The sequence below is a fragment of the Phenylobacterium sp. genome, from assembly GCF_024508875.1.
Classification (GTDB): Bacteria; Pseudomonadota; Alphaproteobacteria; order Caulobacterales; family Caulobacteraceae; genus Phenylobacterium.
In genome coordinates this window covers 1-45049 of record NZ_JANINU010000084.1, presented here as the reverse complement: position 1 = coordinate 45049, position 45049 = coordinate 1, and the positions used below count along the sequence as shown (strand labels likewise).

Annotated in this window: 52 protein-coding genes and 1 tRNA gene; 38 read left to right on the top strand and 15 right to left on the bottom strand. The window is 67.3% G+C overall.

What is annotated here, in order from left to right; all coding sequences use genetic code 11:
* Positions 1–946: cysteine synthase A (locus Q0L11_RS07915; protein ID WP_296596508.1), on the bottom strand; the 946-nt coding region annotated here is incomplete at its 3' end.
* Positions 947–990: 44 nt separating this feature from the next.
* On the bottom strand, positions 991–2187 hold the full coding sequence (locus Q0L11_RS07910; protein ID WP_296596506.1) for a cyclopropane-fatty-acyl-phospholipid synthase family protein: 1197 nt from the start codon (positions 2185–2187) through the stop codon (positions 991–993).
* A 186-nt stretch (positions 2188–2373) separates the two neighbouring features.
* Here Q0L11_RS07910 and kdsA point away from each other — a divergent pair, with 186 nt between their 5' ends.
* Genes kdsA through Q0L11_RS07885 form a run of 5 tightly spaced genes read left to right on the top strand, consistent with a single transcriptional unit; the run spans position 2374 to position 7864 of the window.
* A complete protein-coding gene (gene kdsA, locus Q0L11_RS07905; RefSeq protein ID WP_296596505.1) occupies positions 2374–3231 on the top strand; it encodes a 3-deoxy-8-phosphooctulonate synthase in 858 nt (285 codons plus the stop codon).
* 32 nt (positions 3232–3263) lie between these two features.
* Positions 3264–4742, top strand: a complete 1479-nt coding sequence (rfaE2, locus tag Q0L11_RS07900) for a D-glycero-beta-D-manno-heptose 1-phosphate adenylyltransferase (protein WP_296596504.1) — start codon at positions 3264–3266, stop codon at positions 4740–4742.
* Complete coding sequence (gene rfaD / locus Q0L11_RS07895) at positions 4739–5740, top strand: ADP-glyceromanno-heptose 6-epimerase (RefSeq protein WP_296596503.1); 1002 nt, start codon at positions 4739–4741, stop codon at positions 5738–5740. The genes rfaE2 and rfaD overlap by 4 nt, the downstream gene beginning before the upstream one ends.
* Positions 5741–5742: 2 nt before the next feature.
* Positions 5743–6837, top strand: coding sequence for a DUF3089 domain-containing protein (locus Q0L11_RS07890; RefSeq protein ID WP_296596502.1), 1095 nt, complete (start codon positions 5743–5745; stop codon positions 6835–6837).
* 31 nt (positions 6838–6868) lie between these two features.
* On the top strand, positions 6869–7864 hold the full coding sequence (locus Q0L11_RS07885; protein WP_296596501.1) for an NADP-dependent oxidoreductase: 996 nt from the start codon (positions 6869–6871) through the stop codon (positions 7862–7864).
* Between the two features lie 32 nt (positions 7865–7896).
* On the opposite strand, the gene Q0L11_RS07880 is transcribed toward Q0L11_RS07885, so the two are convergent.
* Both Q0L11_RS07880 and recG read right to left on the bottom strand, forming a co-directional pair.
* On the bottom strand, positions 7897–8250 hold the full coding sequence (locus Q0L11_RS07880; protein WP_296596500.1) for a YciI family protein: 354 nt from the start codon (positions 8248–8250) through the stop codon (positions 7897–7899).
* Between the two features lie 93 nt (positions 8251–8343).
* The gene (recG, locus tag Q0L11_RS07875) at positions 8344–10419 is read right to left on the bottom strand and encodes an ATP-dependent DNA helicase RecG (protein WP_296596499.1); all 2076 of its coding nucleotides are present in this window, start codon (positions 10417–10419) and stop codon (positions 8344–8346) included.
* Between the two features lie 59 nt (positions 10420–10478).
* Here recG and Q0L11_RS07870 point away from each other — a divergent pair, with 59 nt between their 5' ends.
* Genes Q0L11_RS07870 through Q0L11_RS07860 form a run of 3 tightly spaced genes read left to right on the top strand, consistent with a single transcriptional unit; the run spans position 10479 to position 14728 of the window.
* Positions 10479–10787 (top strand): succinate dehydrogenase assembly factor 2, encoded by a 309-nt coding sequence (locus Q0L11_RS07870; protein ID WP_296596498.1) that lies wholly within the window; start codon positions 10479–10481, stop codon positions 10785–10787.
* A 28-nt stretch (positions 10788–10815) separates the two neighbouring features.
* The gene (gene mfd / locus Q0L11_RS07865) at positions 10816–14268 is read left to right on the top strand and encodes a transcription-repair coupling factor (protein ID WP_296596509.1); all 3453 of its coding nucleotides are present in this window, start codon (positions 10816–10818) and stop codon (positions 14266–14268) included.
* Positions 14269–14320: 52 nt separating this feature from the next.
* Positions 14321–14728, top strand: a complete 408-nt coding sequence (locus Q0L11_RS07860; protein WP_296596497.1) for a hypothetical protein — start codon at positions 14321–14323, stop codon at positions 14726–14728.
* A 6-nt stretch (positions 14729–14734) separates the two neighbouring features.
* Here the strand turns inward: Q0L11_RS07860 and Q0L11_RS07855 are convergent, their stop codons facing one another.
* Both Q0L11_RS07855 and Q0L11_RS07850 read right to left on the bottom strand, forming a co-directional pair.
* On the bottom strand, positions 14735–15256 hold the full coding sequence (locus tag Q0L11_RS07855; RefSeq protein ID WP_296596496.1) for a CcdC protein domain-containing protein: 522 nt from the start codon (positions 15254–15256) through the stop codon (positions 14735–14737).
* A complete protein-coding gene (locus Q0L11_RS07850; RefSeq protein ID WP_296596495.1) occupies positions 15256–16587 on the bottom strand; it encodes a diguanylate cyclase in 1332 nt (443 codons plus the stop codon). Before Q0L11_RS07850 ends, Q0L11_RS07855 begins: the two co-directional genes overlap by 1 nt.
* Before the next feature lie 142 nt (positions 16588–16729).
* Between Q0L11_RS07850 and Q0L11_RS07845 the strand changes: the two genes are divergently transcribed.
* From Q0L11_RS07845 to Q0L11_RS07835, 3 genes are all read left to right on the top strand, one after another.
* The gene (locus tag Q0L11_RS07845) at positions 16730–17470 is read left to right on the top strand and encodes an SDR family NAD(P)-dependent oxidoreductase (protein ID WP_296596493.1); all 741 of its coding nucleotides are present in this window, start codon (positions 16730–16732) and stop codon (positions 17468–17470) included.
* A gap of 59 nt (positions 17471–17529) precedes the next feature.
* Positions 17530–18660 carry a CaiB/BaiF CoA-transferase family protein gene (locus Q0L11_RS07840; RefSeq protein WP_296596492.1) on the top strand — a complete coding sequence of 377 codons (1131 nt, stop codon included), beginning with the start codon at positions 17530–17532 and terminating at the stop codon, positions 18658–18660.
* A 232-nt stretch (positions 18661–18892) separates the two neighbouring features.
* Positions 18893–19819, top strand: coding sequence for a YihY/virulence factor BrkB family protein (locus Q0L11_RS07835; RefSeq protein WP_296596491.1), 927 nt, complete (start codon positions 18893–18895; stop codon positions 19817–19819).
* Here the strand turns inward: Q0L11_RS07835 and Q0L11_RS07830 are convergent.
* Together Q0L11_RS07830 and Q0L11_RS07825 are read right to left on the bottom strand one after the other, a co-directional pair.
* A complete protein-coding gene (locus Q0L11_RS07830; protein WP_296596490.1) occupies positions 19816–20046 on the bottom strand; it encodes a sulfurtransferase TusA family protein in 231 nt (76 codons plus the stop codon). The genes Q0L11_RS07835 and Q0L11_RS07830 overlap by 4 nt on opposite strands.
* Before the next feature lie 101 nt (positions 20047–20147).
* Entirely contained in the window at positions 20148–21710 is a 1563-nt protein-coding gene (locus Q0L11_RS07825) for a VWA domain-containing protein (RefSeq protein ID WP_296596489.1), read from the bottom strand.
* Between the two features lie 136 nt (positions 21711–21846).
* On the opposite strand from Q0L11_RS07825, the gene Q0L11_RS07820 reads away from it, so the two are divergent.
* The 16 genes from Q0L11_RS07820 (at position 21847) to Q0L11_RS07750 (ending at position 34280) form a co-directional block, all read left to right on the top strand.
* Positions 21847–22362: a TadE/TadG family type IV pilus assembly protein gene (locus Q0L11_RS07820; RefSeq protein ID WP_296596488.1), complete on the top strand. Its 516-nt coding sequence runs from the start codon at positions 21847–21849 to the stop codon at positions 22360–22362.
* Positions 22359–22880, top strand: coding sequence for a TadE/TadG family type IV pilus assembly protein (locus Q0L11_RS07815; protein ID WP_296596487.1), 522 nt, complete (start codon positions 22359–22361; stop codon positions 22878–22880). The genes Q0L11_RS07820 and Q0L11_RS07815 overlap by 4 nt, the downstream gene beginning before the upstream one ends.
* A 290-nt stretch (positions 22881–23170) precedes the next feature.
* Entirely contained in the window at positions 23171–24571 is a 1401-nt protein-coding gene (locus Q0L11_RS07810) for a site-specific integrase (RefSeq protein WP_296596485.1), read from the top strand.
* Positions 24568–25296: a hypothetical protein gene (locus tag Q0L11_RS07805; RefSeq protein ID WP_296596484.1), complete on the top strand. Its 729-nt coding sequence runs from the start codon at positions 24568–24570 to the stop codon at positions 25294–25296. The genes Q0L11_RS07810 and Q0L11_RS07805 overlap by 4 nt, the downstream gene beginning before the upstream one ends.
* Before the next feature lie 140 nt (positions 25297–25436).
* Positions 25437–25634: a helix-turn-helix transcriptional regulator gene (locus tag Q0L11_RS24670; protein ID WP_367183373.1), complete on the top strand. Its 198-nt coding sequence runs from the start codon at positions 25437–25439 to the stop codon at positions 25632–25634.
* A gap of 254 nt (positions 25635–25888) precedes the next feature.
* Positions 25889–26269 carry a hypothetical protein gene (locus Q0L11_RS07800; protein ID WP_296596482.1) on the top strand — a complete coding sequence of 127 codons (381 nt, stop codon included), beginning with the start codon at positions 25889–25891 and terminating at the stop codon, positions 26267–26269.
* Positions 26262–26522 carry a transcriptional coactivator p15/PC4 family protein gene (locus tag Q0L11_RS07795; protein ID WP_296596481.1) on the top strand — a complete coding sequence of 87 codons (261 nt, stop codon included), beginning with the start codon at positions 26262–26264 and terminating at the stop codon, positions 26520–26522. The genes Q0L11_RS07800 and Q0L11_RS07795 overlap by 8 nt, the downstream gene beginning before the upstream one ends.
* A gap of 68 nt (positions 26523–26590) precedes the next feature.
* Positions 26591–26785, top strand: coding sequence for a hypothetical protein (locus Q0L11_RS07790; protein WP_296596480.1), 195 nt, complete (start codon positions 26591–26593; stop codon positions 26783–26785).
* Positions 26772–27725 (top strand): toprim domain-containing protein, encoded by a 954-nt coding sequence (locus Q0L11_RS07785; RefSeq protein WP_296596477.1) that lies wholly within the window; start codon positions 26772–26774, stop codon positions 27723–27725. Before Q0L11_RS07790 ends, Q0L11_RS07785 begins: the two co-directional genes overlap by 14 nt.
* Positions 27722–28903, top strand: a complete 1182-nt coding sequence (locus tag Q0L11_RS07780; RefSeq protein WP_296596475.1) for an AAA family ATPase — start codon at positions 27722–27724, stop codon at positions 28901–28903. Before Q0L11_RS07785 ends, Q0L11_RS07780 begins: the two co-directional genes overlap by 4 nt.
* Positions 28904–29202: 299 nt before the next feature.
* Positions 29203–29700, top strand: coding sequence for a hypothetical protein (locus tag Q0L11_RS07775; RefSeq protein ID WP_296596474.1), 498 nt, complete (start codon positions 29203–29205; stop codon positions 29698–29700).
* Positions 29701–30330: 630 nt separating this feature from the next.
* Complete coding sequence (locus Q0L11_RS24665) at positions 30331–30654, top strand: HGGxSTG domain-containing protein (protein ID WP_367183372.1); 324 nt, start codon at positions 30331–30333, stop codon at positions 30652–30654.
* Positions 30655–31007: 353 nt separating this feature from the next.
* Positions 31008–31151, top strand: coding sequence for a hypothetical protein (locus Q0L11_RS07765; protein WP_296596472.1), 144 nt, complete (start codon positions 31008–31010; stop codon positions 31149–31151).
* A 570-nt stretch (positions 31152–31721) separates the two neighbouring features.
* Positions 31722–32057: a hypothetical protein gene (locus Q0L11_RS07760; RefSeq protein WP_296596470.1), complete on the top strand. Its 336-nt coding sequence runs from the start codon at positions 31722–31724 to the stop codon at positions 32055–32057.
* Positions 32058–32060: 3 nt separating this feature from the next.
* Positions 32061–32303, top strand: coding sequence for a hypothetical protein (locus Q0L11_RS07755; RefSeq protein ID WP_296596469.1), 243 nt, complete (start codon positions 32061–32063; stop codon positions 32301–32303).
* A 252-nt stretch (positions 32304–32555) separates the two neighbouring features.
* A complete protein-coding gene (locus tag Q0L11_RS07750; RefSeq protein WP_296596468.1) occupies positions 32556–34280 on the top strand; it encodes a hypothetical protein in 1725 nt (574 codons plus the stop codon).
* Positions 34281–34393: 113 nt separating this feature from the next.
* Here Q0L11_RS07750 and Q0L11_RS07745 read toward each other — a convergent pair whose 3' ends face one another.
* On the bottom strand, positions 34394–34858 hold the full coding sequence (locus Q0L11_RS07745) for a hypothetical protein (protein WP_296596467.1): 465 nt from the start codon (positions 34856–34858) through the stop codon (positions 34394–34396).
* Between the two features lie 88 nt (positions 34859–34946).
* Between Q0L11_RS07745 and Q0L11_RS07740 the strand changes: the two genes are divergently transcribed.
* Complete coding sequence (locus Q0L11_RS07740; protein WP_296596466.1) at positions 34947–35627, top strand: hypothetical protein; 681 nt, start codon at positions 34947–34949, stop codon at positions 35625–35627.
* Between the two features lie 297 nt (positions 35628–35924).
* Here Q0L11_RS07740 and Q0L11_RS07735 read toward each other — a convergent pair whose 3' ends face one another.
* Positions 35925–36590, bottom strand: coding sequence for an SOS response-associated peptidase (locus tag Q0L11_RS07735; protein WP_296596465.1), 666 nt, complete (start codon positions 36588–36590; stop codon positions 35925–35927).
* Between the two features lie 269 nt (positions 36591–36859).
* On the opposite strand from Q0L11_RS07735, the gene Q0L11_RS07730 reads away from it, so the two are divergent.
* Positions 36860–37279, top strand: a complete 420-nt coding sequence (locus Q0L11_RS07730; RefSeq protein ID WP_296596464.1) for a hypothetical protein — start codon at positions 36860–36862, stop codon at positions 37277–37279.
* 16 nt (positions 37280–37295) lie between these two features.
* Here Q0L11_RS07730 and Q0L11_RS07725 read toward each other — a convergent pair whose 3' ends face one another.
* Positions 37296–37844, bottom strand: a complete 549-nt coding sequence (locus tag Q0L11_RS07725) for a hypothetical protein (protein ID WP_296596462.1) — start codon at positions 37842–37844, stop codon at positions 37296–37298.
* 286 nt (positions 37845–38130) lie between these two features.
* On the opposite strand from Q0L11_RS07725, the gene Q0L11_RS07720 reads away from it, so the two are divergent.
* Positions 38131–38361, top strand: a complete 231-nt coding sequence (locus tag Q0L11_RS07720; protein WP_296596461.1) for a hypothetical protein — start codon at positions 38131–38133, stop codon at positions 38359–38361.
* Between the two features lie 61 nt (positions 38362–38422).
* Here Q0L11_RS07720 and Q0L11_RS07715 read toward each other — a convergent pair whose 3' ends face one another.
* Positions 38423–38668 (bottom strand): helix-turn-helix domain-containing protein, encoded by a 246-nt coding sequence (locus Q0L11_RS07715; RefSeq protein ID WP_296596460.1) that lies wholly within the window; start codon positions 38666–38668, stop codon positions 38423–38425.
* Between the two features lie 140 nt (positions 38669–38808).
* Between Q0L11_RS07715 and Q0L11_RS07710 the strand changes: the two genes are divergently transcribed.
* The gene (locus tag Q0L11_RS07710) at positions 38809–39054 is read left to right on the top strand and encodes a hypothetical protein (protein WP_296596459.1); all 246 of its coding nucleotides are present in this window, start codon (positions 38809–38811) and stop codon (positions 39052–39054) included.
* On the opposite strand, the gene Q0L11_RS07705 is transcribed toward Q0L11_RS07710, so the two are convergent.
* Positions 39032–39337 carry a hypothetical protein gene (locus tag Q0L11_RS07705; protein ID WP_296596458.1) on the bottom strand — a complete coding sequence of 102 codons (306 nt, stop codon included), beginning with the start codon at positions 39335–39337 and terminating at the stop codon, positions 39032–39034. The two genes, Q0L11_RS07710 and Q0L11_RS07705, sit on opposite strands and share 23 nt — an antisense overlap.
* A 376-nt stretch (positions 39338–39713) precedes the next feature.
* Here Q0L11_RS07705 and Q0L11_RS07700 point away from each other — a divergent pair, with 376 nt between their 5' ends.
* The gene (locus tag Q0L11_RS07700) at positions 39714–40292 is read left to right on the top strand and encodes a hypothetical protein (RefSeq protein WP_296596457.1); all 579 of its coding nucleotides are present in this window, start codon (positions 39714–39716) and stop codon (positions 40290–40292) included.
* A gap of 155 nt (positions 40293–40447) precedes the next feature.
* Here Q0L11_RS07700 and Q0L11_RS07695 read toward each other — a convergent pair whose 3' ends face one another.
* A complete protein-coding gene (locus Q0L11_RS07695; RefSeq protein WP_296596456.1) occupies positions 40448–40891 on the bottom strand; it encodes a hypothetical protein in 444 nt (147 codons plus the stop codon).
* Between the two features lie 57 nt (positions 40892–40948).
* Here Q0L11_RS07695 and Q0L11_RS07690 point away from each other — a divergent pair, with 57 nt between their 5' ends.
* Positions 40949–41527 (top strand): PEPxxWA-CTERM sorting domain-containing protein, encoded by a 579-nt coding sequence (locus Q0L11_RS07690; protein WP_296596455.1) that lies wholly within the window; start codon positions 40949–40951, stop codon positions 41525–41527.
* A gap of 33 nt (positions 41528–41560) precedes the next feature.
* Here Q0L11_RS07690 and Q0L11_RS07685 read toward each other — a convergent pair whose 3' ends face one another.
* The gene (locus Q0L11_RS07685; RefSeq protein ID WP_296596454.1) at positions 41561–41971 is read right to left on the bottom strand and encodes a hypothetical protein; all 411 of its coding nucleotides are present in this window, start codon (positions 41969–41971) and stop codon (positions 41561–41563) included.
* Between the two features lie 252 nt (positions 41972–42223).
* On the opposite strand from Q0L11_RS07685, the gene Q0L11_RS24660 reads away from it, so the two are divergent.
* The 5 genes from Q0L11_RS24660 to Q0L11_RS07665 form a co-directional block, all read left to right on the top strand.
* Positions 42224–42727 carry a surface-adhesin E family protein gene (locus tag Q0L11_RS24660; protein ID WP_367183370.1) on the top strand — a complete coding sequence of 168 codons (504 nt, stop codon included), beginning with the start codon at positions 42224–42226 and terminating at the stop codon, positions 42725–42727.
* Between the two features lie 157 nt (positions 42728–42884).
* A tRNA-Ser gene (locus tag Q0L11_RS07680) sits at positions 42885–42974 on the top strand.
* 81 nt (positions 42975–43055) lie between these two features.
* On the top strand, positions 43056–44084 hold the full coding sequence (locus Q0L11_RS07675; protein WP_296596453.1) for a septal ring lytic transglycosylase RlpA family protein: 1029 nt from the start codon (positions 43056–43058) through the stop codon (positions 44082–44084).
* Between the two features lie 31 nt (positions 44085–44115).
* A complete protein-coding gene (gene tmk, locus Q0L11_RS07670) occupies positions 44116–44751 on the top strand; it encodes a dTMP kinase (RefSeq protein ID WP_296596451.1) in 636 nt (211 codons plus the stop codon).
* Positions 44744–45049 (top strand): ATP-binding protein (locus tag Q0L11_RS07665; protein ID WP_296596450.1); only part of this gene is annotated, 306 nt, incomplete at its 3' end. The genes tmk and Q0L11_RS07665, both read left to right, overlap by 8 nt.

The window sequence follows — 45049 nt, the reverse complement described above, 5'->3', positions numbered from 1 at the left end:
AGATCTTGGACTGATAGCGCTGGCCGTGGTCGCACAGCACGGTGACGATGGTGTGGCCCGGCCCTAGGTCCCTGGCCATGCGGATGGCCCCGGCGACGTTGATGCCGGTGGAGCCGCCCATGACGAGGCCTTCGAACTCCATCAGGTCGAAGATGGCGAGCAGCATCTCCTCATCGGATATGCGGTAGGCATGGTCGATCTTCAGGCCCTCCAGGTTGGCGGTGATCCGGCCTTGGCCGATCCCCTCGCTGATTGAGCCGCCCTCCGACTTGAGTTCCCCGTCGGTGTAGTAGGCGTAGAGCGCTGCGCCGTGCGGGTCGGCCAGGCCGATCTTCACGGCCGGGTTCCGCTCCCGCAGGGCCTGGGCGACGCCGGCCAGGGTGCCTCCCGAGCCGACGGCGCTGATGAAGGCGTCGACCTTGCCGTCGGTCTGCGCCCAGATCTCGGGGCCGGTGCCCTGGACGTGCGCTTCCCGGTTGGCGACGTTGTCGAACTGGTTGGCCCAGACCGCGCCGTTTGGCTCCTTAGCGTCAAGTTCCGCCGCCAAGCGACCGGAATACTTCACGTAGTTCATCTCGTTGGCATACGGGACGGCATCGACCTCGACCAACTCGGCCCCGAAGAGCCGGATGGCGTCCTTCTTCTCCTGACTCTGGGTGCGGGGGATCACGATGGTGCACTTGTAGCCCAGCGCCTTGCCGACCATCGCCAAGCCGATCCCCGTATTGCCCGCGGTGCCCTCCACGATGCGGCCGCCGGGCCGCAGCAGGCCCTTCTGTTCGGCGTCACGGATGATGTAGAGCGCCGCGCGGTCCTTGACGGACTGGCCCGGGTTCATGAACTCGGCCTTGGCGAGGATCTCGCACCCCGTCATCTCGCTGGCGCGGCGCAGCCGCAGCAGCGGCGTATTGCCGATCAGGTCGAGGATGGACGAGGCGACTTGCATGCCAGCCTACTTAGGCAAGCCGGGCGGCGCCGAACAGGGGCAGCTCAAGCTTTGATGAGACTGAGTTGCACCACGTCGGTGCGCGCGGTGCGGAATCCCGCCTCGCAGTAGCTGAGGTAGAAGCGCCACAGCTTGCGGAACCGTTCGTCGAATCCGAGGTGAGTGATCTCGTCCCACGCCGCCTCGAACCGCTTGAGCCATTCGGCGAGCGTATCGGCGTAGTGGGTCCCGAACCGCGAAACCTGGCCCCACGAGAGCCCGGCCTTGTCCGTGACCAGCTTCAGGCGCTCCTCCGACGGCAGCATCCCGCCCGGGAAGATGTACTTCTGGATGAAGTCCGGCGTGCGCTTGTAGTGCTCGAAGTACTCGTCGCGGATCGTGATGACCTGCAGGCCCGCCTGGCCGCCGGGCTTCAGGCTGTCGCGCACCTTGTCGAAGTAGGTGGGCCAATAACGTTCGCCGACCGCCTCGAACATCTCGATGGAGGCGACCCGGTCGAAGCGGCCGTCCACGTCGCGGTAGTCGACGAGTCGGATGTCGGCCTTCTCGTTCAGTCCTTCGCGGAACATCCGCTCCTTGGCGAACCTGAACTGCTCCTCGGAGATGGTGATGGCCGTGACCTTCGCCCCCACGTCCTTGGCCGCGAATTCCGCGAAGCCGCCCCATCCGCAGCCGATCTCCAGCACGTGATGGTCCGGCGCGAGCGCCATGCTCTCGCACAGCGTCCGGTACTTTCGCCTCTGGGCGTCGCCAAGCGTCTCGCCCGGGCGCTCGAAGCGCGCGGCCGAGTAGGTCATCGTCGGGTCGAGCCACCGCGAATAGAACGCGTTGCCCAGGTCGTAGTGGGCATGGATGTTCTTCTTCGAACCTTCCCGGCTGTTGCGGCGACGCAGCGCGTGCTCCAGCAGGTTCAGCGCCGCCATGAACGGCGTGCCGAACGAAACCTTCTCGAACCGGGCGTAGTTCGACGCCAGCACCTCGAGCAGCACGGGCAGGTCGGGGGTGTCCCACTCGCCGGCCATGTAGCCTTCGCCAAATCCGATCGTACCGTTCGAAATCGTGCGCTTGATGAAGTCGTAATCGTGGACGACGAGCCGAGCCTCCAGCCCCGGTTCCACGCCCTCCAGGCGAATCTCGCGCCCGTCCGGCAGGACGAAGGTCATCACACCCCAGCGCCAGTTCCGGATAATCGTCCGGGCCGCTGTACGGAACACCAGCGGCGTTCCAGAAAGGTCCGTCATCGGCGAACCTCCGACCATACTTCCGCCCCCAAAAACCCACGCCGAGGATAACACCGACGGCGGTCCGCGCTATCGGTCGTGGCTCCGATACGGTCAAGATGTCGATCGGGACGCGCCGCGATTGCGCTTGAGATAACTGGCGGCGCAGGCGACTAGAGCCGCCGAACCGCCGTCCGGGGAGCAACAATGGCCGTCCTGACCCTCGATCGCTGGAACCTGTCGATCGGCGACGACCATCCGCTGGTCGTCATTGCGGGCCTCAATGTCTTCGAGGACCTGGACATGGCCCTCGACGTCGGCCGCAAGCTGAAGGCCATCTGTGCGAAGCTAGAGCTGCCGTACGTGTTCAAGGCCAGCTTCGACAAGGCCAACCGCTCATCCATCCGCAGCTACCGCGGGCCGGGCCTCGTGGAGGGGCTGAAGATGCTGGCCGCCGTCAAGGCCGAGCTGGGCGCGCCGATCTGTACCGACCTGCACGAGATCGATCAGGCCGAGCCCGTCGCCGCCGTCGCAGACCTGGTGCAGATCCCGGCGTTCCTGTGCCGCCAGACCGATCTGGTGGTGGCCACCGCGCGGGCCACGGCCGCTGCGGGCGGGCTGCTGCACGTGAAGAAGGGGCAATTCCTGGCGCCCTGGGACACCCGCGCCATCCTCGACAAGATCCGCGAGGCTGCGCCCGGCAAGGACCTGACCATCCTGTGCGAACGCGGCGTGTCCTTCGGCTACAACAACCTCGTGGTGGACATGCTCGGCATCGAACGCATGAAGGAGCTGGGCGCGCCGGTGACCATCGACGCCACGCACGCGGTCCAGCTCCCGGGCGCAGACCCGCGCAGCAACAGCGTCGCCACGGGCGGGCGGCGCGAGGGCGTGCCGGTGATCGCCCGGGCCGCCGTGGCCGCGGGCGCGGACGGGGTGTTCCTGGAGTTCCACGCCGACCCCGACCGGGCCCTTTGTGACGGGCCCAGCGCCCTGCCGCTGACCGCCGCGGAGGGGCTCCTCTCCCAGCTCAAGGCGATCCACGCCGCCGTCCGCGACGCTTGACCGACCCGCCAACGCGCCGCACACGCTAGCCCATGGACCTGGCCGCTCTCCAGCACCTGCTCGGTGACCTTCCCGGCAAGCGCGTCGCCTGCGTCGGCGACCTGATGGTCGACCGCTTCGTCTACGGCGCGGTGAGCCGCATCTCGCCCGAAGCGCCCATTCCCGTCCTGGCCCGGCAACGGGAGCTGAAGATGCTGGGCGGGGCCGGCAACGTCGCGCGCAACATCGCCGCCCTGGGTGGCTCGGTGGCGCTGGTGGGGCTGGTCGGCGGAGACGCCGAGGGGCATGAGGCGTCGCGCCTCGTGGGCGAAGAGGAGCCGGCGATCGAGGGCTACCTCGTGACCGACCCGGACCGCCCGACGACGCTGAAGACGCGCTTCGTCTCGGGTGGTCAGCAGTTGCTTCGCGTCGACCTTGAGGAAAGCCGGCCCGTGACCGGCGACGTCGAGCAACGCCTGATCCGGACCATCAAGGACGCCGCCCGAGGCGCGGGCGTGATCCTGATCTCGGATTACGGCAAGGGCGTCGTCACCGACGCGGTGATCGCGGCTGCCCACGACGTCGCCGCCGAGACCGGCGCGAAGGTGATCGTGGATTCGAAGGCTCGTTCGTTCGCGCGCTATGGCGACATCGACCTGGTGAAGCCGAACGCGGCCGAGCTCGCCTACGCCACGGACATGCCGACCGAGACCGACGCTCAGCTCGAGGCCGCGATCGCGCGCGCGCTCGAACTCTGGTCGACCAAGGGCGTCCTGGTGACCCGGGCCGCGAAGGGGGTTTCGCTGGGACTCCGCGGCGAACCGGTTCGACACTTCCGCACGACGCCCCGCGAGGTGTTCGACGCATCGGGCGCAGGCGATACCGCTCTGGCGGCCCTCGGCCTTTCCATCGCCGCCGGGGCGGGTCTGGATGTCGCTATCGCATTTGCGCAACTCGCATCAGGCGTGGCCGTCGGCAAGGCAGGCACCGCGACGGTCGGCCCCGACGAACTGGTGGAAGCGGTGCTGTCGGCGCACACGGCCTTCGTCGAGGGCAAGGTCGCCACGGTCCAGCGCCTGGCGGAGGAGGTGGCCCGCTGGCGGGCGCAGGGCCTGAAGGTAGGGTTCACCAATGGATGTTTCGACATCCTACACAAGGGCCATGTGGCCTACCTGACACAGGCGCGCACCTGGTGCGACCGGCTGATCGTCGGCGTCAATTCGGACGCGTCGGTGCGCGAGTTGAAGGGCGAAGGCCGCCCGGTGAACGACCTGGAAAGCCGGGCCCTCGTGCTGGCCGGCCTCCGCAGCGTCGATCTCGTGGCGCCCTTCGACGAACTGACGCCGATCCGGTTGATCGAGGCGGCCCGGCCGGACGTCCTGATCAAGGGCGCGGACTACACCGAAGACCAAGTGGTCGGCGGCGACCTCGTGAAGTCATGGGGCGGCGAGGTGAAGCTCGCCGAGATCGTCGACGGCTACTCCACCTCGGCGGCCATCGCGCGGATGACGCGCAAGGAGCAGAGCGCATGACCCGGCGCATCGTCTTCGTCACCGGTGGCGCGGGCTTCATCGGCTCGAACATCGTGGCCCGACTGGCGGAGGACCACGACCTCGACGTCGTGGTCTGCGACCGTCTGCGAGAGGCCGAGCTCGGCAAGTGGCGCAACATCGCCAAGTCCCCGATCGGCGATTTCGTGGCGCCCGAGGGCATGTTCGACTGGCTGGAGAAACGGTGGCGGGACATCGAGCTGGTGGTCCACATGGCCGCCGTCTCGTCCACGACCGAGCCGGACGCCGACAAGATCATCCATTCGAACTTCACGCTGAGCCGCGACCTGTTCCGCTGGTGCGCCGACCGGCAGCGGCGGCTGGTCTATGCGTCCTCCGCCGCGACCTATGGCGCCGGCGAGCACGGGTTCGACGACAACAACGACTACGACGCCCTTGCGGCGCTGCGGCCGCTCAACACCTACGGGTGGTCGAAGGCGCTGTTTGATCTGTTCGCCGTGCGCCAGGCCAATCGCGACTACGCCCCGCCGCAGTGGGTGGGGCTGAAGTTCTTCAACGTCTACGGGCCGAACGAAGAGCACAAGCACGCGATGAAATCCGTCGCCTCGCAGATCTGGCCCAAGGTGCGGGAGGGCCACGCCGTGCAGCTCTTCAAGAGTTACCGCGCCGACGTTCCGGACGGTGGGCAGAAGCGGGACTTCGTCTACGTCCGCGATGCCGCAGACGTCACACGCTGGCTGTTCGAGAACCCGCAGGTAAACGGTGTCTACAACTTGGGTTCGGGCCAGGCGCGGACCTTCGAGGACATGGCCCGGCAGGTTTTCGCGGCGGCGGGCAAGACCGCCCAGATCGAATACACGCCGATGCCGCCGGCCATCCGAGACAAGTACCAGTACTTCACCGAGGCGAAGATGGATCGCCTGGCCGCCGCCGGCTACGACAGACCTATGACATCGCTGGAGGAGGGGATCGGCGACTACGTCGGCCGGTTCCTCAGCCAGCCGGATCCGTACCGCTAGCCATGGGCGACCAGCCGGCTCGTCGACGCACGCGCTGGTGGCTGGTGGGCCTGCTCAGCGCCGCGCTGGTCCTGGCCCTGGGCATCGTGGTCTTCTGGGGTGACCTGGTTTCGACGGCTCTGGACCCGAAGGTGCCGTTCCAGACCTACGAGCCGCCGCCGGGGCCGGACTATTCGCGATCCGCGTCGTGGTACCTGCGCCCCAAGCCCGGCAGCGAACTGCAGGCCGACGTGTTCTTCGTCGCGCCGACGACCTATGACGGCGGCCGCAACTGGAACGCTCGCTTGAACGCGCGCAAGGCCACCCGGCAATTCGAACAGGTGATGGCGCCGAACTACGTCGGCCCCTTTGTCACGGTCGGCCGGATCTTCGCGCCGCGCTATCGCCAGGCCAGCCTCTACAGCCTGACGACCCTGCGGGAAGACGCGCGGGAGGCGCGGCAGTTCGCCTATGGCGATGTGCGCGACGCCTTCCGCTGGTACGTGGACCAGGACAATGGCGGGCGGCCGTTCATCATCGTCGGCGTCGAGCAGGGGGGCACCCTGGCGTCGCGCCTCCTGAAGGAGGAAGTCGCCCGGGATCCCGTCCTGCAGAGCCGCCTTGTCGCCGCCTATCTGATCGACACCGTCGTTCCGGCTGACGCGCCGCCGATCGCCCCCTGTGTGCAGAAGGGGCAGGCCGGATGCCTCGCCGCCTGGGCGCGGGTTTACGAGGGCGACTTCGATGCGGGCAAGCGCCTGCTGGACCGGGCGCTGGTGTGGAACGAGGCGGGCGAGCTCGCCAACCTCGCGCCGCGTCCCGCGCTCTGCTTCAACCCGATCCTCGGCGCCGTCACCGACCAGCCGGCCCCCGCGCGCCTGCACCTGGGAGCCGCCAACGCCACCGGGCTAGAGTGGGGAGCCCGCCCAGCGTTCATGGCCCGGCAGGTTGCGGCCCATTGCGAAGGCGGCGTCCTGGTGGTCAGCCATCCCAAGTCGTCGTCGCTGCAGCCGCGCGGCGACTGGGCGGACCGCCGAAAGGTTCCCGGGTTCAACCTCTTCTATGCCGACCTGGAAGCCGACGCGAAGGCGCGGCTGGCGGCCTGGCTGGCGCGGTGACAAGCTGTTCGCAAGGAAGAGGGAGGACGCCATGACCAACCGCCAGATCGTGCTGGAACGGCTGCCGCAGGGCGAGAAGCTGGCTGCGGAGCACTTTGCCCTGGCGAGCGGCGAGCGCCCGGTCGCCGGCGACGGGGAGGTGCTGCTGAGGACGCGCTACATCTCACTGGATGCGGCGAACCGGGCCTGGATGCAGGGCGCCACCTACCGTTCGGCGCTGAACGCGGGGCAGGTGATGGCCGGCGGCGGCCTCGCGGAGGTGATCGAGTCTCACGTCGAACACCTGAAGCCTGGCGACCTCGTCTTCGCCGACGCGGGCTGGCAGGAATATGCGGCGCTGCCAGGCAAGAACCTCCGGAAGCTCCCGGACCTGAAGCCCGAGACGCATCTGCTCAGCGTCTACGGCGTCGCCGGTCTCACGGCCTATTTCGGCTTGCTGGAGTGCGGGCAGCCCCGGCCTGGAGACACCGTCGTCGTCTCCGCGGCCGCCGGCTCGGTGGGTTCGGTTGTCGGCCAGATCGCCAAGATCAAGGGGTGCCGCGTCGTCGGCATCGCCGGCGGTGAGGCGAAGGGGCGCTGGCTGGTCGACGAACTCGGTTTCGACGCCGCGGTCGACTACAAGTCGCCGGAGTTCAAGAGGCAGCTTCGCGCGGCCGTGCCCGAAGGCATCGACGTCTATTTCGACAACACCGGCGGCGACGTGTTCGAGGCGTGCCTCTTCGCCATGCGAAATCATGGCCGCATCGCCTGCTGCGGCGCGGTCTCGCAGTACGATGGCAGCGCGCCGCCGCATGGGCCGCGCGGCGTGCCGGGCCTGATCGTCACCAAGCGCCTGACCCTGCGCGGCTTCGTGGTGATGGATTTCGCCGACCAGAACGATCGGGCGCTGTCCGACCTGCAGGCCTGGGTCTCGTCCGGCCAGCTCAAGGTGCAGGAAGACATCATCGAGGGGCTGGAAAACCTGCCGGCGGCGCTCATCGGCCTGCTGGCGGGCGAGAACCGCGGCAAGCGGATGGTGCGGATCTAGCGTCCCGGCCAAAGGATCCGCGAGGGCGGTGGCTAGCCGATGTCGAGGTCCGGGCGCACCTCGATCGTCCCGTACTGGCCGACGGGGATGCGGCTGGCGATGGCGACAGCTTCCTCCATGTCAGCCGCCTCGATGAAGATGAAGCCGCCCAGAACCTCCTTCGTCTCGGCGAAAGGGCCGTCGGTGACCATCGGGGCGGGGCGGCCGCGGCGGCGGATCGTGCGCGCGGTCGACGGGCCCTGCAGCGCCGACGCGGCGATGAAATGGCCAAGCCGCTCCAGCTCGGCGTCGTAGGCCAAGGATTCTCGGTCCAGCGCCGCCTGCTCCTCGGCGGTCAGGTGGGCGAGGGCGCCGGGTTCGAGATAGACGAGGCAGAGGTACTTCATCGCGGGATGGTCCCTTGGTGTTGCGCTTACCCCGGACGACGCGCAGCCAACACCCGCGCCGACAAATTCGCCGACAAATTCGCCGACGAATTCTCAGCCGGCGTCACGAAGCGCCAGACCGGCCTTCCAGTCGAACAGTTCCTGCAGCACCTGCAGCGCTTGGCCACGCGCACTGGTGAGCTCGGGGTCGCGCGCAATGACCAGGCGGGCGTCGTCTCCAGCGACCGCGATGAGATCCCGGTGGGCGAACGGATCGGCGAAGACATAGTCGGGCAAGCCGCTCTGCCGTAGGCCCAGGGCGTCCCCGCCGCCGCGCAGCTCCAGGTCCTTCTCGGCGATGAGGAAGCCGTCGTCGGTGCGGCGCAGGATGTCGAGGCGCTGCTGCGCGGTCTCGCTGAGGGGCGGGTCATACAGCAGCACGCAGGCGCTCTCGCGCGCGCCGCGCCCCACCCGCCCCCGGAGCTGGTGGAGTTGCGCGAGGCCGAACCGCTCAGCCTGTTCGATCACCATGATCGTGGCGTTCGGCACGTTCACGCCCACCTCGACGACGGTCGTCGCCACGAGCACCGACAGCCGATTGTCCGCGAAGTCGGCCATGACCGCGTCCTTCTCGGCGCCCGTCATCTTGCCGTGCACGAGGCCCACGCCCGGGTCGATGATCTTGCGGAGCGCAATGGCCCGCATCTCGGCGGCGGCCAGGTCGCTGACCTCGGACTCCGAGACGAGCGGACAGATCCAGAAAGCCTGGGCGCCGGAGGCCACGGCGTCCTTCAGGCGCCCGACGATCTCGTCCAAGCGCGGCATGGGCACGGCGCGCGTGGCCACAGGCGTGCGGCCCGGCGGCTTCTCGTCAATGCGGCTGACGTCCAGGTCGCCGTACATCGTCAGTTCCAGCGTCCGCGGGATGGGGGTGGCCGACATGGCGATCAGGTGGGTCGCCTGGCCTTTCGCCTGCAGCCGCTGTCGCTCGGCGACCCCGAAGCGGTGCTGCTCGTCGATGACCACGAGCTGCAATCCATGGAAGACGACGTCGTCCTGGAACAGCGCGTGGGTGCCGACAGCCACCTGGGCCGCGCCGGAGGCCAGGGCCCGCAGCTTCTCGGCCCGCCCGGCGCCCTTGTCGCGCCCGGTCAGCAGCACCGCCGTGACCCCATGGGCGGCGAGGGGACCGGAGATGGTCTCGAAGTGCTGCCGGGCCAGGATCTCGGTGGGGGCCATCAGGGCCGACTGCGCGCCCGCGTCGGCGACGTCGGCCATCGCGCACATGGCCACGACCGTCTTGCCGGAGCCCACGTCGCCCTGGACCAGCCGGCTCATCCGCTCGCCCGCCCGGAAGTCGTCCCGGATGTCGGCGAGCGCGCGCTCCTGGGCGCCGGTGAAGGCGAACGGCAGGTCGGCCCGCAGTTTCGCCGCGGTCGGCCCGGCGGCGACCTTCGCCCCGGGCTCCCGGCGGCGCTCGGCCTTGCGCTGAGCCATAGCGAGCTGGTGGGCCAGCAGTTCGTCGTAGGCGAGGCGGCGACGATGGCGGCTGAGGGGCGACAGGTCGCCGTCGTTCAGCGGATGGTGCAGGCGGTCGAGCGCTTCGCGCCATGAGGGGAAGCGCTCTCGCGTGAGCCAGGCGGCGTCCTGCCATTCCGGGAGGTCCGGCGTGCGCTGCAGCGCCTCCTCGAGGAAGGCGCGCACCCTCCGCGCCGGCAGCCCCTCGGTCGCCGGATAGACAGCCTCGACCTGGGGAATTTCCCCCGCCTTGTCGGGCGCCTGGATGTAGTCCGGATGGACCATCTGTCGCCCGTAGCGGTCGTCCTCGACCCGCCCCGAGATCACCCGGCGGTGGCCGACCGGATGGCGCTTCTCCAGTTGGTCGCCGTAGGCGCCGAAGAACACCAGGGTCATGAAGCCCGTGTCGTCGCTGACCCGCACGCGCCAGGGCTGGTTGCGGCCCCGCGGACGCTCGTACGCGTCGATCGTCACGTCGAAGGTCATGATCTGGCCGTCCAGGGCCTCGCCGAGCCTGGCGGGAGTCCGAACGATGATCGAGTGCGGCAGCAGCCACACGACGTCGCGCACGATCGGTCCGGCCACGCGCTCCAGCAAAGGCGCAACGCGCGGTCCCACCCCTTTCAGGGATGTGATCGGTGCAAAGAGCGGGAACAGAATCTCCGGCCGCATGCTTCGAGCATACCCGACTGGCGCGTAAGGCCGCGCCGCTCTATATCCGGCCCCTCTCGATGACGACCGACGACGCCCGATTGAAGAAACTGAAGCTGCGCGCCTGGCGGCGGGGCTTCAGGGAAGCGGACCTCATTCTGGGGCCGTTCGCGGACAAGCACGTCTCGACGTTCAGCGACGCCGAGCTGGACTGGTTCGAGGGGCTGCTCGAGCAGCCCGATCAGGATCTCTACAACTGGATCCTCGAGCGTGAAGCCACACCCGCCGAGTTCGAAGGGCCTTTGATGAGCAAGCTCAAGGCCTTCCGCGACGAAGCTTACAAGGGAATTTCGCCGAAGGGCCAAGCGGAAGGTCAGGCCGATGGCTGACGGGGGCCGCCCCGATCCGCGGGCCGTGATGCGCCGCGTGGCCGACGATCCTGGCCGGCTCGACCTCGTCGGCGCGCCCGAGGGCTTCGACGCCCTCGTCATGGCGGACCTCGTCAAAGCCAGGAAAGGGCTGTCGGTCTTCGTCGCCCGGGACGCTGCGCGCCTGTCGGCCTTCGCCGATGCTTTCGCGTTCTTCGCCCAAGGCGTCGAGGTCCTGACGTTCCCCGCCTGGGATTGCCTTCCGTACGACCGGGTCGGGCCCTCGGCCGGAGTGTCGGCCCAGCGCATGGCGACCCTGTCGCGGCTGGCCGCTGGCCTGGACGCCAAGCCGCGGTTGCTGATCACCACGACGCCCGCGCTGCTCCAGCGCGTGCCGCCGATCGCGGCGGTCAAGCGCGCGAGCTATTCGGCGACCGTGGGCAACGTCGTCGAGATCGCCGACCTCGAGGCCTATTTCGCCGTCAACGGCTACAGCCGCGCGTCGACCGTGTCGGAGAAGGGCGAGTTCGCCATTCGCGGCGGCGTGATCGACGTCTTCCCGCCGACGGCCGAGGAGCCGGTGCGCCTCGACCTGTTCGGCGACACGCTGGAGAGCATTAGGGGGTTCGATCCGGAAACCCAGCGCTCCACCCGCCAGCTCAAGGACGTGTCGCTGCTGCCGGTCAGCGAGGCGCTGCTCGACAAGGACGCCGTCAGCCGTTTCCGCACCGGCTACCTGGAGACCTTCGGCGCGCCGGGCGACGATCCGCTCTACGCCACCATCTCGGAAGGCGGCCGCCGGGCCGGGATGGAGCACTACCTGCCGCTCTTCTATCCGGCGCTGGCGACACTCTTCGACTATCTCCCGGCCGACACCGCCATCGCCCTGGACCATCTGGCGCGGGATGCTCGCGACGAGCGGCTGTCGATGGTGGAGGACGCTTATGACGCCCGTTCGAAAACCGAGCGGCGCATCCACTACCATCCCCTGGAGCCGACCCGCCTCTATCTCGACGCCGCAGAGTGGGACGAACAGCTGAAGGTGCGGGCCAATCGCCGGTTCTCCGCCTTCAACGAGGCCGAGGGCGAGGCGGTCATCGACCTGGGCGCAAGGGCCGGGCGCAACTTCGCGGCCGAGCGCAAGCTGGACAGCGTCAACCTGTTCGAGGCGACCGTCGCGCACGCCAACAAGCTGAGCGCCGACGGCAAGCGGGTGTTGTTCGCATCTTGGTCGGACGGCTCCTCCGACCGGCTGATGCACATGCTGGCCGACCACGGCCTGAAGAGCCTGCCGCTGGCCCCTTACTGGGACGCCGCAAAGGCGGCCGACCCGAAGAAGCCACAGCGCGTGGTGCTGCCGCTGGACGCCGGTTTCGAGACCGACGCCCTGGCGGTCATCTCCGAGACCGACATCCTGGGCGACCGGCTGGCGAGGCCGCGCAAGCGCCGGCGCGCGGCCAACTTCCTGGCCGAGGCTTCCGCGCTGACGCCCGGCGATCTGGTCGTCCATATCGACCACGGCATCGCCCGCTATGAGGGGCTGAAGACCCTCGACGTTCAGGGCGCGCCGCACGACACGCTGGAGCTGCAGTACGGCGGCGAGGCCAAGCTGTACCTGCCGGTCGAGAACATCGACCTGCTGACCCGCTACGGCGCCGAGAGCGAGGGCGTGCAGCTCGACCGCCTGGGCGGCGCGGCGTGGCAGGCGCGTAAGGCGCGGGCCAAGGAGCGCCTGCGCGAGATGGCCGACGGCCTGATCCGCATCGCCGCCGAACGGGCCACAAAGCAGACCGACGCGGTCGACCCGCCGCAAGGCCTGTTCGACGAGTTCTGCGCCCGCTTCCCGTACGAGGAGACCGACGACCAGCTCAACGCCATCGGCGACGTGCTGGAGGACCTGGCCGCCGGCCGGCCGATGGACCGGCTGATCTGCGGCGACGTGGGCTTCGGCAAGACCGAGGTGGCGCTGCGGGCGGCCTTCGTCGTCGCCATGAGCGGGCAGCAAGTGGCCATCGTCGCGCCGACGACGCTGCTGGCGCGCCAGCACTTCAAGACGTTCTCCGAACGGTTCGAGGGCTGGCCGGTGCGCGTGCGCCGCCTGTCGCGGCTCGTCCCGGCCAAGGAGGCCTCGGAGACCCGCGATGGGCTCTCCAGCGGCGAGGTCGAGATCGTCGTCGGCACCCACGCGGTCCTGTCCAAGCAGGTCAGCTTCAAGAACCTGGGCCTGGTGATCGTCGACGAGGAGCAGCACTTCGGCGTGAAGCACAAGGAGAAGCTCAAGGAGCTTCGCGCCGATGTGCACATGCTGACACTGACCGCCACGCCGATCCCGCGGACGCTGCAGATGTCGCTGTCGGGCATCCGCGAGATGTCGATCATCGCGACCCCGCCGGTCGACCGCCTGGCGGTGCGCACCTACATCACGCCGTGGGACCCGGTCGTGCTGCGCGAGGCGCTGCTGCGGGAGAAGTATCGCGGCGGGCAGGCCTATTTCGTCGCCCCGCGGATCGGCGACCTGCCGGAACTGGAGCGCTTCCTGCGCGAGCAGGTCCCCGAGGTGAAGTTCGTCGTGGGCCACGGGCAAATGGCGCCGACCCAACTCGAGGAGGTGATGACCGCCTTCTACGACGGGCAGTACGACGTGCTGCTGTCGACGACGATCGTGGAAAGCGGCCTGGATATCCCCACCGCCAACACCATGATCATCCATCGCGCGGACATGTTCGGGCTGGCGCAGATGTACCAGTTGCGGGGCCGGGTGGGGCGCTCGAAGGCCCGCGCCTATGCCTACCTGACCACCCCGGCGCAGAAGCAGATCACACTGTCGGCGGAGAAGCGCCTGAAGGTGCTGCAGTCGCTTGACAGCCTGGGGGCCGGCTTCCAGCTCGCCAGCCACGACCTGGACCAGCGCGGCGGCGGCAACCTGCTGGGCGAGGAGCAGTCCGGCCACATCAGGGAGATCGGGGTCGAGCTCTACCAGCAGATGCTGGAGGACGCGGTCAACGAGCTGAAGGCCCACGCCGGCGCCGCCGAGGCCGCCGACCGGGGCTGGTCGCCGCAGATCAACACGGGCGCCGCAGTGCTGATTCCGGACGAGTACGTTCCGGACCTGAACGTGCGCCTGGCGCTCTACCGCCGGATCTCGGACGCGGAGAAGGCGCAGGATCGCGAAGCCCTGGCCGCCGAGCTGATCGACCGGTTCGGCCCGCTGCCGCCCGAGGCGGACCAACTGCTCAAGGTGGTCGCCATCAAGGGCCTGTGCCGCGAGGCCAACGTTTCGAAGATCGACGTCGGGCCTAAGGGCGCTGTCGTCACGTTCCGCAACGACGACTTCCGGAACCCGATGGGCTTGGTTCAGTTCGTCGCCAAGAACTCGGTCGCCTGGAAGGTCCGGCCCGACAACAAGGTGGTGGTCAAAGGCGAATGGGAGACCCCCAAGCAGCGCCTGGACGCCGCCGAGAAGGTGCTGGCCGAACTGGCGAAGCTGGCCAGGCAGGCTTAGCGATTTTGGAAGGGATCGGGCGCAGCTTGCCCGCAACCCGAGGAGATACCCTATGCGTCACGTCGTGCTGGCCTTCACCGCTGCGGCGGCTCTGAGCGCCGCGGCGGCGCCCGCCTTCGCCCAGGCGCCGGCGGGCGACACCAGCGACACCCGCTGCCTCATGGTCCTGCAGATGATCGGCCGCGATCCGGCCCAACGCGATCAGGCCGTGCGCGGGGTGTTCTTCTATGTCGGCAAGCTCAGCGCCCGCGGCTCCATCGGTCGGATCGAGCCGATCATGGCGGCGGAAGCCAAGAAGATGAACTCGCCCCAGATCCTTCAGACCGAACTGACCCGCTGCAGTGGCGAACTCAATGCCCGCAGCGGCGAGCTGCAGGCGGCGAACCAGAAACTGGCGAAAGACCTGGGGCCGCCCCCGGCCGCGCCGGCCGCGAAGGCCGCGGCGCCGACCAAGAAGTAGCTTCGGTCAGGCCGAAGCGCCCGCGCGTCTGGCCTCGTCGATCATCCGGCGAGCGCGGATCCACCACTCCAGCCGTTGGGCCGACACTAGGCCCACCGCGAGCAGCAGGAAGCTGTCCGTGGCCTCGGCGGCCGTAACGTGCAGGACCGATGTCTCCCCGGAGATGGCGCCGCGCAGCAGGTAGCGCAGCCCAAAGATGCCGAGGATCAGCAGCATGCCGAACGGCGAGACCTTGCTGGTCACCACGTGCGTCGCCGGGTCGACGGTGAAGGTGCTAGCCCGTCCGCGCCACCAGCCGAGCAGGGCGCCGAGGGCCACCGCGGCCATGTCGAGGGCCAGCCCGAACGGGCCGGGCGGCGGGTTGTGGCTGAAGGCCAGGACCGCCATCACCATGATGATCGTCGGCGAGATCCAGAGACGTTCGATCTTCAGCGTTCGCGCCCGGGCGTTCCGGACGATCACCACGCCGAGGATGATGAGAGGGACCAGATAGGTCCAGTAGCCGGCGTCCTGCGGAACCTGGGGCATCAACTTGCCTTGAGCGTATGGGCCATCGCGGCCGCCTGCTCCAAGGCGTAACCCACACTTTCAGGTGACGCCACCTCGGCGACGCCCAGGTCGAACTCGACCACGAAAGGCGTTGCGCCCTGGCCCGCCTCGAAGGCGGTGCAGCCGATGACGGCGGCGATCCGCTCGCCGGCGGCGCGGGCGGCGTGCAGCGGCGTGGCCGGGAGGGCGAGGGCGAACACCTCAGGCGCGAGGCGGGCGGCCGTGTCCTCGACCCGCACGAGGCGGCCGATCATCGAGCCGATCTGCGGCACGGCCCGCGCGACCCAGCCGCCGGCCCGCGGCGCCTTGAGATCCGGCTTCTCCGACACCTTCAGCATGCACACGCTGAGCGGACGGTTGCGCTCGCGCGAGCTGCGCGCGAGCCGCATCAGGTGGGCGGCGAAGAGGTCGCGGGTGAAGAGGCCGGTGGCTGCGTCCATGAGGCCGGAGCCACGAGCCTGCTCCAGCGCGCTCCGGACCGCCTTCTGGCGACGGAACGCCCGGGCGAGCTCGACGACGCGAAGTGCGGTCTCGGTCTCGGGCGTCTCGGGCGACGCGACGTCGGAGATGCCGCGGTGATAGGCCTCGGCCGCGGTGACAGCCGATTCCGCCCGCATGTAGAGCAGGGCGGGCGTGTGGTAGAGTCGCGTGTTGCGCCGCAACCCGGCAGCGATCGACAGCGCCTCGTGCGGATTGTCGCCGGCCCAAAGAACGACCGCGTCGAACGGCCGCTCGTGCAGATAGTCGAAGGCGGTGAAGGCGGTGAACGCGCCGACCACCTCGGCTCCGTTCCGCTGCAGGGCGTTGGAAAGCGCCAGGAACTGAGGGGCAGGCTCGCCGATGGCCAGGACCCGGAACGGGCTGGGGTCGAGCTCCGGCTCATCCAAAATGTGCCCGCGCTCGGCGAACGTCTCGACCCGGACCTCGAACTCCTCCTCGGCCACGGCCGTGCGGACGAGGCTTTCCAGGCGCATGGCCGCCTGGGCGGGGTGCAGCGGCGCGGCCAGGGTCAGGTCGTAGCCGTGGTCCTTCTGGAACGGATCGGGCGCGCCCATCGCCATGATAGGCAGGCGGCGGGGCGCGCAGGCGGCGCGCAGGCGGTCCGCGAGTCCGGCAGCGCTTTCGTCCGCGCCCGCCAGATCGACGATCGCCGCCTGGATGTGAAGGTCGGAGAGCGCGACGGCGGCCGCGGCTTCGCTACGCGCCGTGACCGTGCGCCAGCCCAGCCGATCCAGTCCCTCGGCCAGGGGACCGGCCGTGGAATCGTCGCGAGCGACAATCAGTACTCGCGCCTGGATCCCTGCCGCCATATCCCAATCCCATCGCGCCCTGTTCTGTCCTAAGCACGGAATCAGACAAGGCCGGAAGAGTTGTCCCATAACCGCGCGCAGGTTGCGGAAGGGTTTCATTGTCGCAGGAGGGTTGGGCTTGGCTGTGGATCTGAAGGGAAAAGTGGCTTTGGTGACGGGCGCCAGCGGAGGGCTGGGCGAACATTTCGCCCGTCTGCTGACGGCGAACGGCGCCGCGGTCGCCGTGACGGCGCGGCGGGTCGAGAAGATCCAGGCGCTCGCCGACGACCTGAACGCCCACGGCGGCAACGCCATCGCCCTAGCCCTCGACGTGGCCGACGCCCACGCCATCGCACCGGCCATGGACAAGGTCGTGGCCGAGTTGGGCGGTCTGGATATCCTCGTCAACAACGCCGGGATCGGCGGCGAAGGGCTCGCCTTGGACATCTCGATCGAGGATTTCGACCAGACCTTCGCGGTCAATGTGCGCGGCCTGTTCTTCGCGGCGCGCGAGGCGGCCCGCCGGATGATCGCCGCTGGCGTCGAGGGGCGGATCGTCAACATCGCCTCGATCGCCAGCCACACTGTCCTGCCCGGCCTTTCCGCCTATTGCGGCTCGAAGGCGGCGGTGGCGATGCTGACCAAGAGCCTGGCCCGTGAATGGGCGCGAAAGGGGATCGCGGTCAACGCGCTGGCGCCCGGCTATATCGAGACGGCCATCAACGATGCGTGGTGGCCCACCGAAGGAGGGCAGAAGCAACTCAAGGGCTTTCCCCGCCGCCGCCTGATGGACGCGACGGACCTGGACGAGGCCTTCCTGCTGATGGCCGGGCCCGCGGCGCGGGCGATGACCGGCAGCCTGATCACGGTGGACGACGGCCAGTCGCTGCCCGGCGGGGGCTGACGGCTTGGCTGACCGAAGGGCAAGCCGCTTAGATCGCCGCCGCCAAAGGGAGGAACACCATGCGCCAAGGTCCGCTGACCGGCCTCAAAGTCGTTGAATTCGCGGGCATCGGTCCCGGCCCGTTCTGCGGCATGTTGCTTTCGGACCTGGGCGCCGACGTGGTGCGGATCGACCGCAAGGGGCAGGGCAGGGGCGCACCTTCGGACATCACGTCCCGCGGCCGCCGTTCCGTGGCGCTGGACCTGAAGAAGCCCGAAGCGGTCGAGACCTGCCTGAAGCTGATGGAGACGGCCGACGCGATCATCGAGGGCTTTCGGCCGGGCGTGATGGAGCGCCTGGGCCTCGGCCCCGACGTGGTGCTGAAGCGCAATCCGAAGCTGGTGTTTGGTCGCATGACCGGCTGGGGTCAGACCGGCCCCTATGCCATGGCCGCCGGCCACGACATGAACTACATCGCCATCACCGGCGCGCTGCACGCCATCGGCACCGAGGACAAGCCGGTTCCGCCGCTCAACCTGGTGGGCGATTTCGGCGGCGGGGCGCTCTACCTGGCCTTTGGCCTGCTGGCGGGCGTGATCCAGGCGCGGGAGACCGGCAAGGGGCAGGTCATCGACTGCGCCATGAGCGACGGCGCTGCCTCGCTGATGGCGATGTTCTACGGCTTCAAGGCCGGCGGCATGTGGAAGGAAGCCCGGCGTTCGAACATGCTCGACGGCGGCGCCCACTTCTACGACACCTACCAGTGCAGCGACGGCAAGTGGGTCTCGATCGGCTCGATCGAGCCGCAGTTCTACGCACTGCTGCTCGAGAAGACGGGCATCGACGACCCCGAGTTCCAGAAGCAACATGATCGGTCGGCCTGGCCGGGCCTGCGCGAGAAACTCGCCCACGTGATCGCTCGGAAGACTCGCGATGAGTGGACCGCGATCATGGGCGGAACCGACGTCTGCTTCGCCCCGGTGCTCGACCTCGACGAGGCGCCGAAGCATCCGCACAACCTAGCCCGCGAGACCTTCGTCGAGCTTGGCGGGGTGGTCCAGCCCGCCCCGGCGCCGCGCTTCTCGGTCACGCCGGGCAAGATCCAGGGGCCGCCGCCCGCCATCGGCGCCCACGACCGCGAAGCCCTGAGCGACTGGGGTTTTTCCGACGGCGAGATCGACGCGCTGAAGGCCGCCGGCGCCCTGGCCTAAGCTCAGCCGTAACAGACACTTACCTGAAGGCGCCGTTCAGGCGCCGTTCAGCCCCCGGGTCGCAGATTGGCCCCCGGATCGGTCGTCGCGCTCTCCCGTCCCTCGAAGCGGCGCCCGGCCCGGATGGAAAGACACGCCCATCGGCGGCGCGCCACCTACTAACCCGGGTGGCGCGCCGTTACGATTTGGGCCAAGGCTTGGCGCTTCCCGAGTCGATCCGATCCCTGCGCGCATGACCTTCCTCGAACTGATGCGCCGCTTCCGCGAGCGGGACTGGGATCCCGTCCACGGGTTGCGGCTCGGCCTGACGGTGCTGGGGAAGGCGCTCTCCCGCCTCTGGGGTCGGGATGTGATGCTCTACAACGGCGGCGTTTCGTTCTTCGTCATGCTCGCCATCTTCCCCGCGCTCGCGATCGTCATGGGCCTCTACAGCCTCCTGTCCGACCCGGCGCAGGTGGCCGCCCAGGGTGAGGCGCTATCCACCCTGATGCCGGACGCCGCGCGCCTCATCTTCCAGAGCGAGTTGGTCCGCCTGTCGCGCGCACCGCCCGAGACGGTCTCCGTCCAGAGCGCGGTCGCCCTGATCGTCGGCGGCTATGCTTCCCACCGCGGCTTCAAGGCCCTGCTGGCGGGGCTGTCGTTCATTCACGACGAGGACAAGCCGCGGGGGTTCGTGGGCTTCAACCTGCTGGCGCTGGCGGTGCTGATCGCCGCGCTGGCGGCGCTGGCCGTCCTGTCCATGGTGTTCTTCGGCTTCCGGATCCTGGGCGAGACCTTCGACCTGCGCCCGCTGCGCGGGGTGCCCTGGCTCTACAGCGAGTGGACCTGGGCCAGCGCCGGGATGACGATGGGTATGGCGCTGATCTACCGCTGGGCGATGTCGCGCGAGCCCGTGGAGTGGCGCGCCTCGCTCCTCGGGGGCGCCGCCGCCGCGGCGCTCTGCATTTTCGCGTCCTGGGCGCTGGGCTACTACGTCGAGGACATCGCCGCCCTGGGCGTCACCTACGGGTCGGTCGCGACCGTGGTGATCTTCCTGATCTGGTTGAGCTGGAACGTGAACGCGGTCTTCTTCGGCGGGGCGCTGGCGACCGAGATCGAGATCGCCGTCCACCGGCGGCGTGTGCCGTTGGCGTCGGAACTCGGCGGCCTGCGAGGCTAGCCCTTCGCGACGAGGAAGGTGAGGGCGCCTTGGCTTTCGCCCTGTTCGAGGACGCGCGCGCCGGCCTGCGCGGCGAAATGCGGCACGTCGATGCGGGCGAGGGGATCGTCCGCCAGGAGTCGAACGTGGGCCCCGGCTGGCGCGCTTTCGAGCGCGCGGCGCAGGCGCAGGGTCGGCACGGGGCAGCGATGCCCCCGGGCGTCGACCAGGATCTCGTCGGAACTCATCGGCTGCGCATACACCAGCCGCGAGGGCCGGCACAGGTTCGCCGCACGCGAAACGGGCGGCCGCCAGGGCCGCCCGCCGCAAGTCGTCTTCGAGCGCGCGCCTATCGCGCCAGGTGCAGGGCCGCGATCTGGCCGGCGATGCTCTGGAACACGGTCGTGAGCGTCTTGGAGTCGGTCACGTTGTAGTAGTGGTCGCGGTCGGTGGCGCAGGCTTGCAGCAGCGAGCTGGAGCCGTCCTGGACGCGGATGGTGTACACCTCGATGTCCTTCGCCTTCATGTTGGTGCAGATCAGGCTGAGGCGGTAATCGAGGGCGGCGGTCCGTGTCTCGTCGGTCGCGCCCTGGAGCAGCGGCTGGCCGTTCGACTTGATGACCCGCCCCTGCCAGATGTAGCCCGTCGCGGCGTAGGTGCCATCGTTGGGCGTGTCGCGCTGGGAGATGGTGTTCTCACCGTCCGTCATGAGCACGAGGATTTTCTGGTGTTTGGGCGTGTTGTAGGCGACGCCGTCCGCGAACGGGCCGTTGGGGGACAGGGTGTTCCAGCCCCAGGCCATGCCGATCGGGATGTTGGTGTTGCCGTCGGCGACTAGGCCGTCGATGTCGCTGCGGATGGCGGAGAAATCGGTCGACAGCCGGCGCATCTTGGACAAGGCGCAACCCCGGTTGGGACCGAAGGTGTTGCTCAGCGTGCCATTCTTCTTTCCACCGTACTTCGTGATCGAGCCCTGACGCACGCGCCAATTGGTGCTCGACGTGCCGTCAGCCACATAGTCGTTCTGGAAGTCCTGCCCATAGCCGCTGGTCTTGCTGTCGGGTTCGTCGACGGCGAAGAACGGCGTGTAGAGGGTGGCGGGCGTGCCGGTGCTCGGCGCCGTGTCCTGCACGTCGTAGGGGGCCTTGCGCATCTCCATGCAGCCGCCCCAGGACGTTCCCGCCGTGGTGAAGAGCGTGAAGCGGTTTGCGTGCTGGGTGCCCGACGAGGTGGTGAAGATCTCGTCGTTGATGGGCGACACGCCATTCTGGTCCATCCAGGTGGCGTTGCGGTAGGTCGCGCTGTCGACCCGCACGGTGCTGGAGAAGGGCACCAGAGAAATCTTCACGGAGTCTGGCTCGACGCTCTTCTTTGCAGCGTCTTCCATCTTGGTCACGAAATCCTTGGCGGCCTTCTTCATGTCCGAGAGCTTTGTCCCCTCGGTCATCGAGCCCGTGGTGTCGAGGACGAGCGCGACCTCGACCTTCACGCTTGCTCGGACGACCTCGCTGGTGGCTTCGAGGCTCATCGTCCCGTTGCTGAGCAGGCCGGCGATGAAGGGCCGTACCGTGACATTCGCGGAAGCAAGGACGTTGCCGTTGTCACCGAAGCGGAACGAGGTCGCCGCCAGGTTGAAACTCGAGTCCAGCGCCAGATTCTGCTGGAGGAAGCGGTCGCCCGCGACCTTGAGGTCCGCGTCGGTTGTGGCGTTAGACCGGGCGGCCGCGAGCGCCGCGGAGTCCAGCGCGTCCTGCAACTGCGACTTTGCGCTTGTGGCGCGCGCCAGGTCCACGGCCCCGAGGCCGGCGACGCAGATCGGCGCCATGGCCAGGGCGGCCACGATGGCGACGTTGCCGCGGTCGTCCAGGGAGCGCACGAGGCGGCCGAATTCGGCGAAGCGTGACCTGCGCATGATCTATCCTAAGAGCCGTTGTTATTGGTCTTCGGGATATCGCAGGGACGGCTAATCGGTCCTTATTCCGAACCGTTAAGTTCTGTTCACCGTGATTTGCAACCGGCTGTTGGTGCAACCGCGCCAGACTATCGTCATGTTCCGGATGACTGCGCACATCGCCCGCGTCAGGGCCTTCTGCGACGACGCGCGGGGCGCCACGGCGGTCGAGTTCGCCTTGATCGCGCCTGTGCTCTTCTTCTCGCTGCTGTCGCTCCTCGAGATCGGCATGCTGACCATGGTGAGCACCAACCTCGACGCCGCGGTCGTCGAGGCCGCGCGCAAGATCCGGACGGGGCAGTCGGACGGCGCGGCCTCGGCGTCCTCGTTCGAGGATCAGGTCTGTGGCGTGATGGGCGGATCGCTCAGCGACTGCCGCGACCGGCTGATCGTCAGCGTGCAGAAGTACTCCGCCTTCGCCAACGCCAACGCGGCCGCGGCGGCTCAGCCGTCGGGGCAGTTCGACAAGGGCGGTCAGAACGACATCATCCTCGTGAAGGCCAACTACAACTGGCCGCTGATCACGCCCTTCCTGCTGAGCGCCTATCCCCGCAACGGCATGCAGGTGACGCTGTCGTCGCGCTTCGCTTTCAAGAACGAGCCCTTCGAATGACCGGTCTCATGCATCGCATCATCACGGATCGGAAGGGGGGGGCGGCCATCGAGTTCGCCCTCGTCTTCCCCGTGATCTTCCTGTTCTACATGGCGGCCGCCGACGGCTTTCAGGCCTATCTCGCCCAGCGCAACGTCGCCCACCTCGCCGCCACCATGGCCGACATCACCTCGCGCAACCGAACCGTCAGCACCGCCGAGCTCAACGACACCCTGGGGGCGGGGGTCTCCATGATGTATCCGCTGCCGACCTTGCAGCTCCAGCAGCGGATATCGAGCATCAGCGCCGACGCCAACGGCGCCATCGCCACCGATTGGACGGTCAAGAAGGACTACACGCCGACCGAGGCGCCTTCGGTCCCGGTCGGCTATCTTCGCGCCAGCGAGAGCGTCATCGTCACCGACGTGATCTATGACTACAAACCGACGTTCGCGTTCTTCCTGCCCAAGACGATCCGGATGACGCGGCACGCCTACTCGCGCCCCCGCCTTTCAGCGAAGGTCGAGAAGGTCACCTGACCCTGTGGAGCCGGCGCGCGTCGCCTGCTAGAAGCCCCGCTCCGGACAGGTGGCCGAGTGGTTTAAGGCAGCGGTCTTGAAATGCGCTGTGGAGCCAAAATCAGGGGCTACCAGCGGCAACCACCACCAACGCGCACAGAAGATTTCCCCTCGGGATATTCCACCACGGGCTATCAGGGGATATCTTTAAGCCTCTGCTTTCTGTGACCTGAGCGTGACCCGAAGGCGCTCTAGGTCACAGAAAGCGGGAACGGCAACGCTTGGCGGCGGAACACATGGCAGCGACACACTTGACCGCGCGTTTTTGCGCGGCGGCGAAACCAAAGGCGGGGGCGGATGGTCGCCCGACGCAAACGGCCTTTCCCGACGACGACCCTATCGGCCTGGAGCTGCGGGTTTCCGCAGAGGGCCGCAAGGTCTGGACCTTCCGTTATCGGACCCTGGAGGGGCGCCAGCGCCGTCTAACCCTTGGAGTGTTCGCGCCTGGAGAGGATGACGGCCCCGGATCGGATCTAGACGGGGAAGCCCGGCCGCTGACGCTTAGGGCGGCGCGGCGCAAGGCCCGCCAGTCTCGGGCGGTGGTCGAGGACGGCGGAGACCCGGCCGCCGAGCGTCGGAAGGCTAAGGAAGCTGCTCGGGCGCAAACCCTTCGCACGTTCGACGATCTGGCGGACGCCTACTTGCAATCATGCGAAATCGGAGAGTGGAAGCCCAAGGGCCGGCGCAAGCGCGAACGCACGATCAGCGATGAGCGCAAGATACTGACGCGGTACGTCCGGCCGGTCATCGGCGCGCTAGCGGTCGAGGAGATCACGCGCGCGACGCTCAAGCGCCTGTTGCGGGGCATGGTGTCCAGGGGGATCGGCGCCCAAACCAATCGGACACACGCTGTCGTGCGTCAGGTGTTCTCGTGGGCCATATCCGAAGAGCGGACGTCCGCCAATCCGGCCGCCGGCCTCGCGCCCATGGCGGCTGAAAGCCCCCGCGCCCGCGTCCTGTCGAATGACGAGCTGAAAGCCCTTTGGGCGGTGGTGGTCGCTCCAGGCGGGCGGGTAGTCGATGAGGAAGGCTCCGAACCGCGCCCCCTCTATCTGTCACGCCCGGTGGCAATCGCGCTCCAGCTATCGGCGCTCTTGCTCCAGCGCCGCAACGAAGTCGCGGGGATGATGCGGAGCGAACTGGACGTAGATAACGGTGCTTGGCTCATTCCCGCCGAGCGCATGAAGGGCGGTCGCCCGCATTTGGTCCCGCTTCCGCCTCGCGCCGTCGAACTGATCCGCGAGGCTTTGACCCTCGCGGACCTCGGGAGAGACAACCCGTCCCCGGCCGTGTTTCCCGGCCGCCGCGACCCTAGGAAGGGGATGCGGCCTGACGCCCTGTCGCACGCGTTCGCCGACGTGGCGAAGGCCTGCGGAATTGAGGGGGCGACCCTTCACGATCTGCGGCGGACGGGCGCCAGCGCAATGGCGAGTGAGCGCGTCGGTATCACCCCCTTTGTTGTGAGCCGGGTTTTAGGTCACACGGCGGACACCGGCGGGGCTGCGGCGGTCACCCTCCGCCACTACGCTTTGCACGACTACGCCCCCGAGAAGCGGCGGGCGCTGGAGGCTTGGGAGGCCTTGTTGCTGGAGATCGTCGGGGAGCGTGTTCGCGCTCCGAATGTCCGGGTTATCGCGGGGGGCCGCCAATGATCCAGCTTGCCCAAAACGTGGACGACACCGACCTTGAAGCCCGCGCCAATGCCGCATTTGAGGCGGGAGACTGGGGGCAAGCTCTATCGGTGGTTTGCGCTCGCATCGCCAATCGCGCGCTAGCAACCTTCAAAGAGGCGGGTGTGCGCTTCAAGTTCGGATCGCAAATCACCGACCTCCCCACGGCGGTTGTTCTAGGGCAGATGGGCGACGCTGCCAGACGCGAGGCAGAGGCGCGAGCCGATACAGCGGAAAGGGAGCGCCTCAAAGCCGCCGCCGACGTGCTGGACGCGGTAGGTATGTTGTACATGAGGCTTTCGGAGAAGCCGCCGGAAGGCGACGTGTCGCCGAATGATGGCGCGTCACGCCTGGCGGAGCTGATCTTGCTCGGCGGCCTTGTGGCGCAAACCGACGTACTGCTAGCCGGTCACGTTGACGGGATTTGGCAGGACGCCATGAAGCGCCGAACCCAGCGCGAAGGGCGCCGCGCCTCTGCGGCGAACACCGCGAAGGTACGGACTGAGCGTTGGCAACCGGCCGCCCTGGAAAAAGCGAAGCGGGCGTGTGCGCAGCGGCCAAGCATCAAATCGAACGATCTGGCGACGCTCATATGGGAGGACGCGACGATAGACACCCCCTCCTATGAGAGGGTTCTTTCCTTCGTCCGGGAAAAGCGTAAAGCGGGGAGGCTCCCCCCCAAAAGGCCGGCACAACAGAAAGTGTGAGTTCGCAACCGAACCACCAGATTTAGGTATCGTACCGCTTTTGTTCGGTATCGAGCGCCCGCGCTTTCCCAGAACCTCCGCCCTAATTCCCGAGCGTACCAGCGGCCCCCAAGGCCGTGCAGGCAACGCAAAGGGCTATCATGGCGAACGAAGTAGAGGCACCCCGCCTCGTCGCCCTCAAGACTGTGAGGGCGTGGACTAGCCTGTCCGAAATGTCGATCCGCCGGCTAATGGAGCGAGACCAGTTCCCGAAGCCGGTCAAGCTCTCATCGAACCGCGTCGCATGGCGTGAGCCGGAAGTCGCCGCCTGGATCAATTCGCGGGTGGAGGCGGCCTAGCGCATGACCTCCCGAAACGGCGAACGGGCCACCTCCCGAAAGGTGACCCGCTCTGAAATGCGCTTGGCGACGCCTTCAGAGAATAGCCGCAACCCCACGACTACGCAACAGGCCGATGGCCGCTCATTCGAGCGGGAAGCCCGCCGCCGCGCCGTTCTGGCGCTCGGGCTGGGTGGTGTCCTGTCCTTTCAACAAGTGGCCCTGTCGCGGTTCTACGCGACCCGCGCGGCGGCCCTGAACCTCGGGGGCGCTGTATGACCGGCCGCTATCCTGACTCCCCCGGCTGGAAGGGGACCGAGACCAGCAAAGAGGCCGCTGCGTTCGTGGCCCCTCATGCCGCGACCCTGGAGGCGCGGTGCGAAGCCTATATTCAGGCGCACGGCCCGGCGTCCCCCGAAGAGGTGTGCGCCGGCATCGCCGCGCCTGGCGAACGCCTGCTTTTGACAACGATCCGCGCTCGCGTCTGCGGCCTTCGGGCCAAGGGCCGCGTTGTGGAAAGCGGCGAGTACGGCAAGGGCGAAAGCGGCAAGGTCCGCGTGATCCGCTGGCGAGCTGCGACGGCGGATGAGCTGTCCCTATTCCTGGCGCGGAAGGCCGCTCGGGATGAGAAGGGGGAGGGCTCCGCCAATGGCTGACGCCCCCGAAAACTTCCCTGTTGGGTCCGTCGCGAAGGGCCGGGGAACCGAAGTCCGGTGCGCCCTGGCGGTGGTTCATAACTCCCGCGTCGTGGACGTCCGCACCTATGCGGCCTTCACGGATGACGGTGAGCTGCGGCCGACAAAGCGCGGTGTGTGCGTGCGCGTCGATCAGCTCCGCACCTTGCGTGACACGCTGACGAACGCCGTCCACATGGCGGAGGGCATGGGCTGGCTGGAGGCGGCGGAATGAGCGGCCCCAACGAAAGCGCCTTGTTCGTGAGTGCCCTTCGCGGCGCTCGCCTCCGCGTGCGTCCTGACGTGCGAGACGGCCTTGCGGTGGTCCGCATCGACTACATGGAACCGCTGACCTCGCACACTAGCAACCTGACGGTGGTCGGGAAGCCCGCGTTCCTCCGCGTCGAGGCCGTGGCCGATCTGTGCGCGGCGCTCTACCGCGCCAAGACCCTCACGGGCGCCCCTCCCGAGAATGGGGGCGCTCATGCAGACGGTTGAAACCGAACGCTCCGCCCCGGACCTTCGTGAAATCGTGAAGCGCCTTGGCGGAGAAATCCACCACGGCGGGCGCTCCGCGCTCGTTCCCGCGCCGGGCCATAGTCGATCCGACCGGGGGTTGTCTCTGACGCTGACGCGTGAGGGGCGCCTGATCTGGCACGCCTTCAACGCCGGCAATGACCGGGCGACCATGCGCGAGGTGTTCGCCTATCTCGGGCTTGACCAGCGCGGCGGGCGGCCGATGACCAAGGCAGAGGCGCAACGCGCCCGCGCCGACCTAGAGCGGAAGAGGGAGGCCGAACGCAAGGTCAAGCTCGCGTTCTGTCGCGACGTGTGGGGGCAGACCGTCCCCGCCGCCGGCTCCCCGGTGGAAGCCTACCTTCGCGGGCGTGGCCTGATCGGGGAAGTTCCCCCGGTCCTGCGGTTCCATCCGACCGCGCCGCTGGGCTACCCGGACCCCTCCCGGCCCGATCTGCCCCGCTACCCGGCGATGGTCGCCATTGTGACCGGCCCTGACGGCAAGACCGCCACGGGGCTTCACGTCACGGCCCTAAGCTCAGACGGGCGGGGAAAGGCCGCCATGCGCAACCCGCGGCGCATGTTCGGGGATCTAGCCGGCGGGGTGGTGCAACTCGCGCCACTCCCCGGAAAGGACGGCCCCCTGGCGGTCGGGGAGGGCATCGAGACATGCCTAGCCTACCGCGACCTCAAGGGCGTCGCGACGTGGGCCGCGCTCTCGACGTCTGGCTTGCGTCGCTTCTCTCCCCCGGCCGGCGTCGCCCGTCTGATCGTGGCGGCGGATAGCGACGACGCCCCGAAGCGCGAGGGCATGGCGTCAGCTCGCCACCTGGCGGAACGCGCCCGCCGCCGCTGCGCCGTCACCATCGACGCCGCTCCCGAAGGCCTCGATTGGGGCGATGTGCTGGAGGCCCGCCCATGACCGGAACGGTTCACAGCTTCGCGGAAACTTTCGAGCGCAAGTCCAAGTATCGGCTAGAGGATTTTGACACGCTCCAGCCGGGGACGCTGGCTTGGCGCGTGAAGGGTCTGTGGCCGGCGGTCGGGGTGTGCTTCGTCGGCGGCCCGTCGATGTCGGGGAAGTCCTTTTGGGTTCTCGACGCCCTGGCCAAGGTGTGTCGTGGGGAGGACGTGCTAGGGCGGAAGTCCATTCCGGCCGGGGTGGTCTATGTCGCGGCGGAGGGCGCCCACGGCGTCAGGAACCGCGTTGCAGGTCTACGCCAGCGTGTCGGCAAACTAGGCGGGCGCCTCAAGTTCGTCGCGCAACAGCCGGACTTGCTGGACCCTGACGACGTCGCCGACCTTCAAGCCTTCCTTGAGGCGACGCGTGACGAGCTGGAGGCCGCCGGCCACGGGCTTGGCGTGGTGGTGGTCGATACCCTGGCGGCGGCTGCGGCCGGGGCTGACGAAAACTCGTCGGCCGACATGGGGCCGGTTCTCCGATCGCTACAGGAAATGGCCGCGGAGCTGGGCTGTCTGGTCCTAGTGGTCGCCCATACCGGAAAGGACGAAACGCGAGGTCTTCGCGGCTGGTCCGGGCAGATCGGCAACGCTGACGGCATCGTCATGTTGACCGAGCCGGATGGGGAAACCCGGAGCGGGGTTGTCCTGAAGGTGAAGGACGGCCCGGCCGGGGATCGGTTCGCCTTCACCCTGGAGCGCGTCTGCATCGGGATCGATGACGACGGCGACGAAATCACGACGTGCGTTGTCCAGGCCTGCGACGTCCCCGACGCCCCCAAGTCCGGGGCGGGGCGCAAGCCGACGAAGGCGCAAGCTACGGCCGAATTGATCCTTCGGGCCTTCAATCGCGTGGTCGCCGACCGTCCCGTCACGGTCAACGCTCCGGGCGCAATGGGCGTCACCGGGACGCGGCTCGATGACGTTCGCAAGCTGTCCTATGAGATTGGCGTGGGTCCGCCCGACGCTGACCTTCCGCCCGACGCGGACACCGCAGAACGCCAACGCCTGACGCGCAAATGGCAGGACCAGCGCAAGGCCGACTTCACGCGCGGACTTCAACACCTCCTGGCCGCCAGAACCCTGCGCATGGAGCGGGGCTACGTCTGGGACTTCCACGCGAAAGCGAGGGCCGAATGAGCGCGTCTCGCACCGCTTGGGGGACAAGGGGACGGAATGGCACCGAATTAATTCCGTCCCCCAAACCCTCGGCCGCTTTGGGTAGCGATTTGGGGGACGGGACAGGACAACACCCTATAGGGTGTCCTGTCTGTCCCCCGTCCCCCGCGGCCTCGGCTCCCGAGAGCAACGACCCTCCAGGGGATGAAATCCTTCCTTCGCGCCTCTTGTCCCCCAATCCGGGGACAGGGGTACGGGACAAGCCCGCCGAGGGCGCTGGTCCTGTCCCCCTGGCGTCGAGGGAACGTGCGGGCGCCGTCGTGATCTTGTCCGCCGCGCAACGCCGGTTCCTGGCCTTCTATCAGAAGGCGGACCCCGGCCGCGTCCGGGCGCGCTGGCTTGGAGCTGAGGGGCGGAACCTCGGGCCGGTGGACGATCATACGAGGCCGCCGGCTGGAGCCGAGCGCGTCAGGGTCGGGGCGATCCTAACGGGCGGGATTGAGACGAGGGGAGCCGATAAGGCCTATCGCATCCTAGACCTGGCGGAATTGCCCGGCCTGGACGGGCTGTGGCGCGTCCCTCTGGTGGAGCTAAACGCGGACGGCCTGGAGTTGGTGAAGGGGGCGACGGAACCCGCCCTGACCGAAACCTTTCGGACGGCCGACCGCCAAGCGCCAGAAGCCTTCAAGGTCGACCCCGTCACGTCCGCCTGGCTCCAGCGTCAGGCGAAGGCGGAGGGGCGCCACAAGACCGCAATCATTCGGTCGGCGCTCGCGCTCTACCGCGCCACCTTCGGGGATCTGACCCTAGAGCCGTAGCGCCCGCTGCAACCGCGCCGGCCGGTGGCCGGTGACCGCAATCCGAACTGAGAGGTTACAGAATGACCGAGACCCGCAAGAGGCGTGAGCGAAAGCCGCCCCCGAAACCTCGCGACCCCACGGAAGTCGAACGCCTTGCCCTGGAGGCTGCCGCTAGCGAGCTTGCAAAGCGCCCGGCACGCGTGGCCGTCGATCAGACGGAAAAGCCGGGCGGAGTGCTGGCTATCGGGCCGGCCCACGCCGATCACAAAGGGTGGCAAGACCAGTTCGTCAACACCTTCGGCACCAGCTCGCATGACTTCGCAGACCAAGCGATGGTGCGCATCTCCAACGCGATAATTCCCTCGGGGGCGCAATACCCGCCCGAAAAGGCGACAAACTCCGCTCTTGCGATCATGGGCGCCATCGCCCCGAGTGACGAGCTGGAGGCGATCTTAGGCGAGCAAATCATCGCGGCGCACGTCGCGAGCCTGGATTTCCTGCATCGCGCAAGGCGGAACGCCGGGCAAAACTTCGAAGCGTCAGCGGCCTACGCCAACATGGCGGCGAAGATGACGCGCTCAATGACGGCGGCCGTCGAAGCTCTCGGAAAGCACCGCTCGGGCGGAAAACAACAGGTGGTGGTCAAGCATGTCTACGTCCAAGGTAACGCCTATGTCGGAGACGGCGGACAAGCCGCCTTCGGAGTGCAGCGGGGAGGGGGCGGGCCGACTTTCCTTGGTCAACCTGATGCACTTAGCCCCGCGCTGTGGAGCGAAAACGCGGGCGCATGTGCCCTGCCAAGCGCCAGCGATCCGAGGCAAGCGCCGATGCCGGATGCACGGCGGCAAGAGTCCGGGCGCGCCACGGGGGTCGAAGAACGGGAACTATCGACACGGCTTGTTCACGCTGGAGCTAGCCGAGGCCCGCAAGCGGCTCCGGGCGATAAGGGCGATGATCGATGATCGCAGCTAGCCGAGACGCCTCGCGCCGGACCCTGAATTTGCAGGCGGAAAACAGGCCGTGCGGGCGCGCAATCCGGCCGGCGGCCATTCTGTATTACGGCGGCTGTATGGACGGTAGCGGAGCGACGGGCCCTAACTCAGGCTAACGCGCAACACCCTCGCGGTCGGGAGTATCCCGCCTTGTCTGCCGTCATGCCGCCTAGAGTGCCTGCCCGAGATGCCAGCTCGCGCCGCGTCGCCAACGCCTGCGAAAGGTATTGGCGAGGGGAGGGGGTGCGCCCTGAGGAATTGGCGGAGATAGCGAAGGCCCGCGCCCCGGCCGCCATTCGCGCGACCTCAGACGCGGCGTTGGGGGCGGTGGCGGTGAAGTCTCCCGCGATCCTGGCGACGATAGACGCCCTGGCGACCGAGTTGCAGCGGCTCGGCCTTCGTGAGCTGGACGCGTGGGAGCTGCTGACGAGCTATTGCCGGCGCGGACACGCGGTCACCCTAGCCGAAATCGCATAGCCTCGCGCCACGCTCGGGACGCGCTGGGGCAGGCTTGGGGAGCTGTACGCTAGCCCGGAACCGCAAAGGCTGCTCCAGGGGCTTCGCTCGAGCTGCGGGCGTATTACGGCCCTCGCGTGTGAGGTAGTGCGGGTTCGGTGCAAGGTGGCCTCTCGCTAGCGTCGCGATGACGGAAGCAATCTGGAGGCAGAGATGCACCTATTCACGCCCCGACCGGGGGGCTTGGCCGCCGTGTCGGCTACCACCACCACGGGCCGTGTGAGGCTCGCGGCCCAGCCTTCCGCAAGCTCGTTCCAAGTCCGCGTCTACAACGAAGGCTCAACGGTCGCATTTGTCGAGTTTGGGGGATCTGACGTCGATGCGACCACGACGGGCTCTCTCCCCGTCCCGCCCGGCATCCCCTGCGGCTTCACGGTCCCCAACCCGCAACGCGACGGTGACCGCTATATGGCCGCTATCATGGCCTCGGGCACCGGCCGCATTAGCGTGTCGGTGGGGGACGGGATTTAGGGCCGCTCGTATTACGCCGGGCGCATGTCTCGCGAGCGCCAGGTGTGAGACCAACGGCCCATGGAAAGAGCCGCACGCCCGCCCACGGTCGAGTTTTGTCAGCCCCTAAAGGGTGACGCGCCGGCCTGCGCTCCCCTGGAGTTGGTCGAGGGCGTCACCTTTACCGATCATGTCGAGATGGACGGCAAGCGGTTTCGCGACTGCCATTTCAAGGGCGCTGTTCTGCATATCTCGGGGGCCGCCCCCTTCGTGCTGGAGAACACGGCGATTTCCTCCCCGGAGCTTCACTTCTCGGGAGGCGCTGCAAGCGTGTTGACCCTCCTGCGGAGCCTCGCCGCGTCATCCGGCGAACACTTGGCGGGCGTGAAAGCCCTTCTGCAAATGAGCGGGGCGTAGAACATGGGCGGCAAAAGTTCGGCGATCTGGAGTGCGTCCAAAATCGTTGCGGTGACCAAGGCCAGCACGCCGCTTCCCGGCGGGACCTGTCGCGGCCTGTTGGTCGGCACGGCGGGAACGGCCAACGTGACCGACGCAGACGGCAACGCCAGCGATAGTGTGCCGCTCCAGGCCGGATACAACCCGCTACAGCTCACGCATGTTCGGACGGGCGGCACGGCGACCGACATTTGGGCGCTCTACTAGCCGCCGTCTCCTGACGGTCGTGGCGGCGGGCGGCGAACCACGTATTACGGCAGCCGCCATCCCCGCCCGCCCTTGACGTGAGAGGCAAGGGGGTATGAGCGCCCCCATCGCCACCCGTGCCTTGACCTTAGCGTCACTTAGCAGCCGTGAGGCCGTCTAATGCCTATGGGACTCGGCATAGGCCTTTCGCTCTCGCTCTCTAACGGGCCGCCCGCAGTGGCGACGCCTGCGCCGGTTCTGCAGAACGTCGCCATGCTGTACGGCGCTAAGACGCCGAACGCTTCCGGGACGGGGCAGGTTGACCTAGCGGCGGTGTTCCGCGCGGCCGGCTCCACGATCCCGAGCGGAACGCAGGAATGGGAGGTGTCGCTCGTCACCGGGACGGGAACACACTTCCGCTACAACAGTGGCACAAACCCGCTGACGGCGACCGGCTACACCGGGACTGGCAACACCGGCCGCACCCCCTATCGCAGCACCGCGGCGACCGATCCAAAGTATGAATGGGACTACCGTGTCCGGGTGGACGGCGGCGCGTGGTCGAACTGGGGCCGCCTGACCTACAACATGGTCAGCAGCGGGGTTTCCATCGGGAACAACTACAGCGGCGACAACTACGCTGGCGCGATCCTGGGGACCGCCGACGCGGCGCAGGCGTACACGAACGGCGTTCGCGTCCTCTACCTGATGACGGGGCTTTCGCGCCCCGACTTCCGCATGGGCGCCGGCTTCAACTTCTCGTCCGGGACCGGCTGGTCCACGTCCGACCGACTGAAGGTGATGTGGGCGAACAATCAGCTTCCGCCCACGCTTTCGGCGATCAGCTTTGGCGGCGGCAGCTCCGGGATTTGGGTTGACCTCGAATATGACGGCGTGACCGTCACGGGCGGCCGACTGGTCGGCTACAATGCGAACGTGTCCGGCAAGGTGCAGATCGCTGGAGACGACAACCGGGTTACGCGCATCAACGCTCTGATGACCGAGGCGGAGTTCACAACCGAGTTCATCAACTATGCGCAGGCTGCAGTCTATCTCTCGGGCAACCGGAACGAAATCGGCGTGGAGGGCGACTACTCGCAAGCCAACTACGCATCCCACGTCAGCAACGCGTTCTACGTCTCTGGTGGAACCGGAAACAAGGTTTGCAACAACGTCCTTGCGTACTTCCACGCCCGAGGCATCGCGCGAGAAATAAACACCAGCGGGACGATTGTCCGTTACAATCTGGTAGGCCCGGCCTGGCGGACGCGCTCGCCGACCGTGGATAAGGACATTCACCTAGACTCGATTTGGTCGCCCGACAACTCGGGCGGAGTCGTTGAGCAAAGCCCGACCATTGAGAACAACCTGATTTGGAACCTGACGGACGATACCGCGAATATCAGTAGCTGCCGCCTGATCGTGCTCGGCGCGACGGGCGCCAGCCTCGACATTGCGACCCCGACCGTTCGCGGCAACATCGTGATCGCGCCCTATACCTACGGCATCGAGCTTGGCCGCTGGTCGGGTTCGTGCAGGTTCACGCACAACACCCTAATCACGGCGATCAAGGGTGACTACAGCGTCGATATCAACAACATCATCCCGCTTGGCTCGGGCCAGCCTGACTATGGCAACGCGTCGATGCGCATCGTGTGCAAGCCGCTGACGCTCGTCGCGGCGGCGACGATGACGAGCGACAAGAACTATCTGTGGTCGCAGCGGGAGTATGGCGACGGAACCGGCGGCTATGCCAACGTCCTAGGCGTCACGACAGGGACAGACATTGCGAACAACCGCAGCAACTCGCCGACCGGCTTCCCTGGTGGCCTGAACCCACGCACGACACTTGAGGCCTCGGCCGGCTCAATCTGGACCATGCCGACCAAGGCGGCCGACATTACGGCCATGCTCAATTACGTGTGGGGCGTGCTGTATCGGACGGACGGCTACGGCGCGGTCAACTCCACCGGAACCGGATGGGCGACGCTGCCCTAGACGACTGCCCAGCCTACCGGGGGAAGGTGGGCAGAAGCCGGCCGCCTAGCCAAAGCGCCGGGCGGCCGGCAACCTTGCAGGCTTGCGTAGCTCCTCAATGGGGCGAGTGCCGGCTAGAACTTCCGAGCACCTGGCGTCTCCACGAATTTCTCGCACGCGCCGGAGAAGGTGACCCCTGCAAACTCTAGAGTGATCTCGCCGCTTTGCCGGTTGATCACCATGGACTTGCTTTGGCCGAGGAGCCCCTTCGTGCGCCCGACGATGAGGCCTTCAGTGACCTCCACTGCGCTCATGCTGTACCAGCCGCCGTTCTTCCCGCCCGGGAAAGTCGGCGGAAGCCTGAAAGATCCGCCGGTCTCGGTGAAGCGCACCAGAACGCGGCCAGATCCGCTGCGAGTGTGCTTCGTCTCGGTGTCGTCGTCGAATTTGCCGAGGGTGCCGTGGTCGTCGGTTACCTTCTCAGTCCATACTGCCGAGCCGTTGCAGGCGAGGTTCAGGTTCCGGACGTCGGGAGGCAGCAAGGGCTGTTCCGCAGCACGAGCCGGTGCAGCCGACGCCACCACAAGAAGGAGACTCATCAAGGGCTTCATAGCCATAGCCTTATGTACTTTGCATAGCGTCTGCTAGCTTGGCTGTATGGGGCCAACACTTCTGTTCGGTGTCGGGATGAGCGCCGTCTGGGGGTTCCTCCGGTATCGCTGGCCTGCGATCCCGAGGCCGTTGGCGGACGCGGGGCTTTCGATGGGGTTTGCCGCGATGACCCTCTCATTCATTCCCGGCGTGCGATGGTCAGTCATCTCGCTTGCCGTGGTCGGCGTTGGTTGCCTCGTCGGCGCGGCGTCGCTGCACCTTCATGGGAAGCCACAAGAACCGGAGGGAAAGTCAGCAACCGCTCATGCACGTTCCTCGTCGGTCACCCCGTCGCCTGCGCGCGCTGATGCTCCGATCCCGGATCGCGTAACGCCTTTCAGCAGGCGCTCCAACGCTGAGGTCTCCAACCGGCTCCGAGAGGTTGCAAATGGGCTTCGCAAGTTCGAGAGCGATCACCACGCGGAAGCAAAGAAACTAGCAGGCACTCCGGGGGCGAAGCCGGAAGAAATCCGCGCCCAGCTAGCGAACCTGGACCATGACGACACCATGAGGTTCCGAGACCTGTATCTGTACGACGCCCGCGACCTCGTTGATGAAGCATCGAAGCGGCTCCGGCGTCCGTTGCCTGCCGACCAATCTCCGAACCCGCTCTCTGCCCACGGTGCGCAAGCCTTTAGCGCGGGGCAGATGTACGGCAGCGGCCTAAGCGATCTCGCCGCGTATTTGGACGCGCTCGCTGCCGACCTTCGGAAGTGAACTAGTCCGGCTCGCGCTCAGGCGGCGCGGGCCGTTCCTTTGGCGCGATCTTCCTCACCGCCTCTTCGAACCGCGCTTCGTCTTCGTCGCACTCCAACTCGTGTCGCCACCCTTCAGTTCGCTCACGCCGCTCCCCCACAGTCACGCCCGTTGTAGAATGTCGCTTTTCGGGGAGATGCACCACGACCCACGGGGGCTTGGTTTTCGTTCGGCGATCACCCGGCCTCGTCGCCAACTATCGAAAGACCGCTCGCCGCCCATCTCCTACGTTCGGAAGGTCTGGACCTTGCCGTCAGCCTACGCCGCCACCGGCTCCGGCGGATCGGCCACTAGCGCGCCGCCCGGCGGCCCCATTAGCAGCGGCCGATAGTCGGCCGAGGTATCCAGCCAGGTCTGGGCGCCGTCGCGGTCCAGGAACACCGGCTGGCGGTTGTGGAAGGCGAACATGTCGTCGCCCTCGGCCGTCGCCTGCATCACCATCGTGTAGCTGAGGGTTTCCTCGCCTTCCCACTTGTGGCGGCTCCAGAGGCCGGCCAGGAACAGCGTTCCGCCGCCGGCGCGGGTGATGAGGTGCTTGGTCTTCGAGCCCTTCGGGCCGGTCCATTCGCAGATCGCCGTGACAGGGATGATCGCCCGGCGCGACTTCACGGCGTCGCGGAAGCTGGCCTTCTCATGCATGTCCTCGGAGCGGGCGTTGTTCGTCGCCGACTTCCACGCCTTGGGCTCGCCCTTATGGAAGAACGGCACGAGGCCCCAACGCCCGACGACAGGCTCCAGCGCGCCGCCCGGGTCGGCCAGGTCCATCGGCCGAGCGAACATGCCCTGATAGCCGGGATAGACCGTCTTCGCCCAAGGGGTGTTCGACAGCTCGCCGGCAGGCGTCGCCAGGTGCAGGCCAAGAAAGCGCTGGAACTCTTCGACCAAGTCGATGAGGTTCGGGTCCAGGGTGTAGAGGTTGCACATGGACGCACCGTGGGGCGCAATGCGACCGTCCGTCGAGTCAAATCCAGGCGCGGGGACGGACCGTCTGGTCTGAAGGCCATGACGACACGTTGAGCTGGACTTGAGGGGGATCCATGGGGGGAAGGCGGAGTAAGAGGCGTCGGCGAGCGGCCCCTCGCCGCGCGACGCAGCCGCCCACGGACGTCGCGCCGCTGCCAAGGGTTGCCCGTTGGCGGCGCTATTGGAAGCTGGGCGCTGGCGGTGCGACCGCGATCGGAACCGTCGCCGCCGTGGTCCAGGTCGTCAGCCCGCCGTTCGAAGGTCCGAAGATCACGCCGAGCGGAGCCCAGGTTCTCAGGCCAGACGACGTTGGCTTCACCGTGACAAACCAGTCGAAGTGGCTTCCGATCACCCTCCGTCGACATGAGTGCCTGATTATCAAGGGGGAGGGCGAGCGCGGCTTCGTGGTCGCGGATCTGTCGCTTAACGAGGTCGATGTCCCTGGGCGGCCAATCATCATCCGGCCGGACACATCCATCCAGATTCGCTGCCCCGGCGGCGCGCTTACGACTGAGTTCAAGTTGCGGGCGATCCGGGTCCGCTTCACCCTCGTCTACGACATGCTGTTTCTACGCAGGCGGACAGTATCGGAAACCTATTCGTGGTCGTCCGCGTCCGGCGCTTGGAGCACTGGGCCAAGCGTCAACTAACAGTCAGGTGATTTGCCTATCGCCGTGGCGAGGGGAGCGGCTTCGGGCCGGTGCGTCGAGACCGCCGCCAGACCTCTGCCTCCCGCTCGTTCATCGGCCACCAGAGGAGCGTCCGTCCTTTCCATTCCCCGAGGATCTGCCCGGTGGAGCGGCTTTCAAGGCCAGGCGCGCACGCCCCGACGCGATAGGGCACGTCGAGGTCCGCGAGCGCGGCCGGCTGATCTAGCCCTTCGCAACTCTCGGCCATGAGCTGGATCCGCTTCACGTCGCGTTTGGTGAAGCCAAAGGACTTGAGGAACTGGCGCCGCACCTCGTCGGCGAGCAGCCCTGACAGGAGCGGGCGATATGGCGTCGACGGTCCCGGCGAAGCCATGTAGTGCGCCGGCCCGCCGCAGCTCGGACACTCCGGGCGCCGGTCCCAGAGCATGAAGTCCTCGCCGTGCTTCTCGATCAGTTCCGGCACGCGCAGATGGGCCCAGCGTCGGCAGTCGGGTGTCGAGGTGCAGGCCAGGGCGACGCGTGTCCCATGGGTGCGCATCTGGCCGAGCGTTCCCTGCCACGCCATCGGCCGCTGATTGGTCGTTCGCGCCCCCATGGCTCACGCCTCGCGCGGATCGCTGGGAAAGGGGACGACTTCGGAAGGCGGCCTGCGAAGGAGGGCAAAGAGCCTGGAGCCCGGCCCAAGGCGTCCAAGGAAGGGCGCTGCTCGAACCCTCGGCGGCACATTGTCATTGGCTGCGCGCATGTCGAACAAACAGCGAACATTGATGAGTGAGTCAAGCGCCCAGGGTAGGTCTACGCCCTTCTGCAAACCGTGCCGCGCGCTAATCTCTGGCCGTCCAGGAGGCTTCATGAAGGTGCGCGAGCTGATCGAGAGGCTGTCCCGCCTCGACCCCGATCTGACGGTGGTCATGCCTCTCGAAGATAGCGGCGTCTATTGCCCGATCCAGCGCGTCGGCGTCGATACAGCGGTGGTCATCGACGGCGAAATGTCGGTCAGCTACCCCCATGAGGAGGGCGCGTTCGAGGTTGTTCGCCTCTTTGATGCCGACTTGGATGGCGTGAGGAGCGTTCGCCCTTAGGAGCGCGAGGTAGCGGCGTCTCCTGCGTCCTCCCCCTTCACGCCTGGCGCCACATCGTCCGCTAGCCAAGGGGCTTCCGGGTCCTGACGCCGGGACCTTCCCCGTTCTCGGGGATGAACACCGCGCCAGCCGCCTCCAAGGCCTTGATGATCTTTTCAACCGTCGCCGCATTGGCGGAGACCGGACCTTTGATGCCTTCCAAGCGCTTGATGGTCTCTAGTGAGACCCCAGCCGCCTCCGCAACGTCGCGTTGCTCGATGCGAAGTAGGGCGCGGGCCGCCCGAAGCTGTTCCCCGGTAGGGATCATGAAAATTACCCTCTAGATGCAAAAACATACGCGCCAGGTGTTGACGTTAACCAAATGGGCTGTATCTTACCCCTCAAGGGTAATTCATAGCACCTAGAGACGCAATGACTACGGACCGACGCACCTTCCTAGCCGAGCTGATGCGGAAGGCGCACTTCATCTACCGAAACCGGGAAATGCCCGGTTGCCGCGTTGTGAACTTCGGCGACGCGCTCCGGGCCGCTTGGTCATGGTTCAAGCGCGCGACGCGCCCGCCCGTCGTGGTCACCCGAACGATCGAACTACGCTCGATGATCGGCAGCCCGATCCGTCGCAGCCTGACCGGCCCCTATGCCAGCGACCGCGCACGCTCGGCAGGCTACGTCACTTCCATGATGGGGCGTTGAGATGAGCGAGGCCTTTACCCTGGCCGCCCCGGAGCATCGCGCGATGAGCCTGCTTCTCAATGTCTTGGTTCATGGGGAAAAGCCGAAACGCACGCGCGCGCAGCTCGCGAGGGCCGGCGAAATTCTCGCGCTTATCAAAGGACGCGAGTATCCCGATAACGTGGTTCCGCTTCGTCCGGTCGCGGCGGATCTCGCGGCGCAACAGGAAGCCGCCGCCGAGGCGTTGCGGGTCGTGCGGGCGTGTCTCGCCGAAATGAAAAGAGGGAAGCGCAATGAGCGGCAATCGACGCTCCGACCTGCCGCCAGTCTGGGACGACCTCATGCGCCGCGTCACCCTCTCGCACCTCCACGACGCCAACGAAGCCCGCCGGGCCGTGGAGGAGGCCATGCGGGCCCGACTAGATGCGTATGAACTGGCCGCCATAGGGCAGGGGACTGCGACGCGACCCGCGCCGCTCTCACTCTACTTCCGCGCTTCGCCGTCAGGTCCATTCGTCATCGTGCAAGCCGGAGGAATCTGCCAAAGAAGCGGCTAGCTCACCTTGTGGAGCAACGTTGGTTTTCCACATCAGCGGCGCGATACTCCACAGGTTTTCCGCGGCAGGCCACTCGTGCGCTCCTGGGCCTGGAGTCAGGGTTGCGCGCCTAGGGAGACGCAGATGCAGCTCACCCGGTCCATGCGTGCTAGCCTGAATGGCACCGCCGCCCTTCGCGCGAAGATGCTGCGCACGGGCAAGACGCCGGCCGGGAAGTGGCTTTGGAGCGAAGAGGAGATCAATCTCCTGCGAGCGCTCCATCCCGACTATCGCGCTCTTGAAGGCGCGTTACCCCGTCGGACACTCAAGGCGATGCAGCAGAAGGCGGCAAAGCTAGGGATCGCGCGCAGAGTCATCGTCTGGCGGGGCAACGAGGTCGCCCGCCTGCGTCGCCCTTACGTGAACGGCGCCCCGGTGCCCGACATTGGGGCCGCGCTATCTGGCAAGACCGCGCCGCAAGTTTACGCCAAGGCGGCCCGTAAGCAGTATCGCCGTCCAAGGCGTCGACCAAAGCGCGTAGAGTGGCCGCTCGTCGATAGCGTCCGACAGCGCGCTTTCGAGATGAACATTCCGCTCTGCGAATTGGACCGCGAGACGGGAGGCGGGCGCTATTTCTCCAGACCGACGCGACTTGACCTTGATCGCATTGAACTAGCGCTCCCGATCCTGGGAGGGGCGTTTAAGCTCCGCTGGTCGGCGTGAGGCGCAACCCCAGAACGTGGTGGCGCAAGCCTCGCACTCCCAGGTCTGGAGCCTGGCCGCGCTGGTCAACTGACGAGCTAGAGGTGGTGCGGAAGCATTACCCTGACTACGAAACTATCGTCCGACTTCTGCCCAACCGGACAAGGAAAGCAATCCTACGTCGCGCCGATCTCCTCGGCATCACGCTGAACCGCAGCACATGGCGTGCGCGCGAGGTCAGTCGCCTCATCCAGCTCCGCCAGCAAGGTCTCACGGTGACGCAATTGCTGGAACTGTTCCCCGGCCGAACACGAGGACAGTTGGAGGACCAACTCCGGGAAAACCAAGTCTTCCTGACTAGGCGACCTATGCCGGTTGCAGATCCACTTCGACACGCAATCCGGCAACGCGCCTTCGAACGTGGCGTGGCGGTAGCCGAGGTCGGCCGCCGCGCGGGAGCCAAGACCCACTTTTGCGCCACTAAGGAATTGGCGGCAGATATTCAGGCCGTCGCCAAAGCCGCAGAGTTTCTCGGCGGCGAGCTTTGCATCGAATGGGAGCCGTTGCTCTAGGGCGCGCAGAAGTCTGATCGCGCCCGTCACTAGGGGCTCGGAGATCATTGACTCCAGCGAGATATGGGGCGCCGTTAGAGGCGCAACCATCTGAGGGAGGCGGATTTGCGGAAAGCCATGGTGATCGCGGCGGTGGCTGTCAGCATGAGCGCAAGCGGCGCCAGCGCAGACGTCGTGGACTTCGAGGATCTGCCGGCCGACGCCAGCGTGTCCGCGTTTGTCGATGGAGGCCTGGGGTTCTCGAACAATTTTGGGACGCCGTTGATCGCAGAGAGCGGCGGGAACCACTTCCTAGTGTCGAGCCACAGCTACGTTGAGCCTGGCACCTTTTGTTGTCAGTGGTCGCCCTCCACGCTGGACATTCGCGCGGCCAATGAGGCGTCCGTGGGCGCAACTTTCTACGCCATGATTATCGCTATCGGTAACCCAACGGACACGCGCACCTTCAAACTTACCAGCGAATGGCAGACGGTGGATATCTCGACTGCGTTTCCGATCTACTCTGTGGCCTTCTTCACGGACACCTACAACACCCCCAATGGCGCCGCCTTCATGCTCGACAACCTAGCCTACACGGCAGAGACGTCGGGGCTCGTGCCTGAGCCCTCGACGTGGGCCCTCATGTTGGTCGGTTTCGGTGGGATCGGAGCCGGGCTGCGCCGGCGCCGGACTGCGGCAGGCTAAACCCGGAGAAGCGTCAGCTCGAAAAGGCGCGTCCTACTGGATCGCCAGGTCGTAGAGCTTTCCGTCCACGCTGGAGCGGCAGACCCCGATGCCAGTTGCCGACATCTCATTGTAGGTGAACTGGCAAGCGAGTGACGCGCCCCCGGCTTCGGTGAGATACGCTCGTCCGTTTCCATTCGCGCTGAGGCCAACGAAGCTGCCGGACGCTACCGTCCCGCCTGAGAACGCGGTGCCGATGCCAACGCCGCCGCCGGTCGATTGTAGCGTCCAATCTCCGACGTAGTGCTTTCCAGCTAGATCTACAGTCATCTTGCCCGAATAGCCCATGCTCGTCGGGGCAGATCCGCGCCCAACGGGGCCCACCCCGTCCTGAGGCGTCAATAGCAATCCGTGGCTGCATCCGGCCACCAGAAGCCCCACCAATGCGACCGCCTTCCGCTTCATCGCGGCCTCCTACTCGCCACACATGCAAGAGGGGCTGAGACTGCCATCGCAGCACTTCTGCTTCGGCCCGGCACAACCGCAAACGCCCCCGTGGTGAGAGCAGCAACCACGGCGATCCCCGGCGCCCGCGCCGCATCGAGCGGGAGAAGACGCACCAATAGTTAGTGCCGCGAGGCAAAGCAGGCCAATCCTGAGCGCAGTTGACATCTACAGCCTCCGAACCGAACAAGCTCAACCGTTAGACAAGTTTTCATGGCCCGCAAGCGGGAGGCGCAGATGAGGACGTGGCGGTGGCTCCTTTTGGTGGCTTGCATTTGCGCGCCAGCGTTTGGGTCGGCAGCTCGTGCCGAGCCCCCAACCTGGCTGAGTGACAGGGACTTGGCGGGCTGGGACCTTAAGGGCTGGAACGACACGAGCGCCTACTTAACTCGGTCTGCCATTCAGCCGACGAGCGGTTACCGCCGCATCTGGGTTAGGCACGAGAACGCAGCGCCCGAAGACTGGGGAGTGTTCGGAGACAATGGCCGGCCATTGCATGTCGCCAGCTTGATCTCTCTCGTCGAGGTCGATTGCGCCCAGGCGCGTTCTAGGAGGCTCCAGGTGATCTATTATTCGGACGCTTCCCTTATGGGGCAAAGCACGACGCGAGTGACGGCGGACGGAAGATGGTCATACGCCGCTCCAGGAACGTTCGGTGAGGGTGAGGTCCAAGAAGCGTGTCGAAATGTCTCGCCTCGCGCGCCTGCCAAGAAGTAGGTGGCGCGGGGTTGGCATGGGCGGCCCAATCTGCCATCCCGACCAAGCGATTTCACGCAGTTTGCGACCTATCTGTGACCTGAATGGCACAGCGAGCTCAATGGCGTGGAGCGTGGTCGGTCTTAAGTGCTTCTAATGTAGAGGCAATTCGACTAACGGACAGGTGGCCGAGTGGTTTAAGGCAGCGGTCTTGAAAACCGCCGTGGGTTCGCGCCCACCGTGGGTTCGAATCCCACCCTGTCCGCCATCTGTCCGCGGCGTGGGCAATCTCCGGTTAACCCTGTCGCAAGCTTCCCCGCCGACGATTCCGGATGAGTCGGAGGCGGATATGACGGAATTCCTGAAGGTCGGGCGCGTCGCCCGGATCGCGCTGATCCTGGCGGCAGGCGCCTCGGTCACCGCTTGCGTGACGCCCCGCTACCCGAGCCGCGCGGACGGCCTGGGCAAGGCGCCGCCTGCGGGCCAGGGCGAGTATAAGGTCGGCAAGCCCTATCAAGTCGGGGGCATTTGGTATGTGCCCCGCGAGCAGCCGAACTACGACGAGCGCGGGATCGCCTCGTGGTACGGCGACCAGTTCCACCAGAAGGCGACGGCCAACGGGGAGACGTTCGACATGAACGCCGTCACCGCCGCCCATACGACACTGCCGCTGCCGTCGATGGTCGAGGTGACCAATCTCGACAACGGCAAGAAGCTGGTGGTTCGCGTGAACGACCGCGGGCCGTTCGTGGACAACCGCATCATCGACCTCTCGCGCGAGGCGGCGCGCCAGCTCGGCTACGACCGCGCGGGCCTGGCCAATGTCCGCGTGCGCTATGTGGGGCCGGCGCCGCTGCTCGGTCCCGGGGATGGCCTGCGCTACGCCCAGGCCAAGCCGCTGTCGACCCGGTTGCCGCCGGCCCTCGCGCCGTTGGCGGCGGGCGGCGCGGCGGCGACCTCGTCGTCGGACGACGCCATGACCTTCGCTGCCGGATCGCCCCCGCCGCGCGCCATGAGCGCCGTGGCCCGCCCGGCCGACGACGTCACCGTCTCGTCGCTGCCGCCGATCACCGGCTCGGCGATCTCGAACGCGCCCATCGCCGGGCAGGGACCCGTGATGGTCGCTTCCGCGCCGGTTGCGTCCCTGGCGGGCCTGCGGATCCAGGCCGGCGCCTTCTCCAGCCAGGCCAACGCCCAGCGCGCGGTCGCCCAGCTCTCGTCGGCGGGCACGGCGTCGATCGAGCCGCTGCAGCGGGACGGCCTGACCCTCTACCGCGTGGTGCTGCCCGCGCCGCAGGACGAGGCCGCGGCCTACGCCCTGCGCGATCGGGTGGCCGAGATCGGCTTCGCCGAGGCCCGCGTGGTGCGCAGCTTCTAGACATCCGCGGCGAACGCGCCAATTTGGCCGCGTGGCACGCGGTCGGTTCATCACGTTCGAAGGCGGCGAGGGCGCCGGGAAATCCACCCAGGTGCAGCGCCTCGCCGCGCGCCTCAGGGGGCAAGGCCGGGAGGTCGTGACGACCCGCGAGCCTGGCGGCTCACCGGGCGCCGAGAGCATTCGCGACATCGTCCTGCGCGGCGACGCCGACCGCTGGAGTCCGACGACCGAAACGCTGCTGATGTATGCGGCCCGGCGCGACCACGTCGAACGGGTGATCCGCCCGGCGCTGGAGCGTGGCGCCTGGGTGGTGTGCGATCGCTTCGCCGACTCCACGCGGGCCTACCAGGGCGCGGCCGGGGGCGTGGATCCGCGGTTCATCACCGCGCTGGAGACCTACATCCTCGAAGAGACGCGGCCGGACCTGACCCTCGTCTTCGACCTGCCCGCCGAGGTCGGCCTGGAACGGGCCCATGCCCGCGCGGGGGCGGAGATGCGGTTCGAGTCCAAGGGCATGGCCTTCCACGAGCGCCTGCGCGCCGGTTTCCAGGCTATCGCCGCCGGCGAACCCGAGCGCTGCGCCGTGATCGACGCGACGGCGACCATGGATGGCGTCGAGGCCGCCGTCTGGGCCGCGGTCCAGGCCAGGCTGGCGGTCCATGGCTGACCTCGAAGTCCCGCATCCCCGCGACGTCCACCAGCTCCAGGGCCAGGAGGCGGCGGAGGAAGCGTTCGAGGCGGCCCGCGCCCGCGGGCGCCTGCACCATGCCTGGCTGCTGACCGGCCCCGAGGGCGTCGGCAAGGCCACCTTCGCCTATCGCGCCGCCCGCCGGCTGCTGGGCGCCGCGCCCGACAGCTACAACGGCGTGCTGGGCGCCGACGTGGAGCATCCCGTCAGCCGCCAGGTGAGCGCGCGTAGCCATCCCGACCTGATGGTGCTGGAGCGCGAAGGGCCGGACGGCAAG

Coding starts and splice junctions, on each gene's coding strand:
- recG (WP_296596499.1), bottom strand. CDS start 10,419: ATGCGGCCGGAGATTCTGTTCCCGCTCTTTGCACCGATCACATCCCTG.
- Q0L11_RS07710 (WP_296596459.1), top strand. CDS start 38,809: ATGCGGAAGGCGCACTTCATCTACCGAAACCGGGAAATGCCCGGTTGC.
- Q0L11_RS07740 (WP_296596466.1), top strand. CDS start 34,947: ATGAGCGCCGTCTGGGGGTTCCTCCGGTATCGCTGGCCTGCGATCCCG.
- Q0L11_RS07820 (WP_296596488.1), top strand. CDS start 21,847: ATGTTCCGGATGACTGCGCACATCGCCCGCGTCAGGGCCTTCTGCGAC.
- Q0L11_RS07675 (WP_296596453.1), top strand. CDS start 43,056: ATGACGGAATTCCTGAAGGTCGGGCGCGTCGCCCGGATCGCGCTGATC.
- Q0L11_RS07840 (WP_296596492.1), top strand. CDS start 17,530: ATGCGCCAAGGTCCGCTGACCGGCCTCAAAGTCGTTGAATTCGCGGGC.
- Q0L11_RS24665 (WP_367183372.1), top strand. CDS start 30,331: ATGTCTACGTCCAAGGTAACGCCTATGTCGGAGACGGCGGACAAGCCG.
- Q0L11_RS07750 (WP_296596468.1), top strand. CDS start 32,556: ATGCTGTACGGCGCTAAGACGCCGAACGCTTCCGGGACGGGGCAGGTT.
- Q0L11_RS24670 (WP_367183373.1), top strand. CDS start 25,437: ATGGCGAACGAAGTAGAGGCACCCCGCCTCGTCGCCCTCAAGACTGTG.
- Q0L11_RS07870 (WP_296596498.1), top strand. CDS start 10,479: ATGACGACCGACGACGCCCGATTGAAGAAACTGAAGCTGCGCGCCTGG.
- Q0L11_RS07885 (WP_296596501.1), top strand. CDS start 6,869: ATGACCAACCGCCAGATCGTGCTGGAACGGCTGCCGCAGGGCGAGAAG.
- Q0L11_RS07785 (WP_296596477.1), top strand. CDS start 26,772: ATGCAGACGGTTGAAACCGAACGCTCCGCCCCGGACCTTCGTGAAATC.
- mfd (WP_296596509.1), top strand. CDS start 10,816: ATGCGCCGCGTGGCCGACGATCCTGGCCGGCTCGACCTCGTCGGCGCG.
- Q0L11_RS07795 (WP_296596481.1), top strand. CDS start 26,262: ATGGCTGACGCCCCCGAAAACTTCCCTGTTGGGTCCGTCGCGAAGGGC.
- rfaD (WP_296596503.1), top strand. CDS start 4,739: ATGACCCGGCGCATCGTCTTCGTCACCGGTGGCGCGGGCTTCATCGGC.
- Q0L11_RS07825 (WP_296596489.1), bottom strand. CDS start 21,710: ATGCGCAGGTCACGCTTCGCCGAATTCGGCCGCCTCGTGCGCTCCCTG.
- Q0L11_RS24660 (WP_367183370.1), top strand. CDS start 42,224: ATGGCCCGCAAGCGGGAGGCGCAGATGAGGACGTGGCGGTGGCTCCTT.
- kdsA (WP_296596505.1), top strand. CDS start 2,374: ATGGCCGTCCTGACCCTCGATCGCTGGAACCTGTCGATCGGCGACGAC.
- Q0L11_RS07735 (WP_296596465.1), bottom strand. CDS start 36,590: ATGTGCAACCTCTACACCCTGGACCCGAACCTCATCGACTTGGTCGAA.
- Q0L11_RS07800 (WP_296596482.1), top strand. CDS start 25,889: ATGACCGGCCGCTATCCTGACTCCCCCGGCTGGAAGGGGACCGAGACC.
- Q0L11_RS07815 (WP_296596487.1), top strand. CDS start 22,359: ATGACCGGTCTCATGCATCGCATCATCACGGATCGGAAGGGGGGGGCG.
- Q0L11_RS07700 (WP_296596457.1), top strand. CDS start 39,714: ATGCAGCTCACCCGGTCCATGCGTGCTAGCCTGAATGGCACCGCCGCC.
- Q0L11_RS07890 (WP_296596502.1), top strand. CDS start 5,743: ATGGGCGACCAGCCGGCTCGTCGACGCACGCGCTGGTGGCTGGTGGGC.
- Q0L11_RS07880 (WP_296596500.1), bottom strand. CDS start 8,250: ATGAAGTACCTCTGCCTCGTCTATCTCGAACCCGGCGCCCTCGCCCAC.
- Q0L11_RS07850 (WP_296596495.1), bottom strand. CDS start 16,587: ATGGCGGCAGGGATCCAGGCGCGAGTACTGATTGTCGCTCGCGACGAT.
- Q0L11_RS07830 (WP_296596490.1), bottom strand. CDS start 20,046: ATGAGTTCCGACGAGATCCTGGTCGACGCCCGGGGGCATCGCTGCCCC.
- Q0L11_RS07695 (WP_296596456.1), bottom strand. CDS start 40,891: ATGATCTCCGAGCCCCTAGTGACGGGCGCGATCAGACTTCTGCGCGCC.
- Q0L11_RS07715 (WP_296596460.1), bottom strand. CDS start 38,668: ATGATCCCTACCGGGGAACAGCTTCGGGCGGCCCGCGCCCTACTTCGC.
- Q0L11_RS07780 (WP_296596475.1), top strand. CDS start 27,722: ATGACCGGAACGGTTCACAGCTTCGCGGAAACTTTCGAGCGCAAGTCC.
- rfaE2 (WP_296596504.1), top strand. CDS start 3,264: ATGGACCTGGCCGCTCTCCAGCACCTGCTCGGTGACCTTCCCGGCAAG.
- Q0L11_RS07860 (WP_296596497.1), top strand. CDS start 14,321: ATGCGTCACGTCGTGCTGGCCTTCACCGCTGCGGCGGCTCTGAGCGCC.
- Q0L11_RS07720 (WP_296596461.1), top strand. CDS start 38,131: ATGAAGGTGCGCGAGCTGATCGAGAGGCTGTCCCGCCTCGACCCCGAT.
- Q0L11_RS07855 (WP_296596496.1), bottom strand. CDS start 15,256: ATGCCCCAGGTTCCGCAGGACGCCGGCTACTGGACCTATCTGGTCCCT.
- Q0L11_RS07725 (WP_296596462.1), bottom strand. CDS start 37,844: ATGGCGTGGCAGGGAACGCTCGGCCAGATGCGCACCCATGGGACACGC.
- Q0L11_RS07755 (WP_296596469.1), top strand. CDS start 32,061: ATGGGCGGCAAAAGTTCGGCGATCTGGAGTGCGTCCAAAATCGTTGCG.
- Q0L11_RS07910 (WP_296596506.1), bottom strand. CDS start 2,187: ATGACGGACCTTTCTGGAACGCCGCTGGTGTTCCGTACAGCGGCCCGG.
- Q0L11_RS07760 (WP_296596470.1), top strand. CDS start 31,722: ATGGAAAGAGCCGCACGCCCGCCCACGGTCGAGTTTTGTCAGCCCCTA.
- Q0L11_RS07745 (WP_296596467.1), bottom strand. CDS start 34,858: ATGAGTCTCCTTCTTGTGGTGGCGTCGGCTGCACCGGCTCGTGCTGCG.
- Q0L11_RS07685 (WP_296596454.1), bottom strand. CDS start 41,971: ATGAAGCGGAAGGCGGTCGCATTGGTGGGGCTTCTGGTGGCCGGATGC.
- Q0L11_RS07835 (WP_296596491.1), top strand. CDS start 18,893: ATGACCTTCCTCGAACTGATGCGCCGCTTCCGCGAGCGGGACTGGGAT.
- Q0L11_RS07805 (WP_296596484.1), top strand. CDS start 24,568: ATGATCCAGCTTGCCCAAAACGTGGACGACACCGACCTTGAAGCCCGC.